The following is a 57,671-nucleotide window of genomic DNA, read 5'->3' on the forward strand; positions in this document are numbered from 1 at the left end:
ATGGTAGTGTGGGGTTTCCCCATGTGAGAGTAGGTCATCGTCAAGATTAAATTCCGAAACCCCTATCTGCTGATGCAGGTAGGGGTTTTGTTTTTGCCTGAAACAAAAAGCTTTAGCCAAAAAAAGGATGACCTGTAGAGTTCATCCTTTTTTGCATCCGGCCCTTAAGCCCCGGGTACTGGGCAGCTCAGATCCCCTTCCTTGCACTTGAGATAGGTCTTGAATGCCTCGATCCGGGCTTTAGTCTGGGCGGTGATGCAGTTGCTGTAGATCAGCGGGTAGACGCTACCGCCCTCGACTCCGGAGGCGGAGAAATTGCATTCGGCATCACGGAAGCCTATCCAGGCACGCTGCGCCTTGACCAGCATCTGTTTGGCCTGCGGGTTGTCCTTCAAGCGTGCTGTGATCAGCTTGTACAAGCTGTTCAGCTCGTTGTCGGCGGCCTTGTTTTCTTTGGCTGCGCATTGGTTCATTTCGCCTTGAGTGGTGGCGTCGGCGCAGTTGTCAGCCTGGGCAACAGTGACGAAAAGCAGCGGCATCAGGGCCAGAAGCAAGCGCAGGGACATGTTTGGTCTCTCCTTGAGGGGATTGAAAACGCCGGGTGAGTTTACATCGCTCCCTGCGGTTTTAAAGAAGGCGATACTGATACAACTTTCTGGTTGGCGTTGTGGTCTTACAAGCCTACTGTTGAAACACAGGAGGTGACCCATGCATTCATCCGACCGCATTGAAAGAAAGATCCTGCTCAAGGCCCCGCGCTCCCAGGTATGGCGTGCCCTGGCCAATGCCGAAGCTTTCGGCCAATGGTTCGGTGTTGCCCTTGAGGGGAAACGGTTTGTGGCAGGGGAGCGTACCCAGGGGCAAATCACTTATCCAGGTTACGAGCATCTCATCTGGGACGTGGCGGTGGAACGGGTGGAGCCCGAGCGGGTGTTCTCGTTTCGCTGGCATCCTTACGCTGTCGAGCCGCAGGTGGATTACTCTCAAGAGTCCGAAACCCGGGTGCAATTCGAACTTGAAGACATGGATGGCGGCACCCTGCTCAAAGTCGTGGAGTCGGGTTTCAACAACATTCCCGAGGCTCGCCGGCTCAAGGCTTTTCGCATGGACAGCCGTGGTTGGGACGAGCAGATGGCCAATATTGAAGCCTTCCTGGGCAAGTCTTGATAGGAGGGACTGCTGAGGGGCTAAGGGTTTTCGAAGGGGGCGGTGTAGCGAATGTCTTACACGAGATGGTAGCTATGTCGTCTATTTCGTTTTGGATCCGAGGCGTAATCTGGACTCATCCACTGAAGCACAGGAAGTGCTCAGGATCAGGGACGATCGACCTTGCAAGGAAAGCTATCGACAGGGAGTCGTAATGGTCTTGGAAAAACCCGCTTCGGCGGGTTTTTTTTCGCCCGCAAAAATCTGAGAAGGCCCTATAGCGAAACGCTTACACATCGTTGCTGCTTTCTCGTCTTTTTCCAAGATACCGAGGGGCCTAATCTATGTTCATCCACTGGGTACAGGGAGTGCTCGGGGTCATGGATGATTGGACCAGGCATGGAATGCCGGACAGGGAGTCAAATTGGTCCTCAAAAAACCCGCCTAGGCGGGTTTTTTTTCGTCTGCGAAAAAGTGGTCTGATCATGCCAGGCGCCGGGTCATGGTGCGGTCGGAACCATCGGCAGCCACGATCTGGCCTCCCGGCGTCCGGTCCGCGCCATCGGCAGCCAGGGTCTGGCCCCCAGGCGTCCGGTCTGCACCATCGGCAGCCAAGGTCTGGCCCCCAGGCGTCCGGTCCGCACCATCGGCAGCCAGGGTCTGGCCCCCAGGCGTCCGGTCTGCGCCATCGGCAGCCAGGGTCTGACCCCCAGGTGTCCGATCCGCGCCATCGGCAGCGAGAGTCTGCCCTCCAGGCGTCCGATCCGCGCCATCAGCGGCCACAGGCTGCTGGTAATCGCTAGCCTGGGTAAAGAAGCGGTCTTGCTGCTGGCTCGGCAGGGCAAACGCACTGACGCTCAGGGCGAAGGTGGTAACGGCGATCAAGGTGTTGAACGTTTTCATGGTAAAGACTCCGGTCATATCAAGGGTTGAGTGCCGGGTCGTTCAGATGTCGTGATCTGCTGAACCCGTTGCAGCGGCGACGGTTGTCTTGCTGCATGGGTTCAGATTAGGGGCGAGGCGGCGGTGGGCGTTAGATGGATACTGTCCTGGTTTTGCCTGATCCTGTTTGTGTGCAGGATCAGGCGCTACTGGCTTGCAGCGCCTGGGCACGCAAACGAGCGATGTCCTTGCTCGGGGAGGCGCCAAATAGACGGCTGTATTCACGGCTGAACTGCGAGGGGCTTTCATACCCCATCTTGTAGCCGATTGACGAAACGTCGCTGTTCTCCGCCAACAGTAACCGTCGGGCTTCCTGCAAGCGCAGTTGTTTCTGGTATTGCAGTGGACTCATGGCGGTCACGGCTTTGAAGCGGTGGTGCAGCGCCGAAGGGCTGAGATTGATCATTTGTGCCAGGCTGTCGATGCTCAACGGCTCGGCGTAATGGGTATTGAGCCATTCGATGGCACGGCTGATGCGATGGGTCTGGGTGTCGGGAATGGCGATTTCGTGCAAGCGCTGGCCTTGGGCGCCACGCAGCAGCCGGTAGAAAATCTCCTGTTGGGCCAACGGCGCGAGGGTGGCGATATCGTCCGGGCTGTCCAACAGCCGCAGCAAGCGCAACACTGCGTCGAGCAATGGCGCATCAATGCGATCCAGGAACAGCCCGCGCCCGGTTCTTTCGGCCGGCACGCCGATAGGGCTGGCGTCGGCAATCAAACGGCAGATCTGTGCCGGGTCGATGTCGAGGCGGATGCACAGGTAGGGGCGCTCGGGGCTGGCTTCAATCACCTGGCCGGCCAGTGGCAGGGTCACCGAGACGACCAGATAGTTGAGCGGGTCATACACGTAGCATTCGTCCGCCAGGCGCACTTCCTTGCGCCCCTCGATAATCACGCATAAACCAGGCTTGTGCACGGTGTGCAGGGCTTCGGTCGGCTGGTCGCTACGGATCAGGTGCAAGGCCTCGATGGCCGTAGGGTGAACGCCGAACTCCGGGGCGAAGCGCTTCATCAGGCTCGCCAGTTCGGCGCGGCGCTGGCTGACGCCGTCGTCTGGCGCAATGTGGATGGACGTGGATACCGACATGCCGATCAATCTCCCTGGCCAAAATGAATAGACCGCGCTAGTAAAGCCGATTGCGCGGCTGTCGACCAGAGTCGGATCTATCGCTACAGGATCGTGCAAGTGCGCAGGAGGATCCGGCTAACCCAGGCCGTGGTCGGTTCCCTAATCTGGACCTGTCAAAACGCTCCCACCGGGGCCATCACATCCAGACGAGGAAACCATCATGTCCGACATTCAAAACAAAGTAGTGGTCATCACCGGCGCCAGCAGCGGGATTGGTGAAGCGGCGGCGCGGTTGCTCGCGGCTCGCGGTGCCCGTGTCGTGCTTGGCGCCCGGCGCATCGATCGTCTGCAAACACTGGTGCAGGAACTCGAAACCGCCGGCCAGCAGGCTGTCTGCAAAGCGGTGGACGTGACCCGCCGCGACGATGTCCAGAACCTGATCGACTTCGCTGTCCAGCGTTTCGGCAGGGTCGATGTGATCATCAATAACGCCGGGGTCATGCCGCTCTCCAAGCTCGAGGCGCTGAAAGTCGAGGAGTGGGACCGCATGATCGACGTCAACATCCGTGGCGTACTCCACGGCATCGCCGCCGGCCTGCCGCTGATGCAGCGCCAGCGCAGCGGGCAGTTCATCAACATCGCGTCGATCGGTGCCTACGCGGTCAGCCCGACTGCCGCCGTGTATTGCGCCACCAAGTTTGCCGTGCGGGCGATTTCCGAGGGCTTGCGCCAGGAAGTCGGAGGGGATGTGCGCGTGACGGTAATTTCCCCCGGTGTGACCGAATCGGAACTGGCCGAGAGCATTTCCGATGAAGGTGGACGTGCCGAAATGCGCGAGTTCCGCAGGATCGCCATTCCGGCCGAAGCCATCGCCCGGGCGATTGCCTACGCCATCGAACAACCAGCGGATGTGGACGTCAGCGAATTGATCGTGCGGCCCACCGCCAGTCCATTCTGACCGACTTGACCGACAGGAGGAGATGTCCCATGAGAAAGGCATTTGGAGACCAGGATAAATTCGTCGGCCTATGGGTGACGGCTGATGGCATGATTCGCCATAGGCTGCTGCCGGGCGGACGCTATGACGAAGCGCGAGGTGCACGTGAGAGCGCATATCAGGGCGACTACTGGCTGCAGGATGACCATATCGAATACCACGACGACACCGGTTTCACCGCCGATGGGGATTTTCGTGAAGGCGTGCTCTACCACGCGGGGATGGTGTTGTATCGCCAGGAGGGATGATGAACCGATAACCTTTGCGGTGAGGGGACAACTCCCCCTCACCACGGATTTCATTTCCATCGGGACTGATCGTTACGCCCGTTCCAAGCGCGCCGCAGCACGCTGGGTGATTTGCGAGCGCACCCGGAACGACTCGGCCGCACGCCGGTTCGCTTCTTCCAGCACGCGCGTCGGCGCGGTGTCCGGGCTGCCGGCGTTGAACGGCGGGGCAGGGGCGTACTCGAGTTGCAGCTGGACCAGCTCGGCGGTGTCCTGGTCGAACAGTTCGGCCGCCAGGGTCAAGGCGAAGTCGATTCCGGCCGTGATGCCGCCACCGGTGAGCAGGTTGCCGTCGCGGACCACGCGCTCCTTGACCGGCGTCGCGCCCAGGGTTTGCAGCAGACTGTGATAGGCCCAATGGGTGGTGGCGCGCTTGCCTTGCAACAGGCCCGCGGCACCGAGCACCAGCGAACCGGTGCACACGGACGTGATGTATTTCGCCTCGGCGGCCTGCCGCTTGATGAAGGCCAGTGTCTGTTCGTCTTCCATCAGCGGCCCGACGCCGGTCCCGCCGGGAACGCAGATCACGTCGAGCTTCGGGCAGTCCTCGAACGTGGTGGTGGGCAGCAACACCAGCCCGGTGCTGGCGGTGACCGGCGCCAGGTCCTTCCAGACCAGATGGACCTTCACGTCTGGCAATGAGGCCAGTACGTCATAAGGGCCGGTCAGGTCCAACTGCTGGACTTGGGGGAATAACAGCAAACCGATCTGCAGCGTCATGTCGTGTGCTCCTTTGGATGATGCCCGAGGGGTGGACGGTTTGACTTTAGATCCGTAGGCTCTGGCGTATACGCCAATAAGCCCACGAATCACGCCAATATGCCCAACCCACCGAAAACTGTTCATGTCCTGGCCTTCGCCAACGTGCAAGTGCTGGATGTCACCGGGCCCTTGCAGGTCTTCGCATCGGCCAACGACCTGGCTCGCCAGCAAGGCCTGCCGCTGCCGTACACGCCGACGGTCATCGCCGTGGGCGGTGGCGCGGTGATGTCCTCGGCAGGCTTGGCGCTGATGGCCGAGCCGCTGCCGAGTGAAGGCAGCGACACGCTGTTGATCGCCGGTGGCTGGGGCGTGTACGAAGCGGCGAAGGATCCGGCGCTGGTGGCCTGGGTCAAGGAGCACGGCCTGCGTTCGCGAAGGGTGGCGTCGGTGTGCACCGGGGCGTTCCTGTTGGCCGCCAGCGGTTGGTTGGACGGACGGCGCGTGGTGACGCACTGGACCCGCTGCGAACAACTGGCCGAGCAACATCCGCAATTGCGGGTCGAACCCAACCCGATTTTCATCAACGACGGCCCGGTCTGGACCTCGGCCGGGGTCACGGCCGGCATCGACCTGGCCCTGGCGCTGGTGGAGGAGGACCTGGGCCGTGCGGTGGCGCTGGAGGTCGCCCGGCACCTGGTGGTGTTCCTCAAGCGTCCCGGTGGGCAATCGCAGTTCAGCGTGACGTTGTCGCTGCAAAAGCAGGGCAGTCGGTTTGATGACTTGCATGCCTGGATCGCCGAAAACCTCACCCGCGACCTGGGCCTGTCGAGCCTGGCCGCCGAGGTCGGTATGAGCGAACGCAGCTTTGTGCGGCACTATCGCGCCGACACTGGCCAGACCCCGGCGCGGGCGGTGGAGTTGATTCGCGTGGAAACCGCTCGCCGCCTGCTGGCCGACACGGCGGTGTCGATCAAGCGGGTGGCGGTGCAATGTGGCTTCGGCAGCGAAGAAACCCTGCGTCGCAGTTTCCTGCGGGCCATGGGCGTGACACCCCAGGCCTATCGCGAGCGGTTCGCCGTCAGCCCTCAAGCAGATCCAGCAATGCCTTGAGCGTGGCCTCGGGGGCTTCCTGGGGAATGTTATGGCCAACACCGGGCAGCACTCGGCGCTCATAGAAACCCGTGAAATGTTCGACGTCTTCGTCGTGTTCCGACGCGGGCCCCACGCCGTCGTCGGCACCGCACAGGGAAATGCTCGGCACGCTGATGGCCGGTTGTGCCGCCAGCCGTTCCTCCATCCACTCCAGCGTCGGGTCGCCCGGTGCGTACATGAACCGATGACGGTAGGAGTGGATCACCACGTCGACGAAGTCCGGGTTGTCGAACGACGCAGCACTGAGGGGATACCGTTCGGCGCCACGTTTCCAGGTCGGTGACCACAGGCGCCAGAGCAATTCACACAGTTCACGTCGGTTCTGGGTCAGGCCCTCGACACCCCGCGCCGTGTGGAAATAGTACTGGTACCACAGGCGATGTTCGGTTTCCGGGTCCAGCGGCTGCGTGGAACGTGGAATGTCCTGCAGGTTGTAGCCGTCGCCGGTCACCAGGCAGCGAACGCGCTCGGGCCACAGCGCCGCGACGATACACGCCGCCCGACCGCCCCAGTCGTAGCCGCACAGCGCCGCCTGGGGGATGGAGAGTGCGTGCATCAGGTCCAGCAGGTCCTGGGCCAGCGCGGCTTGCTGGCCGGAACGCATGATGTCCGGGTTGTTGAACCGGGTCGGGCCGTAGCCGCGCAGGTAGGGCACGATGACCCAATATCCACGCTCGGCCAAGGCGGGTGCGATTTCATCGAAAGCCCTGGGGTCGTAAGGAAAACCGTGCAGCAGGATGACTGGCTCGCCGCTGGCGGGACCATGCTCTTCGTAGGCGATGCGCAACAGCGGCGTCACTGCGAAGTTGACCTTGGGATCGAGGTTCATGTTGGCCTCCGGCATTGCTCGGTTGCGGTCAGGCGGGTTCCTGGTTCACGTATTTGGCCCGATCCGGCGTGAACGTCACGATCATGTTCGTGCTGGAGCAGGTCAGGGTGCGCTCCTGGGTCAAGTCGATGTCCAGGTCTTCACCGCGCAGGCCCTGCCATTGGGCGAGATACTTGAGACAGCCGAATTTTTCGTTTTTCTTCAGGCTGCGGCTGACGCCACCTTTCCAGCCCAGTACCGGCAACTCACCCTCCAGGCAGCGTTGCGCCAGTTCGGGAAACTTCATCGCGCGGTCGCGGCCGATTTCCCAGCATTTGATCAAGCCCCGGTCCTGGCCTTCCCAGAGGTCTTCGCGGGTCAGGCCTGTTCGGGGTGGGGTGGTGATGGGGCGTTTGATATGGGTCATGTCAGGTCCTTGAGTCGGGTTTTTATCGGGCAGCTCCGCTGCACCCGTGAGCATCGATCTTAGGAGGGGTTGGCGGGGCTGGCAACTCGAAAGGGCGCGTAACGATAAATGGGCGAATTGCGGTGATTGCTTCTGTGGCGAGGGGATTTATCCCCGCTGGGCTGCGAAGCAGCCCCAAAATCTGGTAACTCGGTATGTCAGGTTAATTGAGGTTGTTCTTTTGAGGGCTGCTGCGCAGCCCAGCGGGGATAAATCCCCTCGCCACAGATAAATTCCCCACCACAGTGGTGCGGTGTTCCTACAAAAAATTAGGTGAACCGGAATTTTCTGACGAGTCGTGTCGGTTGCCGGTTCGGAAGGGGCGGGGATAGGCTTTGCTCGTCGCTGCAAAATCAGCGACCGGGTTTGGTCACCCGTCCAATGTCAGGCGCACACGCGCCAACCTCAGCATGTCGGCGCTTTTTTGTGTGCTTGTCGGTATGCTTTGCGGTGGGCTGTGCGCGGGGCACTTTCGAGTGCGCCGGGTGCCTGACTTCCCGGTTGACCAACCTGCGTATAGCCCACCACCCTCGTTTGGTCACGAGGTGGGTGAGCTCAACTTCAAGTCAGGAGTTTCACAATGGTCAAAATCACCCCCAACCCTCCACGCGCCGAAGACCTTTCTGCCTACACCACCCTCGACACAAAAAAACTCCGCGAAGCCGCCGACCGGGCGCTGAACATTCACCTGTCTCCCACCCCAACCAAACCCGATACCCAGGACGGCCAGGTTTTCACCGTGGTCCCCGGGCTAAACACCGAATCGGTGCTGACCAGCCTCAGCGAAACCCTGGCCTCGGCCGATGCCATGGTCAGTGATCTGGCGTTCGAGCTGGAAGGGTCGCGGCGGCATGTGGCGTTGGGTATTCAGCAGTTGATCGAGCTGGCCAAGTTGCTGGCCAATCGAGCTTTGGATGACATCGAATTGGCCGACTCAACGCGATAGCCAGCGCACCGCTTTCCCTGTGGCGAGGGAGCTTGCTCCCGCTGGGTTGCGAAGCGACCCCCATACCAGACGCTGATTCTTTGGAGGCTGGAAGATTTTGCGCCTGCTGCGCAGTCGAGCGGGAGCAAGCTCCCTCGCCACAGGGACTGTGCCCAGTCTGAAGGGCTACTCAGTTCACGGCTGCCAATGAGTCTTCTCCCCACTCAATTTGCGATCCAGGAAGCTCGCCGCGCTGATCAGTGCCAGGTGGGTCAGGGCTTGGGGCGTGTTGCCCAAGTGGTAGCCGTGGCTGTCGAATTCTTCAGCGTACAGCCCCAGCGGGTTGGCGTAGCGCAGCAGTTGTTCGAATTCCAGCTGGGCTTTTTCCACGCGGCCGGCGCGGGCCAGGCATTCGACGTACCAGAACGAGCAGGCCGCGAATGAGCCTTCGATGCCGCTGAGGCCGTCGATGGGGCTGTCGTCGTTGCGGTAGCGATAGACCATGCCGTCGCGCACCAGGTTTTTTTCGATGGCATCGAGTGTCGAGAGCCAGCGCGGGTCGCGGGCGCTGACGAACCGCACCAGCGGCATCAACAGCATCGAGCCGTCCAGGGCGGTGCTGCCCAGGCGCTGGATGAAGTGCTGGTGTTCGTCGTTCCAGAAGTTCGTCCAGATGTCCTGGTAGATGGCCTGGCGCGTTTCGTCCCAGCGGGCGAATGGGGCGGGCAGGGAGCGTTTTTCGGCCAGACGGATGGCGCGATCCACCGCGACCCAGCACATCAGCCGCGAATGCAGGAAATGCTGTTTGTCGCCGCGCATTTCCCAGATACCCACATCCTTGTCCTGCCAGACCTTGCACACTTGATCGACCACGTCGACGGTGTGTTTCCAGCCTTGATGGGAGATCGCTTCGCCGTATTTGTTGACCAGGTACACCGCGTCCATCAGCTCGCCGAAAATGTCCAACTGCACCTGTTTGTAGGCCAGGTTGCCGATGCGCACCGGTCGGGCGTTGCCAAAGCCGCTCAGGTGCGGCAGCTCGGTTTCCGGCAGTTCCAGCCTGCCGTCCAGACCGTAGAGAATATTGAGTTTGGTCGGTTGATCACAGCAGTCACTGACCCGGCCGCGCAGCCAGCGCATGTAGGCGTTGGCTTCTTCGACGAAGCCCAGGCGCATGAACGCATAGACGGTAAAGGAAGAGTCGCGGATCCAGGTGTAGCGATAATCCCAGTTGCGTTCGCCGCCGCGGGTTTCTGGCAGGCCGAAGGTGGCGGCGGCGAGGATGGCGCCGTGTTTGCGCGAGGTCAGCAGCTTCAGCGCCAGGGCCGAGCGGTTGACCACTTCCCGCCAGCGTCCGCGGTAGGTGGACTGGCCGATCCAGCCGCGCCAGAACGCCAGAGTGCGTTCCAGGCAAATCGCGCTGACATCGTCCTGAAGGCGCGGGTCGTCGATGCCACCCAGCAGGAATTCGGCGCTCTGGCCCTGCGCCAAGGTGAACTCGGCCACCGCCGCATTGCCGTCCAGCGTCATGGGCTGGTCGGAGCATAAGCGCAGGCTCGGTTGCCCCGGCGCCTCGAAACAGATGTGGGCAGCGTCCTGGCGCGCAGTGGTGGCGGCCCGGGCGTAGTCATGCCGTACGGCGCAGTGCATGCGAAACGTCGCGCTGCCGACGGTCATGTGCACTTTGCGCATCAGCACCGGTAAATCATCCTCGCTGTCGCCGATGGGCAGCAGGTCGGTGACTTCCACCACGGCGCCGTCGCTCAGCCAGCGGGTTTGCAGCACGTTGGTGTCGGGCAGGTAGATCTGCTGGCGGCGGGCATTCGGCAGGTCCGGGGCCAATTGGAAAATGCCCGCTTCGGGCGTATCCAGCAGCGCACAGAAGATCGATGGGCTGTCGAATTCCGGCCAGCAGAAAAAATCTATGCTGCCTTGGTCATTGACCAGTGCGGCGCTGCGCATGTCGCCGATGATGCCGTGGTTCTCGATGGGGCTTTGCGGTTCGTCATGATCAGCCATTGCCGCGAAACCCCGGATAAAGGCTCATCCCGCCATCGATGAACAGCGTGGTGCCCACCACATAATCGGACAAGTCCGAGGCCAGCCAGACCACCGCGTTGGCGACGTCCTCCACATCGCCGACGCGACCGTAAGGAATCAGCTCCAGCAGTTTCTGTTCCTGCTCGCCCTCGGTGGCGTCCTGGTTGATGGCCGTGCGGATGGCGCCGGGGGCGATGCTGTTGATGCGGATGCGTTGGTGGCTGGTTTCCTGGGCCAGGCTCTGCATCAGCAGATCGACCCCGCCCTTGGACGCGGCGTAATTGGCGTGGCCCGCCCAGGGAATGCGCTGGTGCACCGAGCTCATGTGGATGATCTTGCCGGCGGCCCGGGACACGCCCTGGCGAATGCCCTGGCGGGTGAAAATCCGCAGGGCGGCGCGAGCGCAGAGGAACTGGCCGGTGAGGTTGGTGCCGATCACGGTGTTCCAGTCTTCCAGGCGCATGTCGACGGTGGCGGCGTCTTTTTGCAGGCCGGAGTTGGCGACCAGGATATCCAGCGCGCCAAACGCTTCGAGGGTCTGGGCGAACAGCCGCTCGACGTCCGGCTCTTTCGACACATCGGCCCCGACGGCGATGGCGCGGCCGCCGTTGGCGTTGATTTCACGTGCCAGGTCTTGCGCCGGGCCTTCGCTGGAGTGGTAGTTGAGTACCACCGCGGCACCCGCGTCTGCCAAGGCCCTGGCCGCGCCTGCGCCAATGCCGGAGCTGGCACCGGTGACTAGGGCAACCTGTCGGGCGAGGGATATCTGCATGGGCTTAGCACCTTGAGTGGAGGGCTTTACCTGCTGACTGGTGTGAGGTGGTTGGAGTTCACTTGGGTGAAGCGATCTTCACACTTCAGCCACGTACGGACGCTAAACCTGTGGCGAGGGAGCTTGCTCCCGCTGGGCTGCGAAGCAGCCCCAAAATCTGACACCTCGATCATTCAGGTAGATTGAGATTACCTTTGGAGGGCCTGCTGCGCAGCCCAGCGGGAGCAAGCTCCCTCGCCACAGGTCTGTGTTCACACAAGTAGTGTTTGACCGCTACCAACCCCGCCCCGAATTCACCCAGAAATTCACCGACAACGACGTGGACACCGACTCCACCTGATGGAACCAGCCTTCCGGCAAAAACAGCAAATCCCCAGCCTCCAATGTCACGCGCAGGAAGGTCACGTCGCGAGCGTGGGGGAAGCGTTGGTAGTCCGGCGCGTCCGGGTTGAAATCGCAGCCGTCCAGCCCACCTTGGGGCGCCGTGGACCAGGTGCCCAGGGCCTCGCGGTGGTGAGGCGCGGCGAGGGTGAAGGTTTTCTGGCCCCAGACCTGGGCGAACAGGTTGTCGGTGTCGTCGCGGTGCAGCGGCGTCAGGGTGCCCTTGGGGCCGATCCAGATGCGCGGTGGGATGAACAGCGACGGGTCGAAATAGGGCGGGTATTGGATCTGCTCCATCAATTGCGCCGGCAGGATGTTGTTGCCCATGTAGGCCGGTGGTTCGCCGTCGGCGCCCTTGGTCGCCGGGCTGTCCAGGGAGGCGATGAAGTCGGCCATGGACGTGGAGCGGAAGTCCCGTTCGGTAGAGAAGGTCTTTTTCACGTAGTCGCCGTGGCGGGTGATGCCTTGCAGTTCGGCAAAGTGCACCAGGGATTGTTCGCGGCTGAGCTTGAACAACGGCCAGTCCTGCAGGGCATCGCTGATGACCACCGGAATGCCATGGGGCAGATAGCGTGCTTGAAACTCCTGCACCGACAGCTCGCTGCGAGGACGACGCTCGACGCTGCGTTGAATGGGCAGGCTGGCGGTGAGTTTTTCGCTGAAGCGCGACGGGGTGGGGTAGCGCTTGTTCATGTCGACCTTTTCCACCACGCCACCGCCATGCCGGGCATGGTCGATGATCTGCGGCAGCAACGTCGCCAGGCCCATGTTTCCGCCGATCTTCAGGCGCCCGCTGGCGAACAGTTCCTCGACATTGGCCATGCCGGCCATGATCCCGAGGAAGTCCTTTTCCGCCACCTCGATGGTGACGTCGGGGCTGCTGTGGCGGCCCGCCTGGGTGCGACTGCTGGCCTTGACCTCGGACCAGTACACCTGGTGCGGGCCGAACACGAATTGGAAGACGCCTTCGATACCAACGGCGCCGGCATTGGCGAACAGCTTGCCCAGGATGGTTTGCAGGTCCACGGCGGTCACTCTTGCGGGTTTTTGGTCTTAGCAGGTAACGAGGGCCTGGAGCAGAAATTTAGCCCCCATCGCTGCGTCATCGACCGTCGCCCTAGCGCGTCGCGACCATGAACACCCGGGGAAATGGCAGCAGCACGGTGCCATCGTCCAGGGCGGGATAAGCCTGTTCGATCGCCTTGAGGTACTGCGCCAGATACTGCTCGCGTTGCGCCTCATCCAGCGGTTCGAGAAACGGGCGCAAGCCGCTGCCCTTGAACCACTCCACCACGCCTGCGGCGCCACCGGCCAAGGGGTGATGGTAGGTGGTGCGCCACACATCGACGCGGCTGCAGTGGGGCTTGAGAATCGCGTAATAGGTGCTGGCGTCCTCTACCTCGGTCCGTGAATCAGCCGCCCCGGCCAGTTGACTGGCCCACGGGCCGTTGGCGGCGATTTCCCGCATCAGGCGGTGGGAGGGCTGGTGCAGGGTGTCGGGCATCTGGATCGCCAGGCTGCCACCGGGGGCGAGTTTGCCCACCAGCGAGGGCAGCAGGGTGGCGTGGTCGGGCAGCCATTGCAGCACGGCGTTGGCGAAGATCACGTCGAACGGCCCGGGTTCATCCCATTGGCTGATGTCGGCGGTGTCGAACGCCACGGCGGGCAGGCGTTTGCGTGCGGCCTCGACCATGTCGCTGGAACTGTCCAGGCCGCGCACCGTGGCGCCGCTGAAATGTTCCACCAACAGTTCGGTGGAATTGCCCGGGCCACACCCCAGGTCGATCACCGAACGGGCCTGTGTGGGGGGAATGGCGGCGAGCAGGTCCCGGGACGGACGGGTGCGTTCCTGTTCGAAGGTGACGTATTGCTTGGCGGACCAGCCCATGGCGTTCTCCTGTGCGGCGCAGTGAGTCGAGGTGCCGCCAGTATAAGGTCGGGCGAAGACGATGTAGCGAACGTAACGGTTTTGACTAATTCTGTAGGTTACGATTTCGTTATCCTTCCTACACGACCGATCGGAGAAAACCGCAGTGACCCAACTGACCCTGCTGTGCCTGCCTTATTCCGGCGCCAGCGCGATGGTGTACAGCCGTTGGCGGCGCACATTGCCGCAGTGGCTGCATGTGCAACCGGTGGAACTGCCGGGGCGCGGGGCGCGCTTCGACGAGCCGCTGCACACCGACATGGGCCCGTTGGCGATGCAACTGGCGCGGGAGCTGTCCGCGACGCTCCAGGCCCCTTACGCCTTGTTCGGTCACAGCCTGGGCGCGCTGCTGGCCTGCGAGATCGGCCATGCCCTGCGTGAGCTCGGCTGCCCGGAACCGGTGGCGCTGTTTGCGTCCGGCACCGCGGCACCGACGATGCGGGCCGACTACGACCGCGGTTTCGCCGAACCGAAAACCGACGCTGAACTGATCGAGCAACTGCGCACCCTCAACGGTACCAGCGAGGAAATATTGGCCAACGAAGAGCTGATGGCCCTGACCTTGCCGGTCCTGCGAGCCGACTTCCTGCTGTGCGGACGTTTCCAGCCGCGAATCCGACCGCCGCTCAACTGCCCGGTGCATGTGCTCGGTGGCGCCGCCGACAAGGCCACCACGGAGCAACTGATTGGCTGGCGCCGGGAAACCACGGGCAGCTTTTCGGTGGACATGCTGGCCGGTGGGCACTTCTTCATTCATGAGCACGAGGCCAAGGTGTTGCGGCTGATCAAGGATCAGTTGAGCGTGCATCATCGGCGGCATGGGTTGGCCATCAGCGCCTGATCCACTGATGCACAAATAACCTGCTTTTGTGGTGAGGGGATTTATCCCCGTTGGGCTGCGCAGCAGCCCCTCAAAAAAACAACCTCAATTAACCTGACATACCGAGTTGCCAGATTTTGGGGCTGCTTCGCAGCCCAGCGGGGATAAATCCCCTCGCCACACTGTGGGCGCTCTGTTGCATGTCGGGATGCTCTTCCTGATACAAATTCCCAAACGCTAATTTTTCCGGTCTGCATTCGTTTTATAGGGACGACTTGCCTTTGTGCCTTGTGCCCACTGATTCCGGATACCCCAGAAATGAATGCTGAAGACGCCTTGAAACTTGCTCGCCGGTTTATCGGGTTGCCCCTGGACAAGCGCCGGATGTTCCTCGCGGCGCTGGCCAAGGAGGGCGTGGAGTTCAGCGGTTTCCCCATCCCCCAGGGCGTCGAGGCCGAGGATCGCCAGGCGTTGTCCTATGCCCAGCAGCGCATGTGGTTCCTTTGGCAGCTGGAGCCGGACAGCGGCGCCTACAACCTGCCCGGGGCGGTGCGGCTTAGCGGAGTGTTGAGCCTGCCGGCCCTGGAGCAGGCCTTCGCCAGTCTGGTGGCGCGGCATGAAACCCTGCGCACAGTGTTCCAGCGCCAGGCCGACGACCGCCTCCTGCAAGTGCCGGCCAGCGCGCCCCTGGTGATCGACCACGCGGACTTCAGTGCCATGCCGGCCGACGAGCGCGAGCAGGCGGTTCGCCTGGCTGCCGAGGCTCAGTCGATGCGGCCCTTCGACCTGGCCTGCGGCCCGTTGCTGCGGGTCGAATTGCTCAAGCTCGATGAGCAGGAGCACGTGCTGCTGCTGACCCTGCACCACATCGTTTCCGACGGTTGGTCCATGAACGTGTTGATCGATGAGTTCATCCGTTTCTACGACGCCCATGAGGCGGGCGTTGCACCGCAGTTGGCCGACTTGCCGATCCAGTACAGCGACTACGCCCTGTGGCAACGCCGTTGGCTGGAGGCCGGCGAGCTGCAGCGGCAACTCGATTACTGGCAAGCGCAACTGGGCGACGAGCATCCGGTGTTGGAGCTGCCCCTCGACTACCCACGCCCGATGCTGCCGAGCTATCGCGGTCGTCGCCTGGAGCAGGTGGTGGAGGCCGAGCTGGTCGAGCAACTACGCGGCGTGGCCCGGCAGCACGGGGTGACCTTGTTCATGCTGTTGCTGGGTACCTTCAGTGTCCTGCTGCACCGTTACACCGGACAAGACGACCTGCGGGTCGGGGTTCCGGTCGCCAACCGCAACCGCCAGGAAATCGAAGGGCTGATCGGTTTCTTCGTCAACACCCAGGTGTTGCGGGTGCAAGTGGATGGCCAGGCCCGTCTTGGCGACCTGTTGCGCGATATCAAGGAAACCGCCCTCGGCGCCCAGGCCCACCAGGACCTGCCCTTCGAACGGCTGGTCGAGGCGCTGAAGCTTGAGCGCAGCCTGAGCTACAACCCGTTGTTCCAGGTGATGTACAACCACCAGCCGGAAGTGGCCGATGTCACCACGCTGAAAGTCGGCAGCGGTCTGGAGCTGGGGGTCATCGAGTGGGAATCGCGCAGCACCCAGTTCGACTTGAGCCTGGACACCTACGAAAAGGGCGGCCAATTGCATGCCGCGTTCACCTACGCCAGTGATTTGTTCAACCCCGAAACCATCGAGCGCATGGCGCGGCACTGGACGCTGCTGTTGCGCAACATCGTCGCCGACCCACAGCAGCGGGTCGGCGAACTCGCGTTGCTGGCGCCGGCTGAATACCGGCAGTTGGTGACTGAGTGGGGGCGCCACGACACGACCTGGCCGAGCGAGCGCCCGGTGCACGAACTGTTCGAGGCGCAAGCTGAACACGGCCCGGACGCCATCGCCTTGATCTGCGATGGACAACGATTGACCTACGGCCAGCTCAACGCCCGATCCAATCGCCTGGCGCGCACGTTGGTGGCGGCGGGTGTCGGTCCTGACGTGCTGGTGGGCATAGCTGTCGACCGGAGCCTGGAACTGGTGGTCGCCATCCTTGCCGTGCTCAAGGCCGGCGGTGCGTACGTGCCGCTGGACCCTCAGTACCCGGTTGATCGCCTGCGGTTCATGATTCAAGACAGCGCCAGTCGCCTGCTCCTGACCCAAAGCCATTGGCTTGAACGCCTGCCTGTGCCCGAGGGCGTGCGTTGCTTGTGCCTGGATCAGAGCCAGTCTTGGGAAGACACTGAGCCCGGCAATTTGCAACGCCAGGTGTGGGCCGACAGCCTGGCCTACGTCATGTTCACCTCCGGCTCGACCGGGCGCCCGAAAGGCGTCGGCATCAGTCATGGCGCGCTGAGCAAGCATGCGTTTGCCTCGCAGCACTATTACGGTTTGAGCAGTGCCGACTGCGTGCTGCAATTCGCCACGTTCAACTTCGATGCCTTTGGCGAGCAACTGTTCGGGCCGCTGACCTGCGGCGCCTCGGTGCTGCTGCGTGGCAACGAGGTGTGGGACAGCGAAACCCTGTACCGCCACATCGTCGAGCAGGGCATCACGGTCATGGACCTGACCACCGCCTACTGGAACATGATCGCCAAGGAGTTCGCCGCTGCCGGCCCGCGTGACTACGCTGCGCTGCGCCAGGTGCACAGCGGTGGCGAGGCGATGCCGCCCGAGGGCGTGCAGGCCTGGCGTCGGGCCGGGCTCGATCAGGTCAAGCTGCTCAACACCTACGGCCCGACCGAAGCCACGGTCACCGCCACCACCCTTGATTGCAGCGATTACGTCTTCAATCGCCGGCCGCTGCCGCTGACCTTGCCCATTGGTCAACCGCTGCCAGGCCGGCATACCTATCTGCTCGATGGGCACCTCGAACCCACACCTGTGGGCGTGGTCGGCGAGTTGCTGATTGGCGGCGAGCTGCTGGCGCGCGGTTACTTCCAGCGTCCGGGCTTGACCGCCGAACGGTTCATCCCTGATCCGTTTTCCACCACTGGCGCGCGCCTGTATCGTACCGGCGACCTGACACGTTTCAATACCTTGGGCCAGATCGAATACGTCGGGCGCGTTGATCATCAAGTAAAGATCCGCGGTTTGCGCATCGAGCTGGGCGAAGTCGAAGCACGCCTGCTGGAACTGGACGCGGTAAACGCAGCCGTCGTGCTGGCGGTGCAGGGTGGCAGCAGCCTGCAACTGGTGGGCTACGTGGTGCCCCAGGATGCATCGCTGGTGTTGGCCTCGGCCGAGGTGCAGGGCGCGGCGCGGGACACCCTGAAGGCGCAGCTCAAGGATCACCTGCCGGATTACATGGTGCCCACGCAATGGCTGTTCCTGGCGCAATTGCCGCTGAGCCCCAACGGTAAGCTCGACCGCAAGGCCTTGCCTTCAGCCGATGCCAGCCAGCTGCAGCAAGCCTTCATCGCGCCCCGCAGTGAGCTGGAACGAGGCATCGCGGCCATTTGGCAGGACGTGCTCAAGCTTGAACAGGTCGGCCTGACCGACAACTTTTTCGAGCTGGGCGGCGACTCGATCATCTCGATCCAGGTGGTCAGCCGTTCGCGACAGGCCGGGATCCATTTCACCCCCCGTGACCTGTTCCAGCATCAAACCGTACAAGGCCTGGCGAGTGTCGCGCAGCAGGGCGGCAGTGGCCTGCAGATCGATCAAGGGCCGGTCAGCGGCGAGCTGCCGTTGCTGCCCATCCAGCAGGTGTTTTTCGAGGACACCATTGCCCAGCGTCACCACTGGAACCAGGCTGTCCTGTTGCGCAGCCACCTGCCGTTGCAGGCGCCAGCGCTGATGCAGGCCCTCAACGCCTTGGTGGCGCATCACGATGCCTTGCGTTCGCGCTTCACCGAAACCCCGACGGGCTGGCGCGCCGACGTGGCGCCGGTGGCGATCGACCCCGAGTTGCTGTGGACCGCGGATAACCTGAGCGCCGCTGAGCTGCAAGACCTCTGTGCCAAGGCCCAGCGCAGCCTGGATTTGCAAAGGGGCCCGCTGCTGCGTGCAGTACTGGCGAACATGGCCGATGGCAGCCAGCGTCTGTTACTGGCCGTGCACCACCTGGCCGTGGACGGCGTGTCGTGGCGCATCCTGCTGGAAGACCTGCAACGGGCTTATCAACAGGCCAGCGCCGGAGCCGCCCTCCAGTTGCCGGCCAAGACCAGCGCCTACAAGGCCTGGGGCGAACATCTGCAGGCCTACGCGAGCACTGAAACGCTGCGCGCCGAATTGACCTTCTGGCAGCAACAACTGCAAGGCGCCATGATGGATCTGCCCTGGGACAATCCCCAAGGCAGCCGGCAAAGCCGATACGCAAAAGTGCTGCACAGCCGACTCGACAAAACCCTCACCCAGCAACTGCTGCAACAGGCCCCCGCGGCGTATCGCACCCAGGTCAACGACCTGCTGCTGACCGCCCTGGCGCGAGTGATCTGCCGCTGGACCGGGCATGCCGACACGCTGATTCAACTGGAAGGCCATGGCCGCGAAGAGCTGTTCAGCGACGTCGATCTGACCCGTACGGTCGGCTGGTTCACCAGCCTGTTCCCGGTGCGGCTGACTCCTGCCGATAGCGTGGGCGCCGCGATCAAGCAGATCAAGGAGCAGTTGCGGGCGATCCCGAACAAGGGCATAGGTTTTGGTGTGCTGCGCTACCTGGGCGACGACGCGGCACAAGCCTGTCTCAAGGCCTTGCCATTGCCGTGCATCACCTTCAATTACCTCGGCCAGTTCGACGGCAGTTTCGATGCCAGCGAGGGCGCGCTGTTCAGCCCGGCGGGCGAAAGCGCCGGGCTCGAGCAGAGCCTCGATGCGCCGCTGGACAACGGGCTGGGCGTCGAGGGTCAGGTCTACGACGGCGAGCTCGATTTGCGTTGGACGTTCAGCACTGAGCAATTCAACGAGGCGACCATCGCCCGTCTGGCCGATGACTATGCCCGCGAACTGGAAGCGCTGATCGACCATTGTTGCCAGGCCCAATCCATGGGCATCACACCGTCGGACTTCCCGCTGGCGCGCATCACCCAGGCGCAGTTGGACGCGATCCCAGTGCCGGCTGCCGCTATCGAGGACATCTACCCGCTGTCGCCGATGCAGCAAGGCATGCTGTTCCACACCTTGTATGAGCAGGGCACCGGCACCTACATCAACCAGTTATGCGTGGATGTCGATGGCCTCGACCCCGAGCGTTTCCGCGCCGCGTGGCAGGCGACCCTGGACGCCCACGAGATCTTGCGCAGCGGCTTCATCTGGCAGGGTGAGTTGCAGGAGCAGTTGCAGATCATCCATCGCCGCCTGGCGCTGCCTTACACCCTGCTCGATTGGCGCGGGCGCCATGATGTCGCCCAGGCCCTCAAGGATTTCACCGCCGCCGACCTGGCCAAGGGGTTCGACCTGACTCAGGCCGGACTGCTGCGGGTCACGCTGATTCAGCTGAGCGATGAGCGTCATCACCTGATTTTCACCAACCATCACATCCTGATGGACGGCTGGAGCAGCGCGCAGATGCTTGGCGAAGTGCTGCAACGCTACGCCGGTCAACAGCCGCCGCGTCCGGTCAGCCGCTACGCCGATTACATCCAATGGTTGCAGCGCCAGGACACAGCCCTCAGCGAAACGTTCTGGCTGGGGCAACTGGCCGATCTCCAGGAGCCGACGCTGCTCGCAAACGCCGCCGCGGCGAGTGCTGAAGTGCGCAGCGAAAGCGCTCACGCGCTCAGGCATTACACGCTGGACGCGCCGCGCACGGGCCGTCTCAATGCATTCGCCCGCCAGCAGAAAGTCACCGTCAACACCCTGGTGCAAGCGGCGTGGTTGCTGCTGTTGCAGCGTTACACCGGCAGTGATTGCGTGGCGTTCGGCACCACCGTGGCCGGGCGACCGGCAGAATTGGTTGGCATCGAACAACAGGTCGGCCTGTTCATCAACACCTTGCCAGTGATCGCAGGCTCGCGTCCGGACCAGACGGTCGCTGCCTGGTTGGCCGCCGTGCAAGCCCGGAACCTGAGCCTGCGCGAATTCGAGCACACACCGCTGGCAAACATCCAGCGCTGGGCCGGGCAGGGCGGGGGAGCGCTGTTCGACAGCCTGCTAGTGTTCGAAAACTTCCCGATCTCCGCGGCGTTGCAACGTGGCACCGCCCAAGGCGTGGTGTTCGGCGAAGTCGCCAACCAGGATCAGACGCACTACCCGCTGACCCTGGGCGTGACCTTGGGCGAGACGCTGGCGCTGCATATGAGTTTTGACCAGGCGCATTTCAGCGTCGCGACCATCGAGCGCTTGAGTGCGCAATTGCTGCACCTGCTGGAACGGTTTGCCGAATCCGCCGAGCGTCGCCTCGGCGAGATCGCCCTGGCCAACGATGAGGAACACCGGGCGCAACAGGCTGCCAACTACCCGCAACCGTACCCGACCGACATTGCCGTGCATCAACGCATCGCCCATCTGGCGGCGCTGAAACCGCACAGCACGGCGGTGATCTTCGATGGCCAGCGCTTCAGCTATGGCGAGATCGACCGCCGGGCCAACCAATTGGCCCATGCGCTGATCGCCCGTGGCGTGGGCCCGGAAACCCGCGTCGGCGTGGCCCTGCCGCGCAGCGAAGGGGTGATCGTCGCGCTGCTGGCGGTGCTCAAGGCCGGCGCTGCCTACGTGCCGCTGGACACCAGCTACCCCCGTGAACGCCTGGCGTACCTGATCGAGGATTCGGGGCTGGCGCTGTTGCTCACCGATTCTCGCGTGTCGGCGCAGTTGCCCCTGGAACGTGCCGCACAGGTGCTGGAACTCGATCGCCTGGACCTGAGCCTGCAACCCATTCATGCACCTGCGATCGAGGTCGATCCACAGAACCTTGCCTACGTGATCTACACCTCCGGTTCCACCGGCAATCCCAAGGGTGTGAGCGTGGCCCATGGACCGCTGGCGATGCACTGCCAGGCCATCGGCGAGCGCTATGAAATGCGCGACAGTGATTGCGAATTCCATTTCATGTCCTTCGCCTTCGACGGTGCCCATGAGCGCTGGCTCACCAGCCTGACCCATGGTGCCTCGCTGCTGATTCGTGACGACAGTCTGTGGACCCCGGAGCAGACCTATAACGCGATGCGCGAGCACGGCGTGACGGTGGTGGCGTTCCCGCCGGTGTACCTGCAACAACTGGCCGAACACGCCGAGCGCGAAGGCAACCCGCCCAGGGTGCGCATCTATTGCTTCGGCGGCGATGCGGTGCCCAACGCCAGTTTCGAACGGGTCAAGCGCGCCCTCGATCCGGACTTCATCATCAACGGCTACGGCCCGACCGAAACCGTGGTCACGCCGCTGATCTGGAAGGCCGGCCGTGACGTGGCGTGCGGCGCCGCGTATGCGCCCATCGGCAGCCGCATCGGCGACCGCAGCGCCTACGTGCTGGATGCTGACTTGAACCTGCTGCCCCAAGGCATGGCCGGCGAGTTGTACCTGGGCGGCAGCGGCCTGGCCCGGGGTTACCTGAACCGCCCGGCGCTGACGGCCGAGCGCTTTGTCGCTGATCCGTTCAGCGCGGAAGGCGGCTTGCTGTACCGCACCGGCGACCTGGTGCGCCAACGCGCCGACGGCACTTTCGATTACCTGGACCGTATCGACAACCAAGTGAAGATCCGCGGTTTCCGCATCGAACTGGGCGAAGTCGAGGCCAGCCTGCAAGCCCTGGATGGCGTGCGCGAAACGGTCGTCGTGGCTCAAGAAGGCCCGGCTGGTAGCGGCAAGCGCCTGGTTGCCTATGCGGTGGCCGATGAACCCGTGCGCAAGGATTTCGCCGAGCACCTGCGCGAACAGCTCAAGGCGACCCTGCCAGCGCACATGGTCCCGGCCTATCTGCTGCTGCTTGAACGCTTGCCGCTGACTCCCAACGGCAAGCTCGACCGCAAGAACCTGCCCAAGCCCGACGTCAGCCAATTGCAGCAAACCTACGTGGCGCCGCGCAGCCCGCTGGAGCAGCAACTGGCGACCATCTGGCAGGACGTGCTCAAGCTTGGGCAAATCGGCCTGCAGGACAATTTCTTCGAACTGGGCGGCGATTCCATCGTCTCGATCCAGGTGGTCAGTCGCGCCCGGCTGGCCGGTATCCAGTTCACGCCGAAGGATCTGTTCCAGCACCAGACCATCGAGGCCCTGGCCGCCGTGGTCCAGACGGGCGCGCCGCTGCAACCGATCGACCAGCAACCCGTGACCGGCGAAACCGCACTGCTGCCGATCCATCAATGGTTCTTCGCCCAACCGATCCCCGACCGTCATCACTGGAACCAATCGGTGATGCTCAAACCGGCGCAGGCACTGGATGCGCAGGTACTGGAGCAAGCCTTGGGCGCGCTGATCGAGCACCACGACAGCTTGCGCCTGGACTTTATCGAACAGGGCGAAGGCTGGATCGCGCGTTACCGTGATGTCGAGGCGCAGGCCGCTGGCACGCTGCTGTGGCAGGCCAACGTCGCCGATCTCGCTGAGCTGGAAGTGCTGGGCAACCGGGCCCAGCGCAGCCTGCAACTGGACGGCGGCCCGCTGCTGCGCGCGCTGCTGGCGAACCTCGCCGATGGCACGCAGCGGCTGTTGCTGATCGTGCATCACTTGGTGGTGGACGGGGTGTCCTGGCGGATTCTGTTCGAAGACCTGCAAAGCGCTTACCGGCAGATGCTCGCGGGCACGGCGGTGCAACTGCCGGCCAAGACCAGTGCGGTCCAAGCCTGGAGCGCCGCGTTGCAGGACTACGCGGCCAGCGCACCCTTGCAGGCCGAACTGGGCTTTTGGCAGCAACAGTTGCAAGGCGCTTCGGCGGGGTTGCCGTGGGATAATCCCCAGGGCGGGCAGCAACACAGCCAAGCCGTGACGATCCGCTCGGCACTGGATAAAACCCTCACCCGGCAACTGTTGCAGCAGGCCCCGGCGGCCTACCGCACCCAGGTCAACGACCTGCTGCTGACCGCGCTGACGCGGGTGATGGTGCGCTGGACCGGCGACGACAGCGTGTGGGTGCAACTCGAAGGCCATGGCCGCGAAGAGTTGTTCGCCCACGTCGACCTGACTCGTACCGTCGGCTGGTTCACCAGCCTGTTCCCCGCGAAGCTGACCCCGGCTGCCGATCTCGGCGCCTCGCTGAAGCAGATCAAGGAGCAACTGCGCGCCATTCCCAACAAGGGCATTGGCTTCGGCGCCTTGGCGCACCTGGGCGATGACTCTGCGCGCCAACCCCTGCAAGCCTTGCCGAAACCGCAACTGACCTTCAACTACCTCGGCCAGTTCGACGGCAGTTTCGAGGGGGCCGACGAGGCCTTGTTCGTGCCGACCACCGAGCGCGGCGGCGAAGAAGTGAACCTGCAAGGCCCGCTGGGCAGCCCGCTGGCCCTCGACGGCCAAGTGTTCGGCGGCGAGCTGGACTTGAGCTGGACCTTCAGCGGCGACAGGTTCGACGCCGCGACCATCCAGCGCCTGGCCGATGACTATGTACAGGAACTCACCGCGCTCATCGCCCATTGCTGCGACGACAACAGCCGTGGCGTGACGCCGTCGGATTTCCCCTTGGCGCGGCTGACCCAGGCGCAACTCGACACCCTGGTCCAACACCCCCAGGCCATCGACGACATCTACCCGCTGTCACCGATGCAGCAGGGCATGCTGTTTCATACCGTGCTCGAGCAGGACAGTGGCGACTACATCAACCAGATGCGCCTCGACGTCGAGGGCATCGACCCGCAGCGTTTCCGCACCGCCTGGCAAGCCGTGGTCGATGCCCATGACATCCTGCGCAGCGGCTTCTTCTGGCAGGGCGACCTGGCGCAGCCGGTGCAGATCGTGCAGCGACAGGTCGAGGTGCCGTTCCGTGTGCTCGACTGGAACGGGCGCACTGATATTGATGACGCCCTGCAAACCCTCGCCGACGCAGAACGTGCCCAAGGCGTGGACCTGACCCGGGCGCCGCTGATGCGCCTGGTGCTGGTGCGCACCGCCTCCGACCGTCATCACCTGATCTACACCAACCATCACATCCTGATGGACGGCTGGAGCAGCGCGCAGTTGCTCGGCGAAGTCTTGCAGCATTACCGGGGGGAGAGCGTGGTCCGTCCGGCCGGGCGTTATCGCGATTACATTGCCTGGCTGCAACGCCAGGACGAGGCCGCCAGCGAAGCGTTCTGGACGCCTGCGCTGCGACGCCTGGAGACCCCGACGCGCCTGGCCGACGTCATGGCGAAGCCGGCCCAGGCCCAGGCCGGTCATGGCGATCATGTCCAGGTGCTGGACGAAGCGCTGACCCGACGCCTGGAAGCCTTTGCCCGTGCCTCGAAAGTCACCGTCAACACCTTGGTGCAGGCGGCATGGCTGCTGCTGTTGCAGCGTTACACCGGTCGAGACACGGTGGCCTTCGGTGCGACGGTCGCCGGCCGCCCGGCGGATGTGCCCGGCATCGAGCAGCAGATCGGCCTGTTCATCAACACCTTGCCGGTGATCGCCAGCCCGCGGGCCGAGCAATCCCTGGACAGTTGGCTGCAGGCCGTGCAAGGGCAGAACCTGGCGCTGCGGGAGTTCGAGCACACCGCGTTGCTGGACATCCAGCGCTGGGCCGGGCAGGGCGGTGAAACGCTGTTCGACAGCCTGCTGGTGTTCGAGAACTACCCGATTGCCCAAGCCTTGGAGCAAGGCGCGCCAGACGGCCTGCGCTTCGGCCCGGTGGCCACCCAGGAGCAGACCAACTACCCGCTGACGCTGTTGGTGGGCCTCGATCGGCAGTTGTCAGTGCACATGAGCTACCAGCGGGCCAGTTTTGAGCCCGCCAGCGTGGCACGGCTGGCGGCGCACCTGGCTCAACTGTTGGGGCAGATGACCGCCCATGGCGAGCGCTGCCTGGGTGAACTGTCGATGCTTGAGTTCGATGAGCATCAGCGTCTGACCCATGACTGGAACCCGGTGGACGCCCCGTTCGAGCAAACGCTGTGCATTCACCAGATGATCGCTCGTCAGGTCGAAGCCACGCCAGGTGCCCTGGCGGTGACCTTCGCCAACACCCGTCTGAGCTACCGCGAATTGGACGGCCAGGCCAATCGCCTGGCCCATAGACTCATCGAACTGGGTGTGGGCCCGGAAGTGCGAGTGGGCGTGGCAATGCCGCGTTCCGAGCAGTTGCTGATTGCCTTGCTGGCGGTGCTCAAGGCCGGTGGCGCCTACGTCCCGCTGGACCCGGACTATCCGGCCGAACGTGTGGCCTACATGCTCGACGACAGCGGCGCGCGGGTGCTGCTGACCGAGCAAGCGGTGGCGGCGACGCTGACCGTTGCGACCGAGACCGCTGTGTTGATGCTGGATCAACTCGACCTGACGCACTACCCGCTGAGCGCACCCCACACCCAGGTCACGCCAGACAACCTCGCCTACGTGATCTACACCTCCGGCTCCACCGGCAAGCCCAAGGGCGTGGCGATTGCCCATCGCAACGTGCTGGCGCTGATCGACTGGTCGAAATCGGTCTACAGCCGCGACGATATCCAAGGCGTGCTCGCATCGACTTCCGTGTGTTTCGACTTGTCGGTGTGGGAGCTGTTCGTGACCCTGGCCAATGGCGGCTCGCTGATCATCGCTCGTAACGCGTTGGAGTTGCCGCACCTGCCGGCCCGGGATCAGGTGCGCCTGGTCAACACCGTGCCATCGGCCATTGCCGCGTTGCAGCGCAGCGGTGAAATCCCGGCCAGCGTGCGCATCATCAACCTGGCCGGTGAGCCGTTGAAGCAGAGCCTGGTGGAAGCGCTGTACCAGTGTGGCAGCGAGCATGTCTACGACCTCTACGGCCCATCGGAAGACACCACCTATTCCACCTGGACCCGCCGCACCGTCGGCGGCACCGCGAACATCGGCCGGCCCCTCAAGCACACCGCCAGTTACCTGCTGGACGCTAACCTGCAAGCGGTGCCCCAAGGCGTCTCGGCCGAGCTGTACCTGAGCGGCGCGGGCATCACCCGTGGCTACCTCGGCCGTGCCGCGATGACCGCCGAGAAGTACGTGCCCAACCCGTTTTCCAGCAACGGCGAGCGCTTGTATCGCACTGGCGACCTGAGCCGTTATCGCGTCGATGGCGTGCTCGAATATCAGGGCCGGATCGACCATCAGGTGAAGATCCGCGGCTTCCGTATCGAGTTGGGGGAAATCGAAGCGCGGCTGCTGCAACAACCCGAGGTGCTTGAGGTGGCCGTCCTGGCCCAGGACGCGGCGGGAGGCCAGCAACTGGTGGCCTACGTGGTCGCCCCAGCGCTGGACCTGGACGTCACCGAAGCGCTGCGTGCCCTGCGCGATCAGCTCAAGGCCGGTCTCAGGGAACACTTGCCCGACTACATGATTCCGGCGCACCTGCTGTTCCTCGATCAACTGCCGCTGACGCCCAACGGCAAGCTCGACCGCAAGGCCTTGCCGGCCCCGGAGACCGGCTTGCTGCAAACCGGTTATGTCGCGCCGGCCAGTGAACTCGAGCAGCAGGTCGCGGCGATCTGGGCCCAGGTGCTCACGGTGGAACGCGTGGGTTTGAACGATCACTTCTTCGAGCTGGGCGGCCATTCGCTGCTGGCGGTCAATGCCGTCTCGCGTCTCGCCCTCGAATTGGGGCTGAGCCTGACCCCGCAACTGATTTTCCAGCACCCCGTCCTGAGGGACTTTGTCGCGCAACTGGACATCGGGGACGGGCCAATCAACGAACAGAAACTGAACAAGCTGGAAGCCCTGCTTGATGAAATGGAGGAAGTCTGATGGATAAGAGTGTTGCTTTGAGGATTGCCAAGCGCTTTATCACTCTGCCGCTGGACAAACGCCGGCTGTACCTGGAAAAAATGCTCGAAGAGGGCGTCTCGCCGGCCAACCTGCCGATCCCCGAGGTGCGCTCCGGGTTTGAACACATCGCGCTGTCCTATGCCCAGGAACGCCAGTGGTTCCTGTGGCAGATGGACCCGCACAGCTCGGCCTATCACATCCCCAGTGCCCTGCGCCTCAAGGGGCCGTTGGACGTGGCCGCCCTGGAGCGCAGCTTCAACGCCCTGGTCGAGCGCCACGAGAGCTTGCGCACCACTTTCATCGAGCATGGCGAGCAGGCCGTGCAGGTCATCCACCCGCACATGCCGCTGCGTATTGCGGTCCACGCGTTGCCCGCCGGTTCGCCAGCCAGCCAGGACGACAGCATCAAGGCCTTCGTCGAGGCGCAAAGCGCGCGCCCATTCGATCTGCGCCAAGGGCCGCTGCTGCGGGTTTCACTGTTGCAAATCGCCGAAGACGACCATGTGCTGGCGCTGATCCAGCACCACATCATCTCCGATGGCTGGTCGATGCAGGTGCTGGTGGATGAGCTGGTCCGCCATTACGCTGCGGACACTGCCGGCCAGCCACTGGAACTCCCGGAACTGACCGTGCAGTACGCCGACTACGCCATCTGGCAGCGCCACTGGCTCGAGGCCGGTGAGCGCGAGCGGCAACTGGCCTATTGGCTCCAGACCCTGGGTGGCGAACAACCAGTTTTAGAGCTGCCCCTCGATCACCCACGCCCACCCGTGCAGAGTTTTCGCGGTGCGCGCCTGGACCTGAACCTGTCGCCGGAACTGGGCGCGGCGCTCAAGCAACTGGCCCAACGTGAAGGGGCCAGTTTGTTCATGGTGTTGCTGGCCTCGTTCCAGGCGTTGCTGCACCGCTACAGTGGCCAGCCGCAGATCCGCGTCGGCGTGCCCGTGGCCAACCGCAACCGGGTCGAGACCGAGGGCCTGATCGGCTTTTTCGTCAACACCCAGGTGCTCAGCGCCGATGTCGATGGGCAGTTGCCGTTCGATCGCTTACTCGCTCAGGTCAAGCAGTCGGCCATGGCCGCCCAGGCTCATCAGGACTTGCCGTTCGAGCAGTTGATCGAAGCCCTGCAACCGGAACGCAGCCTGAGCCACAGCCCGATCTTCCAGGTCATGTTCAACCACCAGACAGCCAGTGATACCCAGGACCGGCAGTTGCAGTTGCCCCGGCTGAGCATCGAAGACCTGGTGTGGGAAGGGCGCACCGCCCAGTTCGACCTGACCCTGGGCACCTATGAAACCGAGCAGGGCGTTGCCGCCGAGCTGACCTACGCCACCGACCTCTTCGAGCCGCAGACTATCGAACGCCTGGCCCATCACTGGCAGAACCTGCTGCAAGGCATTGTCGAGACGCCGCAACAACGTATCGGTGAGTTGCCGTTGCTTGACGCCGCCCAGCAGCGCCTGACGCAGCAAGACTGGTACCGCGTGGCCGACCACGGTGCCGGAACCGGATGCGTGCACTGGCGCATCGCCGAACAAGCGCGCCAGACCCCCGACGCGCTGGCGCTGACCATCGATGGACAGACCCTGACCCATGGGCAACTGGACGCGCGCGCCAACCAGCTCGCCCACCGCTTGATGGCCCTGGGCGTGACGCCTGACCAGCCAGTGGGCATCGCGGTGGAGCGCAGCGTCGAGATGATCGTCGGCCTGCTGGCGATCCTCAAGGCCGGTGGCGCCTACGTGCCCCTGGACCCGGCGTATCCCGAGGATCGCCTGGCCTACATGATCGAGGACAGCGGCATCGAACTGCTGTTGACCCAGGCCCGTTTGCAGGCGCTGCTGCCGATTCCGGCCACCCTGCAGACCCTGTTGCTGGACCAGCCCGACGCCGCGCTGCAGGCCGCACCGCGCAGCTGTCCGGTGGTGCCACTGAGCGCCGAGCATCTGGCCTACGTCATCTACACCTCCGGTTCCACCGGCAAACCCAAGGGCGTGATGGTACGCCACGGTGCGCTGAGCAATTTCGTCGTCAGCATGATCGCCCAGCCAGGCCTTGTGGCCAGCGATCGCATGCTTTCCCTGACGACGTTTTCCTTCGACATTTTTGGCCTGGAAATCTACGGCCCGTTGTCGGCCGGGGCCAGCATCGTACTGACCGGCCAGAACGTCCACCAGGATCCGCAAGCGGTGCTGGCGCTGATCGAGCGCCATGACGTGACCGTATTGCAAGCCACGCCTTCGAGCTGGCGCATGCTGCTGGATCACGAGCAGTCTGCGCTGTTGGCCGAGCGCACGTTCCTGTGTGGCGGCGAGGCGTTGCCCCTGGAGCTGGCGCAACGCTTGTTGGCCCTTTCGTCGAAGGTCTGGAACCTCTACGGTCCGACCGAAACCACGATCTGGTCGGCGGTGCATCCCTTGAGCCCGGAAAGCAGCCGTCCGTTCCTGGGCAAACCCCTGGACAACACGGCGCTGTACATCGTTGGCAGCGACCTGACGCTCAACCCACCCGGTGCGCCGGGTGAGCTGCTGATTGGCGGTGAAGGCCTGGCCCGCGGCTATTTCCAACGCCCGGCCCTGACCGCCGAACGTTTCGTGCCCGATCCGTTTTCGCGCACGGGCGAGCGGCTGTACCGCACTGGCGACTTGACCCGTTATCGGGCCGAAGGCGTGGTCGAGTACATCGGCCGTATCGACCATCAAGTGAAGATCCGTGGCTTGCGGATCGAACTGGGGGAAATCGAAGCGGCGTTGCTGGCCCAGGCGAGCGTGCGTGAAACCGTGGTGGTGGCCCATGAAGGCCCGACCGGGGCGCAACTGGTGGGCTATGTGGTGCCGGTCACGGCTGAGGTGTTGGACGCCGAGGCCGAGGCCGCGTTGCGCGCCTCGCTGAAAACCGCGCTCAAGGCGCAGTTGCCCGAGTACATGGTTCCGGCGCACCTGTTGTTCCTGGCGCAACTGCCGCTGACGCCCAACGGCAAGGTCGATCGCAAGGCGTTGCCGGCCCCGGATGCCAGCGAATTGCAACGTGCCTACGTGGCGCCCCGCAGCCAGCGCGAGCAGCAAGTGGCGCAGATCTGGCAGGAGGTCCTCAAGCTTGAGCGTGTCGGGCTGCACGACAACTTTTTCGAGTTGGGCGGACACTCGTTGCTGGTGACCCAAGTGGTCTCGCGGGTTCGTCGGCTGCTGGACATCGAGGTGCCGCTGCGCAGCCTGTTCGAATACAGCACGTTGCAGGATTTTGTCGCGGCCCTCGACGCCGGGTCGGGCGTACAGCCCCAGGCCATGGCCGCCGTGGCGCGGGATAAGCCACTGCCGCTGTCGTTTGCCCAGGAGCGCCAGTGGTTCCTGTGGAAAATGGACCCGGACAGTGCCGCCTACAACATTCCCACGGCGCTGCGATTGCGCGGCACCCTGGACAAAGTCGCCCTGCGCCGCAGCTTTGAAGCGCTGGTGCAACGGCATGAAAGCTTACGCACCGTGTTCGTGGAGGACGATGGACGCACCTGCCAGGTGATTCGCCCGCAGGGGCAGGTCAGCTTCGTCGAACAACGTCTGAGCGCAGCGGATGAGGCCAGCATTCAGGCCTTCCTCGAAGAGCAGACACAACGCCCGTTCGACCTCCTGAACGATGCGCTGCTGCGTGTGGCATTGCTGGAACTGGGTGAGCAGGACCACGTCCTGGCGCTGACCCTGCACCACATCGTTTCCGATGCCTGGTCGTTGCAGGTGATGGTCGACGACCTGATGAGCCTGTATTCGGCGTTCACCCAGGGGCAGCCCGCGCAGTTGCCCGGGCTGGAAGTGCAATACGCCGACTATGCCGTCTGGCAGCGCCAATGGATGGCCGCCGGCGAACAGGATCGGCAACTGGCCTACTGGACCGCGCAACTGGGCAGCGAGCAACCCCTGCTGGAACTGCCCACCGACCATCCGCGCCCGGCCCAGCAAAGCCTGCGCGGGGCGCGGCTGCCGATTGTGCTGGATCCTGCGTTGAGCGATGCCCTCAAGGCCCTGGCCCGGCGGGAAAACGTCACGCTGTTCGTGCTGTTGCTCGGTTCCTTCCAGGCCCTGCTGCACCGCTACAGCGGCCAGGCCGACATCCGCGTCGGGGTGCCGATTGCCAACCGTCAACGCCTGGAAACCGAACGGTTGATCGGTTTCTTCGTCAATACCCAGGTGCTGCGCGCCGAGTTCCACAGCGATCTGACCGGTGCCGATTTGCTGCAACAACTCAAGCAGACGGCCATGGCGGCGCAGATGCATCAGGACCTGCCGTTCGAGCAATTGGTCGATGCCTTGCAGCCCCAGCGTAACCTGAGCCACAGCCCGTTGTTCCAGGCCATGTTCAACCACCGCAACGAAACCGCCTCGGTCTTTGAAGACGCATTGCCGGGCCTGGCGGTCGAACCCCTTGGCTGGGCGCAGCGCACCGCGCAGTTCGACCTGAGCCTGGAGACCACCGACAGCCCGCAGGGCCTGCACGCTGCGTTGATCTACGCGACGGACCTGTTCGAGCCGGCCACCCTCGAACGCATGGGCCAGCATTGGCTCAACCTGTTGCACGGCTTGGTGCAGGACCTGCATCGCCCGGTTGCGCAGTGGACGTTGCTGGACGCTGTCGAGCGTCGGCGCCTGCTCGTCGACTGGAATGCGACGGCGGTTGCGTATCCGCTCGATCGCAGTGTCCAGGGTTTGATCGAAGAACAGGTACGCCGGACCCCGGATGCCCCGGCGCTGGTGTTTGGCGAGCAACGCCTGAGCTACGGCGAACTCAACGCCCAGGCCAATCGCCTGGCTCACACCCTGATCGAGCATGGCGTCGGCCCGGATGTGTTGGTGGGCATCGCCGTGGAGCGTTCGGTGGAAATGGTCCTGGGGCTGTTGGCGATTCTCAAGGCCGGCGGTGCCTATGTGCCCCTGGACCCGGAATACCCCCGGGATCGCCTGGCCTACATGTTCGAGGACAGCGGCATCGGTTTGCTGCTGACCCAGCAGCATTTGCTCGATCAGTTGCCGATTCCGCAGGGGATCGACAGCCTGGTGCTGGACCTGCCTGATGGCGGGGTGTACGCAGGTTGCGACACAAATCCGGACGTGGTGGTCGACGGCGAGAACCTGGCCTACGTGATCTACACCTCCGGTTCCACCGGCAAGCCCAAGGGCGCGGGCAACCGGCATTCGGCACTGGTCAACCGCCTGTGCTGGATGCAGCAGGCCTATGGGCTCGATGCCACCGACAGCGTGCTGCAAAAAACGCCGTTCAGTTTCGACGTGTCGGTGTGGGAGTTCTTCTGGCCGCTGCTGACCGGCGCGACCCTGGTGGTGGCCGCGCCGGGCGTGCATCGCGACCCGACGCAACTGATCGAGTTGATCACCGCACAGCGCATCACCACGCTGCACTTCGTGCCATCGATGTTGCAGGCTTTTGTGCAAGACCCCCACGTGGCCGAATGCACCAGCCTCAAACGCATCGTTTGCAGCGGTGAAGCCCTGCCGGTGGACGCCCAGCAGCAGGTGTTCGCCAAACTGCCGAACGCCGGCCTGTACAACCTCTATGGCCCGACCGAGGCGGCCATCGACGTGACTCACTGGACCTGTGTCGAGGAAGGTCGCGACAGCGTGCCGATTGGCCAGCCGATCGCCAACCTGGGCACCTACATCCTGGATGATGAGCTTTCGCCGGTTCCGGTGGGCGTGATCGGCGAGTTGTACCTGGCGGGCGAGGGACTGGCCCGTGGATACCACCGCCGCGCCGCGCTGACGGCCGAGCGGTTCGTGACCGGCCCCTTTGGCCACGGCCAGCGGCTGTACCGCACTGGCGACCTGGCGCGCTACCGCACCAACGGTGTGATCGAATACGCCGGGCGCATGGACCATCAGGTGAAAATCCGTGGCCTGCGCATCGAACTGGGGGAAATCGAAGCGCGCCTGGCCGAGCACGATGACGTGCGCGAAACCGTGGTGATCGCCCAGGGCGGTAGCCTGCTAGTGGCCTACGTGGTGCCGACACGCGCTGAATTACTGAGCGCCGAAGAGGCCGTGCGCCAGGCGCTGCAAGGCCGCCTCAAGGCGCATTTGAGCCAGTCCTTGCCCGACTACATGGTGCCGCAGCACTGGTTGTGGCTGGAAAAAATGCCGGTCAGCCCCAACGGCAAATTGGAGCGCAAGGCGCTGCCCCCAGCCGATCTCAGCGCCAGCCCCAAGGCTTACGTCGCAGCGCATACCGCCATGGAACAGGCACTGGCCGGTATCTGGCAAAGCGTGCTCGGGCAAGCGCAAGTGGGTGTCAGCGACAACTTCTTCGAACTGGGGGGCGATTCGATCATCTCCATCCAGGTGGTCAGCCGGGCCCGTCAGGCCGGGATCCATTTCAGCCCCAAGGATTTGTTCGTCCACCAGACCATCCAAGGCCTCGCCAGTGTGGCCACCCTGGATGACAGCCGCCCCGGCATCGACCAGGGCCCGGTGACGGGGAACGCGGTGTTGCTGCCGTTCCAGCAGTTGTTTTTCGAACAGGACATGGCCGAGCCTCACCACTGGAACCAGTCGGTACTGCTCAAGGGCTTACGACCGATCCACGGCGGGCACCTGGAGCAGGCGCTCCAGGCCTTGGTGACCCACCACGATGCCTTGCGCCTGGCCTTCAAACGCGAAAATGGCAGCTGGACCGGGCACCATCAAACCCTCGCCGAGCAGCAGGCGGCTTGGCAACGTTCACCGCTGTTGTGGACCGCCGAAGTGGCCGATTCCCCGGCGCTCGAACGCTTGGCCGAACAAGCCCAGCGCAGCCTGGCACTGGAAAGCGGCGAGTTGCTGCGTGGGGTATTGGCAAACCTCGCCGACGGCAGTCAACGGCTGTTGCTGGTGATTCATCACTTGGTGGTGGACGGGGTGTCCTGGCGCATTCTGCTGGAAGACCTGCAACAGGCTTACCAGCAGTTGCAAGCCGGCCAGGCCCTCAAGCTGCCGGCCAAGACCAGCGCTACGCAGGCCTGGGCGCAACGCTTGAAATTGCACGCCGACAGTGCGGCGTTGCAGGTGCAGATGGCTTACTGGCAAGCGCAACTGGAGGGCGCTCGTCACGATCTGCCTTGCGACCGGCCTCAGGGCGAATTGCGCAGGTGCGATGGGATGCAGGTTCAGACGCGACTGGACAAAGACCAGACCCGCCGGCTCTTGCAGCAAGCGCCAGCGGCCTATCGGACCCAGGTCAACGATCTGCTGTTGACCGCCCTGGCCCGGGTCATCGGTCGATGGACCGCAGAGGCCTCGACCTTGATTCAACTGGAAGGCCATGGCCGTGAAGCGCTGTTCGATGACGTGGACCTGAGCCGCAGCGTCGGCTGGTTCACCAGTCTGTTCCCGGTGCGGTTGACACCGGCAGCGACCGCTGGGGAGTCGATCAAGGCCATCAAGGAGCAATTGCGGGCGATCCCCGACAAAGGCCTCGGATTCGGTGTATTGCGCTACCTGGGCGACGAGCAGACGCGGCGTACCCTTGAGGCGCTGCCGAAGCCGCGGATCACCTTCAACTACCTGGGCCAGTTCGACAGCGGTTTTGCCGAGGAGGCCGACGGGCTGTTCAGCCCGGCCAGTGAAGCGGCAGGCGAGCCACAGAGCCCCCTGGCGCCGCTGGACAACTGGTTGACGCTCAACGGCAGTGTCTACGCGGGCGAGCTGAGCATCGACTGGACATTCAGCGCGCAGATGTTCGACGCCTCGACGATCCAGGCGCTGGCGGTGGACTACGGTCAAGAGTTGCAAGCGCTGATCGAGCACTGCTGCCAGGCGCAACACCAGGGCTTCACACCGTCGGACTTCCCCCTGGCCGGGTTGACCCAGGCGCAACTGGACGCCTTGCCGCTGGCGCCGCGACAGGTCGAGGACATCTATCCGTTGTCGCCGATGCAGCAGGGCATGCTGTTCCACACGTTGCTTGAGCAACAGGCCGGCAACTACATCAATCAGTTGCGGGTAGATGTCGAAGGCCTGGACGTCGAGCGCTTCCGTCAGGCCTGGCAGGCGGCCATGGACGCCCATGACGTGCTGCGCAGCAGTTTTGTCTGGGAAGGCGAATTCAAGCGCGCCTTGCAGGTGGTGCACAAACGCTTGGAGGTTGCGTTTGTATCCCACGACTGGCGCGCCAGGCCGGATTTGTCACAGGACCTTGAAGCCCTTGCATGGGCGCAGCGCCAGGGCTTTGAACTGGATGCGGCGCCGTTGCTGCGACTGGTGGTGGCGCGCGTGGCAGAGGACCGCTATCACTTGATCTACACCAGCCATCACATCCTGATGGATGGCTGGAGCAACTCGCAGTTGCTCGGCGAAGTGCTGCAACGCTACAGCGGCCAGGTCCTGGCCCGACCATCCGGATGCTACCGCGACTACATCGAGTGGCTGTCGGCTCAAGACCCACGGGCCAACGAGCAATTCTGGCAGGCGCAACTGGCCGAACTGGACGAGCCGACGTTGCTGGCGGGGGCTTTTGCCCGGGACAACCGCACCGATGCCCGCCATGGCCACGGCGAACACGAGCAGTTGCTCGATGCCCAAACCACGGCGCGGCTGCAGCGCTTTGCCCGTGAGCAGAAAGTCACGGTCAACACGCTGGTGCAAGCGGCCTGGCAGTTGTTGCTGCAACGCTGTACCGGACATTCCACCGTTGCCTTCGGCGCCACCGTGGCCGGACGTCCGGCACAGATTCCCGGCGTGGAGCAGCAGATCGGCCTGTTCATCAACACCTTGCCGGTCATCGGCCAGCCCCGGGCCGAGCAGAGCGTCGGCCAATGGTTGCAGGAGGTCCAGGGGCGCAACCTGAGCCTGCGCGAGCACGAACACACGCCGCTGTTCGATATCCAGCGCTGGGCCGGGCAGGGCGGTGCGGCGCTGTTCGACACGCTGTTGGTGTTCGAGAACTACCCGGTTGCCCAGGCGTTGCAAGAGGGGGCGCCGGCCACGTTGCGCTTCGGCGAGGTGGCCAATCACGAACAAACCAACTACCCGCTGACCCTGGCGGTGAACCTGGGTGAAACGCTGTCGTTGCTCTTGAGTTACAGCCACGACAGCTTCACGCCGGCCGACGTGAGTCGTATCGGCGGGCACCTGCGCCATCTGCTGGAGCAACTGACCCTGGGCGGCGAGCGCTCGGTCGGGCAATTGGCATTGCTCGATGCCGAACAGCAACAGGTCCAGCAGGGTTGGAACGCCACCGCGATGGATTACCCCCTCGATCGCAGTGTGCATCGACTGATTGAAGCGCAAGTGGATAAAACCCCCGATGCCTGTGCCCTGGTTTTTGCCTCCCAACGGCTGAGCTATGCCGACCTCAATGCCCAGGCCAACCGCCTGGCCCATGTGCTGATCGAGCACGGGGTCGGCCCGGATGTGCTGGTGGGCATCGCCGTGGAGCGCTCGGTGGAAATGGTGGTCGGCCTGTTGGCGATCCTCAAGGCCGGCGGCGCCTACGTGCCGCTGGACCCGGAGTATCCCCAGGATCGCCTGGCCTACATGTTCGACGACAGCGGCATTGGCTTGCTGCTGACCCAGGGGCATTTGCTGGAACAACTGCCGCTGCCGACCGGCCTGCGCAGCCTGGTACTGGATCAGCCCGGCGACTGGCTGGCCGGTCGCAGCGACCGCAATCCAGCGGTCGCGGTCGATGGTGAAAACCTCGCCTACGTGATCTACACGTCGGGCTCCACCGGCAAACCCAAGGGCGCGGGTAACCGTCACTCGGCGCTGGCCAACCGGTTGTTCTGGATGCAGGACGCCTATGGGCTGGAGGCGAGCGACCGGGTGCTGCAAAAAACCCCGTTCAGTTTCGACGTGTCGGTCTGGGAGTTCTTCTGGCCATTGTTGACCGGTTCGACCCTGGTCATGGCGCCGCCCGGCGCCCACCGCGACCCGGCGCAGATGATCGAGCTGATCAGCGCGCAGCAGATCACCACCTTGCACTTCGTCCCGTCGATGTTGCAGGTGTTCATGCAAGACCCGGAGGTGGGTCGTTGCCAGAGCCTGAAGCGGATCATTTGCAGTGGCGAAGCCTTGCCGGTGGATGCCCAGTTGCAGGTGTTCGCCAAACTGCCCGCCGCCGGCCTGTACAACCTGTACGGCCCCACCGAAGCGGCCATCGACGTGACGCATTGGACCTGTGTCGACGAAGGCCGGGACGCGGTGCCGATTGGCCAACCGATCGCCAACCTGAGTACGTTTATCCTCGACCCGGACCTGTCGCCGTTGCCGGTGGGGGTCACCGGCGAGCTGTACCTGGGGGGCGAAGGCCTGGCGCGGGGTTATCACCGTCGCCCGGCGTTGACCGCCGAGCGCTTCGTCACCAGCCCGTTTGGTGACGGCGCGCGCCTGTACCGGACCGGCGACCTGGCGCGCTACCGGGCCGACGGGGTGATCGAGTACGCCGGGCGCCTGGATCATCAGGTGAAAATCCGTGGCCTGCGCATTGAACTGGGCGAGATCGAGGCGCGCCTGGCCGAACATGCCGAGGTCCGCGACAGCGTCGTGATCGCCCAGGACGGCACGTTGCTGGTGGGCTATGTGGTGCCGCAATCCTCGGCGCTGTTGAATGCCGAGGCCAGTATCGGCCTTGCCTTCGAGCAGGCCTTGAAGACCCACCTGGGCCAGCACCTGCCGGACTACATGGTCCCGCAGCATTGGGTATGGCTTGAGCGCATGCCGGTGAGCCCGAACGGCAAACTGGAGCGCAAGGCGCTGCCCCGATTCGACGCCAACCAGTCGCAGCAAGGCTTCGTGCCGCCCGAGGGTGAGCTGGAGCAACGGATTGCCTGCATCTGGCAAGAAGTACTGGAGGTAGAGCAGATCGGGCGCAACGATCATTTCTTCGAACGCGGCGGCCATTCGTTGCTGGCCACCCAGGCCGTCTCACGACTGCGCAAGCTGACGGACTATCCGCTGAGCCTGCGGGACCTGTTCAATCATCCGCAGCTCAAGGCGCTGGCGGCCCTGATGGCTGGGAGTGCGGATGGAGCGGTTCGGGCGGGCGACTCCAGTGGGATCCGGCTCAAGGCCCATGGGCCGCGACGTTCGGCACCGTTGTCGCTGGTGCAGCGGCGCCTGTGGATCGCCGAACAATTGTCCGGCGGCACCTCGGCCTATGGCATGCCCCTGGCGTTGCGCTTGTCTGGCGAGTTGTCGGTGGAACATCTGTTGAGCAGCTTCGCCGCCGTGGTCCGCCGCCATGACGTGCTGCGCACGGCGTACACCCAGGACGACGAAGGCGATCCGCTGGCGCTGATTGCCGATGAGATCGAAGGGGGCTTCCCGGTGATCGATTTGTCGAGCCTCTCGCCCAGTGCCCAGCAAGAACAGGTGGCCCGGGCGACGCTGGAAAACGCGCGCACGCCGATTGACCTGCAACAGGCTCCGCTGTGGCGCGGGCGGATCCTGCACCTGGGACCGACCGAGCATGTGTTGTTGTATTCCATGCACCACATCATCTCCGATGGCTGGTCGATGGGGCTGTTGATCAACGAGCTGGTGCAGGTCTACGAAGCGTCCCTCAACGGCCAGCCGATGCCGCTGTCGCCCCTGGACGTTCAGTACTACGACTTCGCGTTGTGGCAGCAGGCGCTGGAAGAGCAGGGCGTGCTGGCGCGTCAGGCCGACTACTGGAAACACCGGCTCAGTGGCTATGACGGTCGCCTGAGCCTGCCACTGGAAAACCCTCGGGGGCAGACAGCGTCCTATGACGGCGATGCGTTGCAGTTCCACCTTTCCCCCGGATTGACGGCGGCATTGCGGCGTTTATCCAGCGAGGCCGGTGTCACGCTGTACAGCACGCTGCTGGCGTCGTTCCAGGTGTTGTTGCACCGGGTCTGCGCGGCGCAAGACATCGTCGTCGGTGCTGATGTGGCCGGTCGTGAACAGCCTGAGCTTGAGCGCCTGATCGGTTTCTTCGTCAATGTGTTGCCTCTGCGTTCACGCTTTGATGCCGAACTCACGTTTGCGGCGTTCCTGGCCCACACCCAGGACAACCTGCTCGGTGCGCTGGAGCATCAGGACCTGCCATTCGACCAGATTGTCGAGGCGTCGGGCGTACCGCGACACAAGGGGATGAATCCGTTACTCCAGGTGTTGTTCGTGATGAACAACGTACCGGTACGCAGCCGAACCGTGGCCGGCTTGAACGTGGAAGCCCTGCCAGCCCTCGAGACCCATTCTAAATTCGACATGGCGTTGTTCGTTGACGAAGAAGAAGGGCAACTGCGCGGTAATTGGCAGTTCGCCACAACCTTGTTCGGACATGAGCGCATTCAGCACCTGATTCAGGCCTGGACAGCCCTGTTGGAACAGATCGTCGCTGATCAGGACATTCAATTGGGAGCTATCCGCATGCCAGTCAACCACTTGGCGGCAGCCGCCAAGCCTGCCACCGTCCCGGGGCCCAAGGCCGATAAACTGGGCAAGTTTCTCAAGCGTTCCGCGACACCGGTCGCCAGGCCCCGGCCAACACGGGTGCGCGAATCCCTGGTGGCGGCACCGCAACGATTCCCGCTGATGCTGGAGCCGGGCGAGCCCCATCTGGATGTCATCGAGTGGATCCAGCAGAACCGGCCGTTCATTGAACAGAAGTTGGCCGAGCATGCGGGCATCCTGTTTCGCGGTTTCGAGCTGGACGGCATCCAGGGCTTTGAAGCGTTCGCCGAAGCGATCCAACCGGGCCTCTATGGTCAGTACGGCGACCTGCCCAAGAAGGAAGGGGGCAAGAACACCTACCGCTCCACGCCGTACCCCGAGCGCAAGATGATCCTGTTCCACAACGAGAGCTCCCATCAGGACCGCTGGCCGCGCAAGCAGATGTTCTATTGCGAGCAAGCCGCGCCCGTGGGCGGCGCGACCCCGGTGGTGGATTGTCGCTTGATGTACGAAAAGCTGCCGGCGGACCTTCGTGAAAAGTTCGAGGACAAAGGCCTGCTCTACGTGCGCACCTTCACCGACAAACTCGACGTGTCGTGGCAGCACTTCTTCAAGACCGAAGACCGCGGCGAAGTGGAGGCCCGCTGCCGGGCGGGTGGCATCCAGTGGCGCTGGCTCGATAACGACGAGTTGCAAACCCGCACGCCGGGCCCGGCGATCATCACCCACCCGATCACCGGCGAGAAGTCGTTCTTCAACCAGGTGCAGTTGCATCACATCTACTGGCTGGAGCCGGATGTACGGGAAGACCTGTTGTCGATGTTCGGTCTCGAACGCATGCCACGGCAGGTGTATTACGGCGACGGCACGCCGATCGAAGACGAGGTGATGGCGCGTATCGGTGAGTTGTACGAAGCCTGTGCGGTGCGCTTCGACTGGCACAAAGGCGACGTGATCCTGCTGGACAACATGTTGGTGGCCCACGCTCGCGACCCGTTCGAGGGCCCGCGCAAGATCGTGGTGGCCATGGGCGATATGTACGACCACAGCAGTCTTGAGCACCGGCCTGCCGCCGGGCAAACCACCCAGGGCGCACTCAACACCGAGGAAAGCGGAGCATGAACGAGGTCACGATGGACGCGCACGATTCGGGTTTCGCCCTGACGCCCGAGCAACAAACCGTGCTTGAGCAACTGTCGACCACGGCGACCTGTGGCGACGCCTTGCGCTGGCTGAACGTAGTCATTGACGGCGACCTCGATCCGCAGCGCTTGCAGGTGGCGTTCGATACGCTACTGGCGCAGCAGCCGATGCTGCTGGCGCAATTGGGCAAAGTCGCCGGGTTCCACGGTTTGCGTCAGGCCGCCGCCGGTGCCGGGCGCTTCCCGCTGACGGTGCAGGCGGGCGAGCAACGGGCCGAGGAGGTCCAGGCGCAGATCAAGGAATCGATGGGCCGCGCGTTTGTGCCTGGCGAATCGGCCAGCGTCCAGGCTGTGCTGTATCGCTTGGGGCCCCAGCAATGGCAACTGCGGCTGGGCATTGCCCGCTTCAGTGCCGATGGGCAATCGCTGAATCTGCTGCTTGAGCAAGTACAGCAGGCGTACGCCGGGGTTCTGGCATCGGAAGACGAGGCACCGGGCGAGTTTGCCCAGTATCTGGAGTGGCGCAGTGAAGTGGTGCTGGATGAGGATGCCGCCAGTGCACGCAGCTACTGGCAGCAACACCTGCAAGGCCAGCAGACGGACATCGCCACGCCATGGTTGGCCGGCCGCAGCGCCAGCCGCGAGACCCGCGCCGCCGACGCCTGCGTGGCCCTGACACTGGAGCCTGCCCAGCGTGAGGCTTTGCAACGTCTGGCCACGCAGCTCGGGCAGCCGCTTGCCACGCTGCTGCAAGGCGCCTGGTGGGTGTTGCTGGGCCGTTTGAGTGGGCGTGAGCAGGCGCTGGTCGGTGTGCGCCATGACAGCCGCAGCGACTACGAATACTTCGCCAGTGCCGTGGGCGTGTTCGAGAAAACCTTGCCGCTGTGCGTTTCGTTGCCCGCCACCCAGTCGTTCAATGAGTGGCTGGTGGCGCTGGCGGCTCGTCTCGAAGAACACCGCACCTGGCAGGAATACTGGACGCCGGAACTGAGCCCTGACGCGGCGCGCCCGGCCTACGGTTTTACGGTGGCTCAGGCGAGTCGTGCCCAGGACAGCAGCGGTCTGCACTGGGCGCCAGTGTCGGTGCCTGTGCGGGCCGATGGGTTCGAGTGCTTGTTGCAGGTGCAATTGAACGGTGCCGAGCAGCTTGCCGGGGTTGATCTGTACTACGCCAGCGCGCTGTATTCGCCAGCCTCGGCCAATGCCGTGCTGGAGCAGTACGGCGTGCTGTTGGCGTCGATCCTTGCGGCCGGGCACACCCCACTGGCGCAGCTCAGCCTGCTGAGTCGCGCCGAAGAACAGCGCTTGCGAGCGATCAACCCGCCGATGCAGGCCTTGGCGGATGGCCGTTATCTGCCCCGGCGCATTGCCGATTGGGCGATTGACAGGCCGGATGCCATCGCCCTGACCGACGCCCATCAGTCATGGAGCTATGGCCAGTTGCAAACCCGGGTCGACAGCCTGGCCCAGGGCTTCAAGCAACAAGGCCTGGGCAAGGGTTCGATTGTCGCGCTGGCGTTGCCGCGCTCGGCGGAGCTGGTGATTGCAATGCTGGCGAGCTGGCGCGTGGGGGCGGCGTATCTGCCCCTTGATGTGCAATGGCCCCAGGCGCGCCAGGCGCTGATGCTGGAGCAGGCTGGCGCGGCTGTGTTGCTGACCGATGCGGCGCATCTGCCGGCCTGGCAGGATCAGCCCTACAAGGCGCTGACCGTGGCGCAGTTGAGTCAGTCGGCGGGGGCATTGCCAGACCTGGTCACTCAGGGCAACGACATGGCCTATGTGTTGTTTACGTCTGGCTCCACCGGTGTGCCCAAGGGCGTGGTGATCGAGCATCGGCAATTGCTCAACTACACCGCCCAGGCCAGCCAGGCCCTGGGACTTGAGCAGTGCAAGGACGTCGGTTTCACGTCCACTGTGGCGGCGGACCTGGGCAACACGACGTTGTTTGGCGCGTTGTTCAATGGCGCGACCCTGCATGTGGCCAGCGATGAGCAGATGCAGGACGGCGCGTTGTTTGCCGGGTACCTGCAGCAGCACCGGATCGACTGCCTGAAAATCGTACCCTCGCACCTTGCGGCACTGCTCGACAGTGATCAGGCGACCCTGCCGCGTACGCTGGTACTGGGTGGCGAGCCGATTCCGCCGCCGTTGATCGAGCGCATCGCCCGGTTGCGCAGCGATTGCCGGGTGTTCAACCACTATGGGCCGACCGAAGCCACGGTGGGGGTGATGATTCATCCGTTGTCGCTGCACGGCGCGGTCGACGATTGTTCGGCGCTGACTCAGGTGCTGGGCAACAACCAGGTTTACGTGCTGGACGCCGATCTGCGCTTGGCGCCGGTGGGCGTGCTGGGTGAGGTGTACCTGGGCGGCGCGCAGTTGTGCCGGGGTTATCTGAATGCCAAGGCGGATGAGCAGACGTTCATCCAGAGCCCGTTCGATCCGGCCCAGCGCTTGTATCGCAGCGGCGACCTGGCGCGTTATCGCGCGGACGGGGCGATCCAGTTGCACGGTCGGCGTGATCAGCAGGTCAAGGTGCGTGGGTTCCGTATTGAGCTGGCGGAGATCGAGGCCGAGCTGCTGCGTGTGCCGCAAGTGGCCGAAGCATTGGTGCTGCCGGCAACGTCGGCCGAGCAGGGACTGTTGGCCTTTGTCGTGGCGCAGCAGGGCAGGTCGGCGGGTCTGCTGGACGCCGTCCGTGCTGAGCTGAGCGCTCGCCTGCCCAGTGTGATGGTGCCGCAGCAGTTGCAACTGATCGAACGGTTCCCGCGGCTGGCGAACGGCAAGATCGATCGCAAGGCGTTGCAACAGTGGGCGGGTGCGGCGATGGCGGACGAAGACGCGGCCCCACGGGATGCACTGGAGCAATTGCTTGCCGCGCGCATGGCGCAATTGCTTGGGCTTGAGCGATTGGGCATCGACCGCGACTTCTTTGCCGCCGGTGGTCATTCGCTGCTGGTGATCAAGTTGGTGGCCGGTATTCGCAAGTTGTTGCAGTGCGACATCCACCCGGGGTTGGTCTTCGATCATCCGACCGTAGCGTCGTTGGCACTGGCCTTGCGGGCAGTGGAAAGCAGTCCGGGACAACTGGAGAAAATCGCCCAGGTGCGCCTGCGCATGGAAGCGATGAGCCCCGAGGAAAAGGCCCTCCTGACCGAACAGGCCCGCCAGCTACAAGCCGCCAGGGCGGCGCCGCTGGGCTGATTCCGGGGCGGATCAAATCTTAAAAACCGAGCAGAACCCTGTGGTGAGGGGATTTATCCCCTCGCCACAAAGGCCGAGTTGCCAATGAATAGGTCTGCCCGACGCTGACGAATCCGAATAACCCACCATCAATCCCGCCATACACCAACCCCCGTGGCGAGGGAGCTTGCTCCCGCTGGACTGCGTAGCAGTCCTGAAACAGGCTGCCGCTATTTGTCTGGCTCACCGCGTGAGGGCTTTTGGGGCTGCTGCGCAGCCCAGCGGGAGCAAGCTCCCTCGCCACAGGTGTGTTCACAGCTTTGGTATTGGCGGTGTTCATTAAAAAAGCCGGCGCCCATCAGCGCCGGCCTTTTTTTAACTTTTTACGCGAATGATAAATAAACTCATTCCGGTTTTTGGCAGGTGCTGCGTCTTACTTAGGTATGTGGGCAAATCGGGTCGGGCAGGACGCCCAGGCACCGGGTTTGTCCAGTAAAGATTTCGCCGTCGTCCAGCCAGATGACCGTGCCCGGGGAGGGGCCGGTCGGCCACGCACTGACATTGCCTTGGGGCAATCGACCGTGCGGGCTCACGTGTGCTGGCGAGCGGCGGGCCCTTCGGCCCCATGGACTTTTACTTCTACCAATAATAGAGAGCACGATGTCATCCATTCATGAGTTGAAACCTCTGTTCAAGGCACTCGTCATGTCCCGCGGCCTGCGTTCGCGGCGGGTGTTGGCCGGTCTGGGGTTGGTCTGCGTACTGCCCCTCAGCGCTCAGGTGATGGCGGAAGACGTCAGCATCAACATTCCTGCGCAACCGCTGCCGCAGGCACTGCAAGCGTTCGGTCAGCAGACCAACCAGCAAGTGATCTACAACGCTGCTGATATGGCCGACCTGAAGAGCACCCGCGTCAGCGGCAAGATGAGCCCGCAGGCGGCCATCGCCGAACTGCTCAAGGGCACTGGTGTGCGCTACAGCCTCGAGGGCAATACTCTGATGCTGATGCGCGGCCCTGCCACCGGAGGCCTCGAACTGGGCGCGACCACCGTCAAGGCAACGGCCCTGGACGCGACGACCGAAGGCAGCCAGGCCTATACCAGTAACGCGGTGACCATCGGCAAGGGTACCCACACCCTCAAGGAAATTCCCCAGTCGATCACCGTGATGACGCGCAAGCAGATGGATGACCAGAACCTGGTCAGCCTCAAGGACGCCGTCAACCAGACCACCGGTATCGTTGGCCTGCAGGGCGTCGGCCAAGGCATGATCCTGTCGTCCCGCGGCTTCCAGATCGACGACTGGCAGTACGACGGTGTGCCGATCCTGCGGAACAACTATTCGCTGGGCAACTGGGCGACCCAGGACCTGATTTTCTTCGACCGCCTGGAAATCATGCGCGGCGCCGCCGGCCTGCTGCAAGGCACTGGCAGCCCCGGCGGTGCCGTCAACCTGGTGCGCAAGCGTGGCCAGCACGCTCCGACCGTGACCCTGACCGGCAAGGCCGGCTCGTGGGATCACTACGGCCTGCAACTGGACGCTGGCGGCCCGCTGAATGACGCCGGCAACATCCGCGGCCGTATCGTCGCCGACGAAGACCAAAGCAATTCCTTCGTCGACCATGCGTGGAGCAAGACCCATTCGCTGTACGGCGCGCTGGACATCGACCTGAGCGAAGACACCACCCTGGGCTTCGCCGTCAGCCAATCCAACGGTGAATCGCGCGGCAACATCCGTGGCTTGCCACGCTACGCCGACGGGTCGATGCCCGACGTGTCGCGTTCGACCTACACCGGCGCGCGCTGGAACCGTTCCGACATCGATGTCACCACCTACTACACCGACCTGGAGCATCGCTTCAACGAGGACTGGGCGCTCAAGGTGGGGGCCGTGTACATGACCGAAGACAACCAGGCGAAAAACCAGCGAGTGCAAAGGCTTGGCGGCCTCAACCCTGATGGCACCGGCGTGCAATATGCCGACTTCGTGACCGATTTCCAGTCCACGAAGTCCGGTCTCGACATGAACCTGACCGGCAAGTTCGAAGCATTGTCGATGGAGCAGGAAGTCATGCTCGGCGGAAACTTCTCGCAGTTGGAGACGGATGATAAGTTCGCCCGTACCTTCAACGGCACCAGCGATTCGATCTTCGACCTGAACAATGACCGACCGGACATCAGCTACGAGAGTCTGATCGCGGCGGGGGGGCGGGGCACCCTCAGTAAATACGATATCCGCCAGAAGGGCGTGTACGGCACCTGGCGCGTCAAGCCGGTTGAAGACCTGACGCTGGTGCTGGGTTCCCGGGTCAGTTGGTATGACTTCAGCTACAAGGCGAAAACTGAAACCTCAGCCGGTATTACCCCCTACTCGGGAACCACCGGCACTGAAACCGGGGTGGTCACGCCCTACGCCGGTATCATCTATGACCTGAGCCGTGAGTGGGCGGTGTATGCCAGTTATACCGACATATTCCAGCCCCAGACCGAGGTCGATACCAGCGGTTCGGTGCTTAAGCCCATCGTCGGCACCAACTACGAAGTCGGCCTCAAGGGTGAGCTGATGGACGGTCGGGTCAATACCTCCCTGGCTATCTTCCGTTACGACCACGAGAACCGTGCCATCGAAGACACCGCCGGAGGGATGCTATGTGAGGGCGGGTATTGCTCGACAGCCTCGGGGAAAGTTCGCAGCCAGGGTTTCGATGCCGAAATCAGTGGTGAAGTGATAGACAACCTGCAGCTGTTCGCGGGCTACACCTACAACACCACCAAGTACCTGGAGGAGCCGGGGAAGGACGGTGTTGTCTTCAGTAGCTGGACGCCAAAACACATGCTGCGGGTGTGGGGCAACTACCAACTGACCGGCGACTGGAGCCGCGTCAGCACTGGCCTGGGCTTTACCACCCAAAGCCACACACTGGTTTACGAAGAAAAGACCCACATACCGGGTTATACCGTGTGGAATGCCCGTGTCGGCTACCAACTGACACCGGAAATCGCTTTGGCGGTCAACGCCAACAACTTGTTCGACAAGACGTACTTAACGTCCGCTTACAACCAGCTTGATGGCAACAACAACTTCGGTGACCCACGCAACCTGATGTTCACCGTGAAGTACACCCCGCAGTTCTGATTCACGCGCGCAGAAAAAACCGACCCGCCTTGTGCGGGTCGGTTTTTTTATGGGGTTTGCCAGGCCGTCCAGCCAGTTTTCAGGGGAATGCAAAACCTGTGGCGAGGGAGCTTGCTCCCGCTGGGCTGCGCAGCAGCCCTTTTTTGTGAGCGCTTCGCACTCAAGCGGGAGCAAGCTCCCTCGCCACAATGATCGCGCTTGACCCTACTTATCGTGTGTCGTGCTGCTCAGAAAAGCCTCGATCAGCGAATCGAGCAACGTCTCATCAAAGATCATGCTGCGATGGCGCAGCGGGGAATACACCGAGCAATGCAGCTCCCCAGTTAGGCTATAACCCTTGATCAAACTCTCGCAGAAGGCCAGTTCTTCCGGCGTTTTTTCCGCCTGGGTCCACCAGCAGCTCGGGCGTACCCGTACCGGTTTGAAGGTGAATGCGTCAAACGCTTCCAGCAACCGATCATGCACCGAGAACGCCTGGGCGTTCATGACTTCATCCTTGACGCTCTGCACGATTGACAACAAGTCGCCTCGCCCCGGCTCGATCTGACTGGCGGCCCATTCGTGGAATGCCTGGACCGTGCTGTCGGGGTTCTGTTGCCGGTAAGCCGCCGTGCGCTCGGTGAGGGTTGGAAACAGCAGATCGAAGTATTCGATGGCCCCAAGCAGATCCTGGGAGGCCGGGTCGGCTTGTTCATCGCCTGGCAAATGCCGATGACGCGATAGGGTTGCCGGGTACAGGTGTTCCGGAATCGTGCTGTCCACCAGGCCAAGGAAACTCACCGTATGGCCCTGGCTTTCCAGCGTCGCCGCGATGTCCAGGGCGATGGTCCCGCCCAAGGACCAGCCCATCAGGTAATACGGGCCCTGGGGCTGGGCGTTGACGATTTCCTGGCTGTAATCGGCGATCATCTCGCGCCAGGCTTCAGGGCTCGCATGGGGTTCGCTGAAGCCACGGTGCATGACGCCAAAGGTGCGCGCCCGGTGTTGGAGTTTGCGCGCCAGTGGCTGATAGCAGAAGACGATGCCCCCACTGGGATGCAGGCAAAATAACTGCGGTGCGCTGGCGGGGGCGTTGTTCAATTCCACAAGGCATGGGGTCTGCTCCCGATGTTTTTGCGAAATGAACAGGGCCAACTCGGCGATGCTCGGGTGGGCCAGCAGCTCTTGCAGCCGCACCGTGATATTCAGGCGGGCCTTGAGGTTGGCGATCAGCTCGATGGCCAGGATCGAATGCCCGCCCAGTTCAAAGAAGCTGTCGTTGACACCCACGCGCTCAACCTTGAGGGACTGTTGCCAGAGCTGCGCCAGGGCCTCTTCCAACTGAGTGCGGGGCGCTACGTAGTTCGAATGCCGGAGGCTGGCGTCAGGCTCCGGCAAGGCCTTGCGGTCGAGTTTGCCGTTGGCGTTGAGAGGGAACCGGTCGATGAACAGCAGGTGGCTGGGCACCATGTAGTCCGGCAGCTGCGCTTTGAGCGCGCTCAACAAACCTTCGCGTAACTCGGCGCTGGGCGGTTGCGTGGCAATCACGTAGGCGACCAGTTGCAGGCCGGTCGGGCCGTCATGGGTCAGCACCACACAATCCTGGACCGCCGGCAGCGTTTGCAAACGTGCCTGGATTTCGCCCAATTCAATGCGGAATCCGCGGATCTTGACCTGATGATCCAGGCGCCCGATGTACTCGATGCTGCCGTCGGTGCGGTAGCGCGCCAGGTCGCCGGTGCGATACAGGCGGCCACCCGGCAGCGGATCGAACGGATCGGGGATAAACCGGCTGGCGGTCAGGTCGGCGCGCTGGTGGTAGCCACGAGCCAGGCCGGCCCGGCCGACATACAGCTCACCGATGCACCCCTTGGGAACCGGGTTCAGGTGCGCGTCGAGCAAGTACCAGGACAGGTCGACGATGGGCTGGCCGATCGGGCTCGTGGTCTCGCTGTGCAAGTCGTCGATCGACAGCGGTCGCCAGGTGACATGGACCGTGGTTTCCGTGATGCCATACATATTGATCAATTGCGGCGATTGGTCGCCGAAACGTTCGAACCAGGGGCGCAGGCTCTGCACGTCAATCGCTTCGCCGCCAAAAATCACCTGCCGCAACCGATGACCAAGCGGCTGGTGAGCGTCGCAGGCGACCTGCAACAACGACTTGAACGCCGAAGGTGTCTGGTTGAGCACCGTAACGCTTTCCTGGCAAAGCAGGGCGTAGAACTCCTGCGGCGAACGGCTCACGGCGTGGGGCACGATGACCAGTCGGCCGCCGTGCAGCAACGCGCCGAAAATCTCCCACACGGAAAAGTCGAAGGCATAGGAATGAAACAGGCACCAGACGTCCTGGTGATCGAAGCTGAACCAGTGCTCCGTGGCCTGGAACAGTCGGCTGACGTTGTGATGCGCGAGCAGTGCGCCCTTGGGCTTGCCGGTCGAGCCTGAGGTGTAGATCACGTACGCCAGGTTATCCGGGTGTATCGGCACATCCGGATTGTGTTCGGGATAGGCGCTATCGGCGTCGCCCGAATCCAGCAACAGGCAGTTTATGGTGGCGGGCAACGCCAGCGATTCACGCAGATGGGCCTGGGTCAGGATCTGGGTGACGCCGCTGTCCTCGATCATGTACGCCAGGCGGTCAGCCGGGTAGGCCGGGTCCAGTGGCACGTAGGCACCGCCGGCCTTGAGGATTGCCAGCAGGCCGATGATCATCTGCGGTGTGCGCTCGACGGCGATGCCGACCAGTACGTCGGGCCGGACGCCTTGCTCGATCAGCCGATGGGCCAATGAGTTGGCTTGTCGGTTGAGCTCGGCATAACTCATGTGCTGCCCTTCAAAGGTCAGGGCGATGGCGTCACCCGTGGCGGCGGCATGGCTTTCGATCACCTGGTGCAGGCAACGCCCGCGGGGCAGTTGGGTCGGCTGGCGGTTCCAGTCGTGCAGGGTTAGCTGGCGTTCATCAGCACTGAGCAATGGCAGCTCGCCGAGGGCGCGTTCAGGTGTTTCGATCAGGCCCCGCAACAGGTTCTGCCAGTGCTCGGCCATGCGCTCGATGGTGTCAGTGCGATAGAGATCACGGCTGTATTCGAAGGTCGCCACTATCTGCTGTTGTGAATAGTCGACATCCAGCGACAGGTCGAACTTGGCCTGGCTGTCGCCTGTGTCGAGAAATTCCAGGGCCAGTTCGCCTTTGGGGGAGATCGGCAGGGCCGGTGAGCCGGTGCGCCAGTTGAACAAGACCTGGAACAAGCCCTGTGCGCCGGGGTGTTGCAGTTGATCGAGGATCAGCTCCAGCGGGTAGTCGGCATGTTCAAGGGCGGCGAGGGACTGCCCGCGCAGATCCCGCAGAAAATCCAGCCCGCTGCGGCTCGAGTCGATTCGCGTGCGATACACCTGGCTGCTGACGAAAAAACCTACCAGGTCTTGGCTTTCATGGCTGTTGCGGTTGGCGTTGGGGACGCCGACGGTGAAATCGTCCTGGTTGCTGTACCGGCCCAGCAACATTTGCCAGGCCCCCAGCGCCACCACGAAAGGCGTCAGCCCCTGGCGTTGGCAGAACGTGTCCAGGGCCCGGGCCATTGCGGGGGCAAGTGACAGATGTACGCGTCCGGCCATATGTTGCTGGCCCGTGGCGCGGGGGAAATCCTGGGGCAGCTCCAACGTGGGCAGGTCCTGCCCCAAGTAGCGACTCCAGTATTCGCCACTGCGTTGGCAGGCCGTGCTTTGTAAATACTCGCCTCGCTGGCGGGTGGCGTAGTCGGCGTATTGCATGGGCAACTGTGGCAGCGGCGATGGATCGCCGAGCAAGGCCCGGGCATAGGCCTGGGTCATGTCCTGCATGAGGATCGTGTTGGACCAGGCATCGGAGACGATGTGATGCATGTTGAGCAACAGCACATGTTCGTCGCTGTCCAGCCTCAGGAGCGTGGCCCGCATCAGCGGCGCGCGGCTGAGATCGAACGGTTGCCGGGCGTGCAGCTCGATGCGCTGTGAGAGCGCCGTGGCACGCGCCTGGGGGGCGAGGTCGCCGAGGTCTTCCCGGTGCAGGACGAGGCAGGCGTCACGCTCGACCACCTGGACCGGCGCGCCGTCGATGTCATTGAACGCGGTACGCAGGATGTCGTGTCGGTCGATGACGCGATTCAGGGCCTGCTCCAGGGCGTCGGCATCGAGCTCACCGCTCAGGCGCAGGGCCCGTGGCAGGTTGTAGGCCGAACGGGCCGGGTCACGCTGGTGCTCCAACCACAAGCGTTGCTGGGCGAAAGACAGGGGGGCGCGGTCCAGTCGGCGGCGGCTGGAGCTGGCGTGCGTGTCGCCCGCCAGGTCATCGAGCAGCAGCGTCAGCAGATCATCATCTAGCAGTTCGTTCATGGTGTTCTCGCGGTAAACAGCATTGCGTCGGGCGGGTTCAGGCAAACGCCGCCGGAGCTTTTTCACTGACCACCTGACCGGCCTGCATCCGGACCAGTTGATCGGCGATGTCGAAATAGCGGTCGTCGTGGGAAATGACGATGATGGTTTTGCCCAGCGCCTTCAGTTCCGGCAGCAGTTCGGTATAGAACACCCGCCGGAACAGCGGATCCTGGTCGGCGGCCCATTCGTCGAACACCAGCACGGGACGCTCCTCGAGCCAGGCATTGAGCAACGCCAGGCGTTTGCGCTGGCCGGTGGACAGATCGGTGGTGCTGAAGGCACCGTCGCGGATACTGACCTTGTGGGCGATTTCCAGGCGCTCCAGGTAGCGGTTGGCGTCCTTGGGCACCTGTTGATCGCCCTGGACCAGCTCATCGAACAGGTAGTAATCGGCAAAAATCGTGGTGAACAACTGGCGATAATCGTCCCGTTGAGCGGCGCCTACCGGCGCGCCGTCGAGAAGAATTTCACCACCCTGGGGGAAATAGAGGCCCAGCAGCAGCTTGATCAGCGTGGTCTTGCCTCCACCGTTTTCGCCGACGATGAACACGATGTCACCTTGGGCGATGGACAGGTTGACCGGTCCCAGGGCGAAGGGTTGGCTGCCTTCGACCACCGGGAAGGCGTAGTGCACATCACGCAGTTCCAGCTGTTGGATCGTGGGCTTGCGCAGGTGCTTGTCGTTGAGCAGCAGGTGCGGCTCCGGTGAGGAGAATTGCTCGGCCAGTTCGGCAATGCGCTTGAAGGCGATGTTCGCCCGGCTGATCACCGGCAAGGTCATCACCAGGTATTCCAGCGGGCCCTTCATGTACAACAGCACCAGCACGAAGCCGCTGAGCACGGTTTTATCGATGCCCAGCCACAGTGATTGCAGGGCCAGGACCAGGCCAATGACCACAAAAAACAGCATCGAGCCGAAGGTCTTGGCCACCACGAACGTGTTGACCGAGCGGATGTTGGTCGCGCAGATGTAGTCGGCGGTCGCTTCGATGCGCTGGCTGAACATGCGCTGGCGGCGCGGGCGATGAATGCGCAGTTCCTTGGCCCCGGCGGCGATGGCGCCGTAGTGTTTCTGCAGCGCATCCTCGGCCTCACGGGCCGCTTCGAAACCGCGGATGCCACGGGCACGCGCCAGGTATTGCACGACCGTGCCGATCACCAGCGCCACCAGCAGCAGCAAAAACATCGGCAGTGACAAGTAGGCCAGGTAACCCAGGCAACCGAGGGTGACCGTGAAGGCGATGGCCAGCGGCGCGAAGGAAAACGCGAAGTCGCTGACGGTGTTGACGTCGTGGGTCAAGACTGGAATGAGCCGATGGCTGCGATAGCGTTCGATCTGTTCGATGGGCGCCAGCAGGACTTTCTTGCCCAGGGACTTACGCAGCTCGGCGATGATGTTCTGGCCGACATGGTTGGTGCCGATGTCCGACAGAATCGAGGCCAGCAGCGCCGCCGCGCAAAGCCCGGCGAACGTCGCCAGCAGCCGGGGCGTGGGCGTTGTGGCGGCGTTCAGGGCGTCGTTGATGGTCGCCAGCAGGGCGGTGATGCTCAGGCCGCCCAGCATGCCCAAGAGAATGGAACCTACGACAATCAGCCGGAAGGGTTTGAGCAGGGTGAACATTTCATTGATCACCCCGCGGGTTGGTTGGCTCATGGAGGTTTCCCTGCTTGATGAAAGGGCGAAGGCCAGCGCGGGCATTCACCGCATGGGCTGGAGGACGGCGGCACGCCGGTTGGGGCGCGCCCACCTGTAGAACGATTGGTAGGGGAGGGGATTTAACGAGGAATCGCCTGACACACATTATTGTGGCGAGGGAGCTTGCTCCCGCTGGGCTGCGCAGCAGCCCCAAAAGCCCTCACGCGGTGAGCCAGACAAATAGCGGCAGCCGGTTTCAGGACTGCTGCGCAGCCCAGCGGGAGCAAGCTCCCTCGCCACAAAAGCGGATCTTCAGGCGGGCAGTTGATTACAAATCCCGCGCCACCCGAAAACCAATCCAGTCCCCCCGATCGCTGGGCACCAATGCGTTGCGGTTGCCGGAGCGGGAGAACACCGGGGCTTCGCCCCAGTCATTGCCACGGATACGCTTGAACTCGCACTTTTGTGGCAGGGGATTTAACGAGGAATCGTCTGACACACATTATTGTGGCGAGGGAGCTTGCTCCCGCTCGGTTGCGCAGCGACCGCAAAATCTGGGGCCGCTACGCAGCCCAGCGGGAGCAAGCTCCCTCGCCACAAAAGCGGGTCTTCAGGCGGGCAGTTGATTACATATCCCGCGCCACCCGAAAACCAATCCAGTCCCCCCGATCGCTGGGCACCAATGCGTTGCGGTTGCCGGAGCGGGAGAACACCGGCGCTTCGCCCCAGTCGTTGCCACGGATGCGCTTGAACTCGCACTTGCCGGTCAGCCAGGCGCTGCCATCGCTCGGTGCGCCGACGTAGCTGTCGTTATAGCAATCGGCCGTCCACTCGTAGACGTTGCCGTGCATGTCGTACACGCCGAAGGCATTGGGCGCGTAGCTGCCGGCCGGTGCGGTGAAGTTGTAGCCATCGGCCGCACCGTAGGTGTTGGCGTGTTGGGCGATGCTGTATTCCTTGCCTGCATCGAACGGAAAGGGGAACGGGCCGGTGCTGCCGCCGCGTGCCGCGTACTCGCGCAGGGATTCGCTGACCAGCCGGTACTGTTTGCCGGTTTTTTTCGATAGCCAGGCCACGTAAGCATTGGCCTCGGCGAAGTCCATGCACACCGCCGGGTGTCGGTCGGTGTATTGCTTGCGTGGGTCGCTGCCCTGGTAATCCGGAATGCCCGCCTTACAGGCGCGACCGGGGCGCTTATCGCCGTCGGGCATCGAATAGCCGGTGTCGCGCAGGTAGGCGAACCATTCGCCCTTGAGCACCTGGAAGCGGCTGATCGCCAGCGGTTTGGCGAAGGTCACCGGGTGCATCGGACCTTCGTCGGGCTCGCGACCCACTTCGTCTTCCGGGGTGCCCATCTGAAAGGTGCCGGTGGGCAGCACGACCATTTCCGGGCAGTCCTTGCAGTCGCGAAAGACCTGACCCGGTTGCGAGGCCTGGGCGCCGGAGGGCAGCAGGGCGGCGAGGGTCAATGCCGGGAGTAGCTTCAACGAAAAACTGTTCATCCGTCTCTCTCGATAAGTCAGGTTCAGAGTGTCTTGTCCAACAAGCCCATGAAGCGATCGATCTCGGCTTCGCTGTTGAGCAACCCCGGCGCGGTGCGGATTACCGGTCCTGCGTCGCGATGCACGGCGTCGGCAATCACTCGGTTCTTCATCAGGTAGGCGGCCACCTCGTCGCTCTCGCGGCCTTTGACCCGGAAGAAGGTGAAACCGGCGGACAGGTCCGGGCTCAGCGGCGTGACCAGCTCGATTTGCGGCAGTGCCACCAGCTGTTTTTTCAAGTAGCTGTTGAGGGTATGAATGCGCGCCTGCACCTCGGCCTTGCCCAGTTGCAAGTGCAGCTTGAACGCTTCGTCCGCCGCCCAGCGATGCTCGAAGGCGTGGTAGCCGCCCGGCGTCATGGTGGTGGAAAACGCCGTGGCTTCGGAGAAGGTCGGGATGATCGGCGTGACGTACTTGAGCTCTTCGCTGCGGCTGCACACCAGGCCCGTGCCGCGCGGGCCGAACATCCACTTGTGGGTCCCGGCGATGAAAAAGTCGCAATTCATCTTGGGGAAACTGAGGTCTTCGACGCCGAAACCGTGCACGCCATCCACCACATAAATGATCCGCTGCTCGTCGCTGCGGCCCTGGTTGTGCTTGTCCACCAGGGCGCCGATCTTGTCGATCGGCAGCTTCACGCCGCTGCCCGAATGCACCCACGTCATGCCCAGCACCCGGGTCTCGGGGCGGATGTTGCGGTCGATGGCTGCGAGGATTTGTTCGTGGCTGGCGTCGTGGGCGTTGTCGAACAGCTTGATCTTGCGCACCCGGGTGCCGCTGCGTTGGGTGCGCAGGTCGAGAATGGTGTGGGTGGCGTAGTGTTCGTGGGCCGTGGTGAGGATTTCCTGGTCGGCCGCCACGTGGACGCCGCCATAGATGATCGACAGGCCTTCGGTGGTGCTGCCGGTGAGGGCGATCTGCTTCGGGCTGGCTTGCAGGTAACGGCCGGCCCAGATGCGCACGTTTTCCTCACGCTCTTCGGTGACGCCCAGGTCCCAGTCCATCAACAGCCCCGGGTTTTTATCCAGGGCCGCGCGGTGCTTTTCGATGGCCTCGCGCACCGGGCGCGGGTGAGTGGTGACCAGGAAATTGGAGAAGTGCAGGTAGTCCGGGTCCTGGTCGAACAGCGAGCGCAGTTGTGCCCATTTATTCTTGGGCAGCGGCGGCAGAGGATCGGCACTGGCCGTGGCGGACAGGCTGGTGGCCAGGGGCAGGCCGGCGGCGAGGATCCCGGCCTGCTTCAGGAAGGTGCGACGTTCATTCATGGCTGGACGGTCTTCTGGGTCGAGGCGATGGCGGGGCGTGCGGCTTTCTGGACCTGATCCCAGACCCGCAGGAAATTGCCGCCCCACAGTTTGGCGATGTCGGCTTCGGAGTAGCCACGGGTCAGCAGTTCTGCGGTGACGTTGCGAATGTCGCCGACGTTTTCCCAGCCTTTGACGCCGCCGCCTTCATTGAAGTCGGAGCTGATGCCGACGTGGTCGATGCCGATCTTGCGCACGGTGTAGTCGATGGCGTCCCCCAGGTCCTTGAGGCTGGCCTTGGGTTCTTCTTCCAGAATGGCGTAGAGCTGGCTGGCGTACTGGCCGAACTTCTGCTCGGGCCAGGCGGCGATGATGGGGTCGCCGGGCATCAGTGCCATCGCCAGGTTGGGCAGCGGTTGCAGACCAAAACGCTCGCGCAAGGCGTTGAGTTTGTCCTGGGTTTTTTGTGTCAGGGGGCGCAGGTATTGGGAGAAGCCGACGATCTGCACCACGCCGCCGCTGGCCTTGATCAGCTGCATTTCCTTGTCGCTGAGGTTGCGCGGGATGTCCACCATCGCCCGTGGCGCCGAATGGGAAGCCACCAGCGGCGTGCGGCTCAGTTGCGCGACTTGCTCCAGGGCCAGGGTCGACATCTGCGACACGTCGATGATCACGCCCAGGTCGTTCAGGCGCGACACCGCTTGCTTGCCGATGTCCGACAGGCCGCCGAGGGCGTCGGGGGAATCGTTGAAGAACGGCAGCGGGCGCGAGGAGTCGGCCCAGTCGTTATTGCCGATGTAGCTGAAGCCGAACATGCGCATGCCCCGCGCCGTCCACAGGTCCAGCAGGCTCAGGTCATGGCCGAGGGGGTAGGCGTTGAGCATGCTGATGAAGATCGCGAACTTGCCTTCGCCGTGTAGGCGGCGGAAATCATCCGGGGTGTAGGCAATGGCGACCTGGTTGGGAAAGTCCCGGACCAGGCCGGTGATGATCTTGTAGCGCACTTCCTGTTGGTTGCGCGCTTCCTCGACGAAACCGGCAGTAGGCTTGTGCGGCGCATTGTCGCCGTTCCACAGCTCGGGCCAGCCGAACACCGTCAGGGCCGCGCCGGACAGCTGCCCGCGGTTGGCTTTGACCAGGTCGAACTGACCGTTGCCGTCCTTGTCGGCTTCGTTACCAGCAGTGCCGAAATCCAGCGGCACGGTGATGTGGCTGTCGAAGGACAGCAGGCGTTCGTGCAGTTCCCGGGCTTCTTTCATCACCTTGACCGGGTAGCCGGGATTGTCCCGCCACCAGTGGTCCCAGGCTGCCAGACCGCCACCGACGGCCAGCGCCAGGGCCAATGGCAGGCCGATGAAAAGAGCCTTTTTCGAACGTCGTGTTGTCATTGCCGATCTCAGTCAGGTTCGCCTTGGAAGGACAGGCGCGGGGGCCTTTGCTATCTGGGGAGAACGAGTGATCGGTGGGGAAATTTAGGTGGCTTCGAGGGCCTCTATAAATTTGTTGGCCCACCCATCGTTCTAGCTTGGATAAATCCCGTTCCAGGGCTGGACACAGGTAAGGCAATGACGATTTCTCGACGATGGTTCATGGCAGGCCTGGCGCTGACCGGTGCCGCCGTGCCTGCGGTGTATTACGGGCATCGCGAACTGACCCGACCGGACCCGACCATCACCCCCGGCGAGGCCTCGTTCGACGTGGCGGACGTGGCGGGCCAGCGTCGGGCCGATACGTTGCGGGGCATCTGGACAATCCGCTTCACTGGCCGCGATGCTGGCCTCGATGGCTT

General features: G+C 63.4%; 26 protein-coding genes and 1 pseudogene (1 of these 27 running past the window's edge). 11 read left to right on the forward strand and 16 right to left on the reverse strand.

The window, feature by feature from the left end:
• Window positions 1–164: 164 nt before the first annotated feature.
• On the reverse strand, window positions 165–566 hold the full coding sequence (locus BM300_RS13290) for a lysozyme inhibitor LprI family protein (RefSeq protein WP_092150310.1): 402 nt from the start codon (window positions 564–566) through the stop codon (window positions 165–167).
• A gap of 142 nt (window positions 567–708) precedes the next feature.
• Here BM300_RS13290 and BM300_RS13295 point away from each other — a divergent pair, with 142 nt between their 5' ends.
• Window positions 709–1,167, forward strand: coding sequence for an SRPBCC family protein (locus tag BM300_RS13295; RefSeq protein ID WP_092150313.1), 459 nt, complete (start codon window positions 709–711; stop codon window positions 1,165–1,167).
• Window positions 1,168–1,629: 462 nt separating this feature from the next.
• On the opposite strand, the gene BM300_RS13300 is transcribed toward BM300_RS13295, so the two are convergent.
• Together BM300_RS13300 and BM300_RS13305 are read right to left on the reverse strand one after the other, a co-directional pair.
• Complete coding sequence (locus tag BM300_RS13300) at window positions 1,630–2,049, reverse strand: hypothetical protein (RefSeq protein ID WP_092463094.1); 420 nt, start codon at window positions 2,047–2,049, stop codon at window positions 1,630–1,632.
• 178 nt (window positions 2,050–2,227) lie between these two features.
• Window positions 2,228–3,175, reverse strand: coding sequence for an AraC family transcriptional regulator (locus BM300_RS13305; protein WP_092225558.1), 948 nt, complete (start codon window positions 3,173–3,175; stop codon window positions 2,228–2,230).
• A gap of 202 nt (window positions 3,176–3,377) precedes the next feature.
• On the opposite strand from BM300_RS13305, the gene BM300_RS13310 reads away from it, so the two are divergent.
• Together BM300_RS13310 and BM300_RS13315 are read left to right on the forward strand one after the other, a co-directional pair.
• A complete protein-coding gene (locus BM300_RS13310) occupies window positions 3,378–4,115 on the forward strand; it encodes an SDR family oxidoreductase (protein ID WP_092463096.1) in 738 nt (245 codons plus the stop codon).
• A gap of 29 nt (window positions 4,116–4,144) precedes the next feature.
• Window positions 4,145–4,402 carry an Atu4866 domain-containing protein gene (locus BM300_RS13315; protein ID WP_092150325.1) on the forward strand — a complete coding sequence of 86 codons (258 nt, stop codon included), beginning with the start codon at window positions 4,145–4,147 and terminating at the stop codon, window positions 4,400–4,402.
• A 72-nt stretch (window positions 4,403–4,474) separates the two neighbouring features.
• Here BM300_RS13315 and inhA read toward each other — a convergent pair whose 3' ends face one another.
• Window positions 4,475–5,161: an isonitrile hydratase gene (gene inhA, locus BM300_RS13320; RefSeq protein WP_092463098.1), complete on the reverse strand. Its 687-nt coding sequence runs from the start codon at window positions 5,159–5,161 to the stop codon at window positions 4,475–4,477.
• A 99-nt stretch (window positions 5,162–5,260) separates the two neighbouring features.
• Between inhA and BM300_RS13325 the strand changes: the two genes are divergently transcribed.
• A complete protein-coding gene (locus BM300_RS13325) occupies window positions 5,261–6,253 on the forward strand; it encodes a GlxA family transcriptional regulator (RefSeq protein ID WP_092463100.1) in 993 nt (330 codons plus the stop codon).
• Here BM300_RS13325 and BM300_RS13330 read toward each other — a convergent pair.
• Window positions 6,222–7,124 carry an alpha/beta fold hydrolase gene (locus BM300_RS13330; RefSeq protein WP_092463175.1) on the reverse strand — a complete coding sequence of 301 codons (903 nt, stop codon included), beginning with the start codon at window positions 7,122–7,124 and terminating at the stop codon, window positions 6,222–6,224. The genes BM300_RS13325 and BM300_RS13330 overlap by 32 nt on opposite strands.
• Window positions 7,125–7,152: 28 nt before the next feature.
• On the reverse strand, window positions 7,153–7,530 hold the full coding sequence (locus tag BM300_RS13335; protein WP_063325030.1) for a hypothetical protein: 378 nt from the start codon (window positions 7,528–7,530) through the stop codon (window positions 7,153–7,155).
• 619 nt (window positions 7,531–8,149) lie between these two features.
• Between BM300_RS13335 and BM300_RS13340 the strand changes: the two genes are divergently transcribed.
• On the forward strand, window positions 8,150–8,515 hold the full coding sequence (locus tag BM300_RS13340; RefSeq protein ID WP_092150337.1) for a DUF6124 family protein: 366 nt from the start codon (window positions 8,150–8,152) through the stop codon (window positions 8,513–8,515).
• A 174-nt stretch (window positions 8,516–8,689) separates the two neighbouring features.
• On the opposite strand, the gene BM300_RS13345 is transcribed toward BM300_RS13340, so the two are convergent.
• The 4 genes from BM300_RS13345 to tam all read right to left on the reverse strand — a co-directional run bounded on the left by BM300_RS13345 (window position 8,690) and on the right by tam (window position 13,575).
• Window positions 8,690–10,513, reverse strand: coding sequence for a glycoside hydrolase family 15 protein (locus tag BM300_RS13345; protein ID WP_092463102.1), 1,824 nt, complete (start codon window positions 10,511–10,513; stop codon window positions 8,690–8,692).
• Window positions 10,506–11,306, reverse strand: coding sequence for an SDR family oxidoreductase (locus BM300_RS13350; RefSeq protein ID WP_092463103.1), 801 nt, complete (start codon window positions 11,304–11,306; stop codon window positions 10,506–10,508). The genes BM300_RS13345 and BM300_RS13350 overlap by 8 nt, the downstream gene beginning before the upstream one ends.
• A 273-nt stretch (window positions 11,307–11,579) precedes the next feature.
• Window positions 11,580–12,713, reverse strand: coding sequence for a cupin-like domain-containing protein (locus BM300_RS13355; RefSeq protein WP_092463105.1), 1,134 nt, complete (start codon window positions 12,711–12,713; stop codon window positions 11,580–11,582).
• Window positions 12,714–12,804: 91 nt separating this feature from the next.
• Window positions 12,805–13,575: a trans-aconitate 2-methyltransferase gene (tam, locus tag BM300_RS13360; RefSeq protein ID WP_092412873.1), complete on the reverse strand. Its 771-nt coding sequence runs from the start codon at window positions 13,573–13,575 to the stop codon at window positions 12,805–12,807.
• A gap of 145 nt (window positions 13,576–13,720) precedes the next feature.
• Here tam and BM300_RS13365 point away from each other — a divergent pair, with 145 nt between their 5' ends.
• The 5 genes from BM300_RS13365 to BM300_RS13385 all read left to right on the forward strand — a co-directional run bounded on the left by BM300_RS13365 (window position 13,721) and on the right by BM300_RS13385 (window position 47,066).
• Window positions 13,721–14,455, forward strand: a complete 735-nt coding sequence (locus BM300_RS13365) for a thioesterase II family protein (protein WP_092225570.1) — start codon at window positions 13,721–13,723, stop codon at window positions 14,453–14,455.
• A gap of 297 nt (window positions 14,456–14,752) precedes the next feature.
• Window positions 14,753–27,193 (forward strand): non-ribosomal peptide synthetase, encoded by a 12,441-nt coding sequence (locus tag BM300_RS13370; RefSeq protein WP_092463107.1) that lies wholly within the window; start codon window positions 14,753–14,755, stop codon window positions 27,191–27,193.
• The gene (locus tag BM300_RS13375) at window positions 27,193–40,728 is read left to right on the forward strand and encodes a non-ribosomal peptide synthetase (protein WP_092463108.1); all 13,536 of its coding nucleotides are present in this window, start codon (window positions 27,193–27,195) and stop codon (window positions 40,726–40,728) included. Before BM300_RS13370 ends, BM300_RS13375 begins: the two co-directional genes overlap by 1 nt.
• Window positions 40,725–43,952, forward strand: coding sequence for a non-ribosomal peptide synthetase (locus tag BM300_RS13380; protein WP_092463110.1), 3,228 nt, complete (start codon window positions 40,725–40,727; stop codon window positions 43,950–43,952). Before BM300_RS13375 ends, BM300_RS13380 begins: the two co-directional genes overlap by 4 nt.
• Before the next feature lie 639 nt (window positions 43,953–44,591).
• Window positions 44,592–47,066, forward strand: a complete 2,475-nt coding sequence (locus BM300_RS13385) for a TonB-dependent siderophore receptor (RefSeq protein WP_092463112.1) — start codon at window positions 44,592–44,594, stop codon at window positions 47,064–47,066.
• Between the two features lie 204 nt (window positions 47,067–47,270).
• Here the strand turns inward: BM300_RS13385 and BM300_RS13390 are convergent, their stop codons facing one another.
• The 6 genes and pseudogenes from BM300_RS13390 to pvdM form a co-directional block, all read right to left on the reverse strand.
• A complete protein-coding gene (locus BM300_RS13390; RefSeq protein WP_092463113.1) occupies window positions 47,271–51,419 on the reverse strand; it encodes a non-ribosomal peptide synthetase in 4,149 nt (1,382 codons plus the stop codon).
• A gap of 37 nt (window positions 51,420–51,456) precedes the next feature.
• Window positions 51,457–53,115 (reverse strand): cyclic peptide export ABC transporter, encoded by a 1,659-nt coding sequence (locus BM300_RS13395; RefSeq protein WP_092349205.1) that lies wholly within the window; start codon window positions 53,113–53,115, stop codon window positions 51,457–51,459.
• 310 nt (window positions 53,116–53,425) lie between these two features.
• A pseudogene (locus BM300_RS31400) lies at window positions 53,426–53,563 on the reverse strand (formylglycine-generating enzyme family protein); the annotation flags it as partial.
• 160 nt (window positions 53,564–53,723) lie between these two features.
• On the reverse strand, window positions 53,724–54,599 hold the full coding sequence (locus BM300_RS13400) for a dihydropyoverdine dehydrogenase (protein WP_092463115.1): 876 nt from the start codon (window positions 54,597–54,599) through the stop codon (window positions 53,724–53,726).
• Between the two features lie 23 nt (window positions 54,600–54,622).
• Window positions 54,623–55,903 carry a pyoverdine-tailoring periplasmic protein PvdN gene (locus BM300_RS13405; protein ID WP_092463117.1) on the reverse strand — a complete coding sequence of 427 codons (1,281 nt, stop codon included), beginning with the start codon at window positions 55,901–55,903 and terminating at the stop codon, window positions 54,623–54,625.
• Entirely contained in the window at window positions 55,900–57,270 is a 1,371-nt protein-coding gene (pvdM, locus tag BM300_RS13410) for a pyoverdine-tailoring dipeptidase-like protein PvdM (RefSeq protein WP_092150376.1), read from the reverse strand. The genes BM300_RS13405 and pvdM overlap by 4 nt, the downstream gene beginning before the upstream one ends.
• 177 nt (window positions 57,271–57,447) lie before the next feature.
• Here pvdM and BM300_RS13415 point away from each other — a divergent pair, with 177 nt between their 5' ends.
• A protein-coding gene (locus tag BM300_RS13415; RefSeq protein ID WP_170862054.1) for a pyoverdine maturation tyrosinase PvdP crosses the window boundary here: on the forward strand, window positions 57,448–57,671 show its beginning. The gene runs 1,399 nt beyond the window's last position; the window shows 224 of its 1,623 coding nt (coding positions 1–224); it begins with the start codon at window positions 57,448–57,450; the stop codon falls past the right edge of the window.

Source organism: Pseudomonas sp. NFACC46-3, assembly GCF_900114515.1.
GTDB lineage: Bacteria > Pseudomonadota > Gammaproteobacteria > Pseudomonadales > Pseudomonadaceae > Aquipseudomonas > Aquipseudomonas fluorescens_Q.

What these genes read in the sequence shown, in the direction of transcription:
- BM300_RS13290 (WP_092150310.1), bottom strand. Translation starts at nt 566, where the DNA reads ATGTCCCTGCGCTTGCTTCTGGCCCTGATGCCGCTGCTTTTCGTCACT.
- BM300_RS13295 (WP_092150313.1), top strand. Translation starts at nt 709, where the DNA reads ATGCATTCATCCGACCGCATTGAAAGAAAGATCCTGCTCAAGGCCCCG.
- BM300_RS13300 (WP_092463094.1), bottom strand. Translation starts at nt 2,049, where the DNA reads ATGAAAACGTTCAACACCTTGATCGCCGTTACCACCTTCGCCCTGAGC.
- BM300_RS13305 (WP_092225558.1), bottom strand. Translation starts at nt 3,175, where the DNA reads ATGTCGGTATCCACGTCCATCCACATTGCGCCAGACGACGGCGTCAGC.
- BM300_RS13310 (WP_092463096.1), top strand. Translation starts at nt 3,378, where the DNA reads ATGTCCGACATTCAAAACAAAGTAGTGGTCATCACCGGCGCCAGCAGC.
- BM300_RS13315 (WP_092150325.1), top strand. Translation starts at nt 4,145, where the DNA reads ATGAGAAAGGCATTTGGAGACCAGGATAAATTCGTCGGCCTATGGGTG.
- inhA (WP_092463098.1), bottom strand. Translation starts at nt 5,161, where the DNA reads ATGACGCTGCAGATCGGTTTGCTGTTATTCCCCCAAGTCCAGCAGTTG.
- BM300_RS13325 (WP_092463100.1), top strand. Translation starts at nt 5,261, where the DNA reads ATGCCCAACCCACCGAAAACTGTTCATGTCCTGGCCTTCGCCAACGTG.
- BM300_RS13330 (WP_092463175.1), bottom strand. Translation starts at nt 7,124, where the DNA reads ATGAACCTCGATCCCAAGGTCAACTTCGCAGTGACGCCGCTGTTGCGC.
- BM300_RS13335 (WP_063325030.1), bottom strand. Translation starts at nt 7,530, where the DNA reads ATGACCCATATCAAACGCCCCATCACCACCCCACCCCGAACAGGCCTG.
- BM300_RS13340 (WP_092150337.1), top strand. Translation starts at nt 8,150, where the DNA reads ATGGTCAAAATCACCCCCAACCCTCCACGCGCCGAAGACCTTTCTGCC.
- BM300_RS13345 (WP_092463102.1), bottom strand. Translation starts at nt 10,513, where the DNA reads ATGGCTGATCATGACGAACCGCAAAGCCCCATCGAGAACCACGGCATC.
- BM300_RS13350 (WP_092463103.1), bottom strand. Translation starts at nt 11,306, where the DNA reads ATGCAGATATCCCTCGCCCGACAGGTTGCCCTAGTCACCGGTGCCAGC.
- tam (WP_092412873.1), bottom strand. Translation starts at nt 13,575, where the DNA reads ATGGGCTGGTCCGCCAAGCAATACGTCACCTTCGAACAGGAACGCACC.
- BM300_RS13370 (WP_092463107.1), top strand. Translation starts at nt 14,753, where the DNA reads ATGAATGCTGAAGACGCCTTGAAACTTGCTCGCCGGTTTATCGGGTTG.
- BM300_RS13375 (WP_092463108.1), top strand. Translation starts at nt 27,193, where the DNA reads ATGGATAAGAGTGTTGCTTTGAGGATTGCCAAGCGCTTTATCACTCTG.
- BM300_RS13380 (WP_092463110.1), top strand. Translation starts at nt 40,725, where the DNA reads ATGAACGAGGTCACGATGGACGCGCACGATTCGGGTTTCGCCCTGACG.
- BM300_RS13385 (WP_092463112.1), top strand. Translation starts at nt 44,592, where the DNA reads ATGTCATCCATTCATGAGTTGAAACCTCTGTTCAAGGCACTCGTCATG.
- BM300_RS13390 (WP_092463113.1), bottom strand. Translation starts at nt 51,419, where the DNA reads ATGAACGAACTGCTAGATGATGATCTGCTGACGCTGCTGCTCGATGAC.
- BM300_RS13395 (WP_092349205.1), bottom strand. Translation starts at nt 53,115, where the DNA reads ATGAGCCAACCAACCCGCGGGGTGATCAATGAAATGTTCACCCTGCTC.
- BM300_RS13400 (WP_092463115.1), bottom strand. Translation starts at nt 54,599, where the DNA reads ATGAACAGTTTTTCGTTGAAGCTACTCCCGGCATTGACCCTCGCCGCC.
- BM300_RS13405 (WP_092463117.1), bottom strand. Translation starts at nt 55,903, where the DNA reads ATGAATGAACGTCGCACCTTCCTGAAGCAGGCCGGGATCCTCGCCGCC.
- pvdM (WP_092150376.1), bottom strand. Translation starts at nt 57,270, where the DNA reads ATGACAACACGACGTTCGAAAAAGGCTCTTTTCATCGGCCTGCCATTG.